This is a genomic window from Jiangella aurantiaca (assembly GCF_004349105.1).
Classification (GTDB): domain Bacteria; phylum Actinomycetota; class Actinomycetes; order Jiangellales; family Jiangellaceae; genus Jiangella; species Jiangella aurantiaca.
In genome coordinates this window covers 1-49,576 of record NZ_SMLB01000046.1, presented here as the reverse complement: position 1 = coordinate 49,576, position 49,576 = coordinate 1, and the positions used below count along the sequence as shown (strand labels likewise).

Annotated in this window: 44 protein-coding genes and 1 pseudogene; 15 read left to right on the top strand and 30 right to left on the bottom strand. The window is 72.5% G+C overall.

All coding sequences use genetic code 11. From position 1 onward, the window contains the following. Positions 1-28: 28 nt before the first annotated feature. Together recO and E1262_RS31830 are read right to left on the bottom strand one after the other, a co-directional pair. Positions 29-757, bottom strand: coding sequence for a DNA repair protein RecO (gene recO, locus E1262_RS24030; RefSeq protein WP_132106381.1), 729 nt, complete (start codon positions 755-757; stop codon positions 29-31). A gap of 51 nt (positions 758-808) precedes the next feature. Continuing rightward, positions 809-934 carry a hypothetical protein gene (locus tag E1262_RS31830; protein ID WP_275261808.1) on the bottom strand — a complete coding sequence of 42 codons (126 nt, stop codon included), beginning with the start codon at positions 932-934 and terminating at the stop codon, positions 809-811. Between E1262_RS31830 and E1262_RS24025 the strand changes: the two genes are divergently transcribed. Continuing rightward, a complete protein-coding gene (locus tag E1262_RS24025) occupies positions 933-2,444 on the top strand; it encodes an HNH endonuclease signature motif containing protein (protein ID WP_162606049.1) in 1,512 nt (503 codons plus the stop codon). The two genes, E1262_RS31830 and E1262_RS24025, sit on opposite strands and share 2 nt — an antisense overlap. Here E1262_RS24025 and E1262_RS24020 read toward each other — a convergent pair. The 4 genes from E1262_RS24020 to era form a co-directional block, all read right to left on the bottom strand. Then, positions 2,438-2,956 carry a pyridoxamine 5'-phosphate oxidase family protein gene (locus E1262_RS24020; protein WP_132106377.1) on the bottom strand — a complete coding sequence of 173 codons (519 nt, stop codon included), beginning with the start codon at positions 2,954-2,956 and terminating at the stop codon, positions 2,438-2,440. The genes E1262_RS24025 and E1262_RS24020 overlap by 7 nt on opposite strands. A 99-nt stretch (positions 2,957-3,055) precedes the next feature. Then, on the bottom strand, positions 3,056-4,630 hold the full coding sequence (gene dacB / locus E1262_RS24015; protein ID WP_132106375.1) for a D-alanyl-D-alanine carboxypeptidase/D-alanyl-D-alanine endopeptidase: 1,575 nt from the start codon (positions 4,628-4,630) through the stop codon (positions 3,056-3,058). A 70-nt stretch (positions 4,631-4,700) separates the two neighbouring features. After that, on the bottom strand, positions 4,701-6,446 hold the full coding sequence (gene leuA, locus E1262_RS24010) for a 2-isopropylmalate synthase (protein WP_132106373.1): 1,746 nt from the start codon (positions 6,444-6,446) through the stop codon (positions 4,701-4,703). A gap of 143 nt (positions 6,447-6,589) precedes the next feature. Further along, entirely contained in the window at positions 6,590-7,519 is a 930-nt protein-coding gene (era, locus tag E1262_RS24005) for a GTPase Era (RefSeq protein WP_238993035.1), read from the bottom strand. 103 nt (positions 7,520-7,622) lie between these two features. On the opposite strand from era, the gene E1262_RS24000 reads away from it, so the two are divergent. Both E1262_RS24000 and E1262_RS23995 read left to right on the top strand, forming a co-directional pair. Continuing rightward, a complete protein-coding gene (locus tag E1262_RS24000; RefSeq protein WP_132106369.1) occupies positions 7,623-7,949 on the top strand; it encodes a DMT family transporter in 327 nt (108 codons plus the stop codon). Beyond that, entirely contained in the window at positions 7,949-8,518 is a 570-nt protein-coding gene (locus E1262_RS23995; RefSeq protein ID WP_132106367.1) for a TetR/AcrR family transcriptional regulator, read from the top strand. The genes E1262_RS24000 and E1262_RS23995 overlap by 1 nt, the downstream gene beginning before the upstream one ends. A gap of 70 nt (positions 8,519-8,588) precedes the next feature. On the opposite strand, the gene E1262_RS23990 is transcribed toward E1262_RS23995, so the two are convergent. From E1262_RS23990 to E1262_RS23965, 6 genes are all read right to left on the bottom strand, one after another. After that, on the bottom strand, positions 8,589-10,586 hold the full coding sequence (locus E1262_RS23990; protein WP_132106365.1) for a DUF7937 domain-containing protein: 1,998 nt from the start codon (positions 10,584-10,586) through the stop codon (positions 8,589-8,591). Between the two features lie 188 nt (positions 10,587-10,774). Beyond that, positions 10,775-11,116, bottom strand: coding sequence for a cytidine deaminase (locus E1262_RS23985; RefSeq protein ID WP_132106363.1), 342 nt, complete (start codon positions 11,114-11,116; stop codon positions 10,775-10,777). Further along, on the bottom strand, positions 11,113-12,480 hold the full coding sequence (locus E1262_RS23980) for a hemolysin family protein (RefSeq protein ID WP_132106361.1): 1,368 nt from the start codon (positions 12,478-12,480) through the stop codon (positions 11,113-11,115). Before E1262_RS23980 ends, E1262_RS23985 begins: the two co-directional genes overlap by 4 nt. After that, complete coding sequence (gene ybeY / locus E1262_RS23975; protein WP_132106359.1) at positions 12,480-12,944, bottom strand: rRNA maturation RNase YbeY; 465 nt, start codon at positions 12,942-12,944, stop codon at positions 12,480-12,482. Before ybeY ends, E1262_RS23980 begins: the two co-directional genes overlap by 1 nt. Next, positions 12,941-13,975: a PhoH family protein gene (locus E1262_RS23970; RefSeq protein ID WP_132106357.1), complete on the bottom strand. Its 1,035-nt coding sequence runs from the start codon at positions 13,973-13,975 to the stop codon at positions 12,941-12,943. The genes ybeY and E1262_RS23970 overlap by 4 nt, the downstream gene beginning before the upstream one ends. A 114-nt stretch (positions 13,976-14,089) precedes the next feature. After that, the gene (locus tag E1262_RS23965) at positions 14,090-14,437 is read right to left on the bottom strand and encodes a histidine triad nucleotide-binding protein (protein WP_238993033.1); all 348 of its coding nucleotides are present in this window, start codon (positions 14,435-14,437) and stop codon (positions 14,090-14,092) included. 170 nt (positions 14,438-14,607) lie between these two features. Between E1262_RS23965 and E1262_RS23960 the strand changes: the two genes are divergently transcribed. From E1262_RS23960 to E1262_RS23950, 3 genes are all read left to right on the top strand, one after another. Next, positions 14,608-15,669 (top strand): LCP family protein, encoded by a 1,062-nt coding sequence (locus E1262_RS23960; protein ID WP_132106355.1) that lies wholly within the window; start codon positions 14,608-14,610, stop codon positions 15,667-15,669. Positions 15,670-15,763: 94 nt separating this feature from the next. Then, the gene (locus E1262_RS23955; protein ID WP_203454313.1) at positions 15,764-16,273 is read left to right on the top strand and encodes a SigE family RNA polymerase sigma factor; all 510 of its coding nucleotides are present in this window, start codon (positions 15,764-15,766) and stop codon (positions 16,271-16,273) included. A 10-nt stretch (positions 16,274-16,283) separates the two neighbouring features. Then, on the top strand, positions 16,284-17,351 hold the full coding sequence (locus E1262_RS23950) for a Gmad2 immunoglobulin-like domain-containing protein (protein ID WP_132106353.1): 1,068 nt from the start codon (positions 16,284-16,286) through the stop codon (positions 17,349-17,351). A 61-nt stretch (positions 17,352-17,412) separates the two neighbouring features. Here the strand turns inward: E1262_RS23950 and E1262_RS23945 are convergent, their stop codons facing one another. The 3 genes from E1262_RS23945 to hrcA are packed head-to-tail and all read right to left on the bottom strand — an operon-like array spanning position 17,413 to position 20,321. Further along, a complete protein-coding gene (locus E1262_RS23945; RefSeq protein ID WP_203454311.1) occupies positions 17,413-18,138 on the bottom strand; it encodes a 16S rRNA (uracil(1498)-N(3))-methyltransferase in 726 nt (241 codons plus the stop codon). Positions 18,139-18,146: 8 nt separating this feature from the next. Continuing rightward, positions 18,147-19,286: a molecular chaperone DnaJ gene (gene dnaJ / locus E1262_RS23940; protein ID WP_132106351.1), complete on the bottom strand. Its 1,140-nt coding sequence runs from the start codon at positions 19,284-19,286 to the stop codon at positions 18,147-18,149. 12 nt (positions 19,287-19,298) lie between these two features. Beyond that, complete coding sequence (hrcA, locus tag E1262_RS23935) at positions 19,299-20,321, bottom strand: heat-inducible transcriptional repressor HrcA (RefSeq protein WP_238993032.1); 1,023 nt, start codon at positions 20,319-20,321, stop codon at positions 19,299-19,301. A 685-nt stretch (positions 20,322-21,006) separates the two neighbouring features. Between hrcA and E1262_RS23930 the strand changes: the two genes are divergently transcribed. From E1262_RS23930 to E1262_RS23920, 3 genes are all read left to right on the top strand, one after another. Beyond that, the gene (locus E1262_RS23930) at positions 21,007-21,657 is read left to right on the top strand and encodes a TetR/AcrR family transcriptional regulator (protein ID WP_132106347.1); all 651 of its coding nucleotides are present in this window, start codon (positions 21,007-21,009) and stop codon (positions 21,655-21,657) included. Positions 21,658-21,724: 67 nt separating this feature from the next. Beyond that, a complete protein-coding gene (locus E1262_RS23925; RefSeq protein WP_132106345.1) occupies positions 21,725-23,224 on the top strand; it encodes an MFS transporter in 1,500 nt (499 codons plus the stop codon). A 118-nt stretch (positions 23,225-23,342) separates the two neighbouring features. Then, positions 23,343-24,182 carry a DUF3097 domain-containing protein gene (locus E1262_RS23920; RefSeq protein ID WP_132106343.1) on the top strand — a complete coding sequence of 280 codons (840 nt, stop codon included), beginning with the start codon at positions 23,343-23,345 and terminating at the stop codon, positions 24,180-24,182. Positions 24,183-24,197: 15 nt separating this feature from the next. On the opposite strand, the gene hemW is transcribed toward E1262_RS23920, so the two are convergent. From hemW to E1262_RS23905, 3 genes are read right to left on the bottom strand one after another with little or no spacing between them, the layout of a single operon-like run. Beyond that, positions 24,198-25,424: a radical SAM family heme chaperone HemW gene (gene hemW, locus E1262_RS23915; protein ID WP_132106341.1), complete on the bottom strand. Its 1,227-nt coding sequence runs from the start codon at positions 25,422-25,424 to the stop codon at positions 24,198-24,200. A gap of 51 nt (positions 25,425-25,475) precedes the next feature. Further along, on the bottom strand, positions 25,476-27,308 hold the full coding sequence (locus E1262_RS23910; protein ID WP_132106339.1) for an AMP-dependent synthetase/ligase: 1,833 nt from the start codon (positions 27,306-27,308) through the stop codon (positions 25,476-25,478). A gap of 58 nt (positions 27,309-27,366) precedes the next feature. Further along, entirely contained in the window at positions 27,367-28,515 is a 1,149-nt protein-coding gene (locus E1262_RS23905) for a glycosyltransferase (RefSeq protein WP_132106337.1), read from the bottom strand. Positions 28,516-28,820: 305 nt separating this feature from the next. Between E1262_RS23905 and E1262_RS23900 the strand changes: the two genes are divergently transcribed. Both E1262_RS23900 and E1262_RS23895 read left to right on the top strand, forming a co-directional pair. Continuing rightward, a complete protein-coding gene (locus E1262_RS23900) occupies positions 28,821-29,567 on the top strand; it encodes a hypothetical protein (protein WP_132106336.1) in 747 nt (248 codons plus the stop codon). Next, entirely contained in the window at positions 29,560-30,159 is a 600-nt protein-coding gene (locus tag E1262_RS23895; protein WP_132106334.1) for a hypothetical protein, read from the top strand. The genes E1262_RS23900 and E1262_RS23895 overlap by 8 nt, the downstream gene beginning before the upstream one ends. Here the strand turns inward: E1262_RS23895 and E1262_RS23890 are convergent. From E1262_RS23890 to E1262_RS23855, 8 genes are all read right to left on the bottom strand, one after another. After that, entirely contained in the window at positions 30,146-32,965 is a 2,820-nt protein-coding gene (locus E1262_RS23890) for a glycoside hydrolase family 2 TIM barrel-domain containing protein (RefSeq protein ID WP_203454309.1), read from the bottom strand. The two genes, E1262_RS23895 and E1262_RS23890, sit on opposite strands and share 14 nt — an antisense overlap. Continuing rightward, positions 32,962-33,348 carry a hypothetical protein gene (locus E1262_RS23885; protein ID WP_132106332.1) on the bottom strand — a complete coding sequence of 129 codons (387 nt, stop codon included), beginning with the start codon at positions 33,346-33,348 and terminating at the stop codon, positions 32,962-32,964. Before E1262_RS23885 ends, E1262_RS23890 begins: the two co-directional genes overlap by 4 nt. Positions 33,349-33,391: 43 nt before the next feature. After that, complete coding sequence (locus E1262_RS23880) at positions 33,392-35,557, bottom strand: DUF6351 family protein (protein WP_203454307.1); 2,166 nt, start codon at positions 35,555-35,557, stop codon at positions 33,392-33,394. A 45-nt stretch (positions 35,558-35,602) separates the two neighbouring features. Continuing rightward, on the bottom strand, positions 35,603-35,854 hold the full coding sequence (locus E1262_RS23875) for a hypothetical protein (RefSeq protein ID WP_132106330.1): 252 nt from the start codon (positions 35,852-35,854) through the stop codon (positions 35,603-35,605). Between the two features lie 94 nt (positions 35,855-35,948). Next, positions 35,949-38,384: a glycoside hydrolase family 3 protein gene (locus tag E1262_RS23870; RefSeq protein WP_132106328.1), complete on the bottom strand. Its 2,436-nt coding sequence runs from the start codon at positions 38,382-38,384 to the stop codon at positions 35,949-35,951. 13 nt (positions 38,385-38,397) lie between these two features. Next, positions 38,398-39,987 (bottom strand): FAD-dependent oxidoreductase, encoded by a 1,590-nt coding sequence (locus E1262_RS23865; protein ID WP_132106326.1) that lies wholly within the window; start codon positions 39,985-39,987, stop codon positions 38,398-38,400. 26 nt (positions 39,988-40,013) lie between these two features. Further along, a complete protein-coding gene (locus E1262_RS23860) occupies positions 40,014-41,057 on the bottom strand; it encodes a LacI family DNA-binding transcriptional regulator (protein WP_132106324.1) in 1,044 nt (347 codons plus the stop codon). After that, positions 41,054-41,395: an ABC transporter ATP-binding protein gene (locus E1262_RS23855; RefSeq protein ID WP_132106322.1), complete on the bottom strand. Its 342-nt coding sequence runs from the start codon at positions 41,393-41,395 to the stop codon at positions 41,054-41,056. Before E1262_RS23855 ends, E1262_RS23860 begins: the two co-directional genes overlap by 4 nt. Before the next feature lie 165 nt (positions 41,396-41,560). Here E1262_RS23855 and E1262_RS23850 point away from each other — a divergent pair, with 165 nt between their 5' ends. After that, on the top strand, positions 41,561-42,115 hold the full coding sequence (locus E1262_RS23850) for an NUDIX hydrolase family protein (RefSeq protein ID WP_132106320.1): 555 nt from the start codon (positions 41,561-41,563) through the stop codon (positions 42,113-42,115). Here the strand turns inward: E1262_RS23850 and lepA are convergent. Next, a complete protein-coding gene (lepA, locus tag E1262_RS23845; protein ID WP_275261807.1) occupies positions 42,112-43,965 on the bottom strand; it encodes a translation elongation factor 4 in 1,854 nt (617 codons plus the stop codon). The genes E1262_RS23850 and lepA overlap by 4 nt on opposite strands. 269 nt (positions 43,966-44,234) lie before the next feature. On the opposite strand from lepA, the gene E1262_RS23840 reads away from it, so the two are divergent. The 3 genes and pseudogenes from E1262_RS23840 (at position 44,235) to rpsT (ending at position 45,607) form a co-directional block, all read left to right on the top strand. Continuing rightward, positions 44,235-44,504 (top strand): type II toxin-antitoxin system antitoxin, encoded by a 270-nt coding sequence (locus E1262_RS23840; protein WP_132106318.1) that lies wholly within the window; start codon positions 44,235-44,237, stop codon positions 44,502-44,504. 209 nt (positions 44,505-44,713) lie between these two features. Then, a pseudogene (locus E1262_RS23835) lies at positions 44,714-45,139 on the top strand (type II toxin-antitoxin system PemK/MazF family toxin); the annotation flags it as partial. 207 nt (positions 45,140-45,346) lie between these two features. After that, positions 45,347-45,607, top strand: a complete 261-nt coding sequence (rpsT, locus tag E1262_RS23830) for a 30S ribosomal protein S20 (RefSeq protein WP_132106316.1) — start codon at positions 45,347-45,349, stop codon at positions 45,605-45,607. Between the two features lie 272 nt (positions 45,608-45,879). On the opposite strand, the gene holA is transcribed toward rpsT, so the two are convergent. The 3 genes from holA to E1262_RS23815 all read right to left on the bottom strand — a co-directional run. After that, a complete protein-coding gene (gene holA, locus E1262_RS31490; RefSeq protein WP_238993036.1) occupies positions 45,880-46,797 on the bottom strand; it encodes a DNA polymerase III subunit delta in 918 nt (305 codons plus the stop codon). Continuing rightward, positions 46,704-49,328, bottom strand: coding sequence for a DNA internalization-related competence protein ComEC/Rec2 (locus E1262_RS23820; protein WP_132106312.1), 2,625 nt, complete (start codon positions 49,326-49,328; stop codon positions 46,704-46,706). The genes holA and E1262_RS23820 overlap by 94 nt, the downstream gene beginning before the upstream one ends. Continuing rightward, the coding region (locus E1262_RS23815) for a ComEA family DNA-binding protein (RefSeq protein ID WP_132106310.1) at positions 49,325-49,576 on the bottom strand (252 nt) is incomplete at its 5' end. The genes E1262_RS23820 and E1262_RS23815, both read right to left, overlap by 4 nt.

Genomic DNA, 49,576 nt, shown 5'->3' with positions numbered 1-49,576 from the left:
GTATAAGAGACAGGGGTGTAGGTGCGCTTCACCGTTCCACCAGGCCGAGCGAGCGCAGCCCACGTTCGAGGTGCCACTGCAGGAACGCCGCGGTGATGCCGCTGGCCTCGCGCCGGGCCCGCGGCGCGCTGGCGTCGGCGACCGGCCAGTCGCCGCTGAGCAGCGCCGCCAGCAGCGCGACGGTGTCGCCGGACGGCGCGACGGTGCCGGCCGGGCGGCACGACCCGCACACCATGCCACCGGCCTGGACGGAGAACAGCCGGTGCGGCCCCCGGGCGTCGCAGCGAGCGCAGTCGGCGAAGCTGGGCGCGAACCCGGCGACGGACAGCCCGCGCAACAGGAACGCGTCGAGCACCAGGCCGGGGTCGTGCGCGGCGCCGGCCAGGGTCCGCAGCGCGCCCACCAGCAGCAGGTACTGCTGGACGGCGGGCTCGCGTTCCTCGGCGGTGAGCCGCTCGGCGGTCTCGAGCATCGCGGTGCCGGCGGTGTAGCGGCCGTAGTCGTCGGTGATGCTCATGCCGTACGGCGCGATGGTCTCGGCCTGCGTGACGATGTCGAGCGTGCGCCCGGTGGCGAACTGGCAGTCGACGTGCATGAACGGCTCGAGCCGCGCACCGAACCGGCTGGTGGTGCGCCGTACGCCCTTGGCGACGGTGCGGATGCGGCCGTTGTTCCTGGTGAGCAGCGTGACGATGCGGTCGGCCTCGCCCAGCTTCTGGGTGCGCAGCACGACCCCCTCGTCACGATAGAGCGGCACGCGACCTCCTGACCTGCGCTCACGTCGCCTCTACCTTAGTCCGTGCCACCGTCAGTCCAGCAGCCCGTGGCCCAGCGACACGACGGCGACCAGGATGATGAGGCCGCGGAGGACGCCTGGCACGACCGACCCCGCTGAGTTGATCTTGTCGGTGGGCGCCGGTAGGGTGGTGTGCATGTTCGAAGAACCGCTACAGGCTGCTCCGTCGCCGGGTGTCGACCCGGTGATGGGGCAGCTGGTGGCGTGGCATCCGCGGCTCGGTGACTGGATGCCGGTGGACCCGTTCGACCCGGTCGCGGAGATCGATCCGGTGCTGCTGCGGGAGCTGTGCACCGGCGGGTCGGTGCCGATGATCGCCGGCTTCGACCAGGTGCCGGCCGGGCCGGAGCTGGCCGCCTTGCTGGGCCGGTTCGACCCGACGCGGGCTTCTGCGCGCGTGCTGGTCGAGGCCCAGGCCGCGTTCGCGCGACAGGCCGCGTGGGTCGCCGCCGGCGAGGCGGCCGTGCTGGCGGAGCTGGCGTCGCGGCCGGAGATGCGCCCGGACCACACCGGGTACCGGTCGGTGAACCCGATCACCAACACCGCGGTGGAGATCGCCGGATGCTGCCGGTTGACGACCCGGCAGGCGGAGAACCAGGTCGGGCACGGCGTGCAACTGGTCACCGACTTCCCCGACACCCACGCCGCCCTCTCGACCGGGGTGATCGATCTGCGGCGCGCCCGGGTGATCACCGACGAGCTCGGCGGCCAGGACCCCGATGTGCGGGTGCGGGTGGAGGCGGCGGTGCTGCCGGACGCGCCGTTCCTGGACTCGGTGGCGCTGCGGAAGCTGATCAAGCAGTTGCTGCACGAGCTGGCGCCGGTGGAGACCGCCGACCGCAACCGCGCCGCGCGGGAGCGCCGCTACGTGTGCGTGACGCCCGCGTCGGACGGGATGGCGCACCTGGAGGCGCGGCTGCCGGCTGAGGACGCCACCGCGCTGGACACCGCCCTGAACGCCGCTGCCGCCGATGCCAAACGCGCCGACGCCGCCGCCGGGCGCGCGGCGCGGACCAGAGACCAGCGCCGCGCCGACGCCCTCGCCGACCTGGGCTGGGCCTTCCTCACCGGCTGCGCCGACGGCGCCACCGGCGGCATCGGCGGCGCCACCGCGGGCGAGGCTCCCGCCACCGGCCGACCCGCGCGGCGGCCGATCAGCGTGCACGTCACCGTCCCGTTCGCCACCCTCGCCGGGCTGGGCGACGAACCGGGCGAGCTGGAGGGCTACGGACCCATCCCCGCCCACGTCGCCCGCACCCTCGCCGCCGAAGGTGTATGGACGTGGTTGCGCACAGACGGCACCGGACAGCTGCTCGATCTCGGCCGCACGAAGTATCGGCCCACCACGGCACTGGCCGAGTTCATCACCGCCCGGGACCGGACCTGCAGGGCGCCGGGCTGCCACCGACCGGCCCGCAGCTGCGACATCGACCACGTGGTCGCATTCACCGCCGGCGGCACCACCTCCGCGGCGAACCTCCAACCGCTGTGCGAAACGCACCACCTGCTCAAACACCACGGCCACTGGACCGTCCAACGAGCACCCGACGGCACCACCCGATGGACCGGCCCCACCGGCCTTCGGTACGAGGGACCACCCGAGCCCAGGGGCCCGGCCAGCGTCACCGATCGAGCGCCGCCCTACTGACGATCGCTGACGGGGTGCCGGCCGAGTGCGTCCGGCTCCGGGGTCCAGATGCGGGACGGACGGCCAGCGGCGAGATCCTGCGCGCGGAGCACCTGGACGCGGTACGGCTCCAGCCGCAGGACGCCGAACGACGGGTGCTCAGGCGACCGCCAGAACCGGCCCGGCGGGTAGCCGACGCCGGCCGGGCTGCCCTGCTCGTACAGCCGCCACACCCGGCGGTTCACGGCGGCGTCGTCGACCCAGGTCGCGACGGTGTCGATGGCGACGGCGTTCTGGGCGGCGCTCCAGTAGGAGAACGTCGCATGCGGGTTGGCAGCCAGGTGCTCGACCTTGACCGGCGTCGGGAACGTCGCCAGCCAGCCCAGCGGTGCGTCGTCGACCACCTCCCAGACGGCGATCAGCACCCGCGAGCGCGGCCGGTGCTGCCTGTCGACCGTGGTCATGGTGGCGTAGACGATGTCGCCGAGGATCTGCTCGAAGTCGGGCCGGAGGTCTGCGAAGGCGATGCTCACTCCGTCATCGTCGGACGCCTGCGCGACCAGCGGAAGACGGCACTTCAACGTGCCCGAGTCACCCCGCGGTAACCACCTGCGCGACCGCTTGGGCGGCGGTCAGCACGCCTTGACCCAGGAGCACTCGACGTCGTCGGGCAGGTCGACGGAGGGCACGTCGGCGGTCGTGAGCCGCGCCGCCCCGTCCTCGGTGTGCGCGGCCAGCCGGACGGCGATGTGGTCCTCCAGGTCGCTCGGCTTGCCGCTGAGGTGGTCGTTGAACACGATCGAGAAGACCAGCCGCCGGCCGTCGGCGTCGTCGACGTAGCCCGACAGTGAGGACGCGCCGGTCAGCGAGCCGGTCTTCGCGTGCACGTTGCCGGCGGCCGGCGTGCCGCGCATCCGCGAGCGCAGCGTCCCGCCGACCATCCGGTCGGACACGCCGGCGATCGGCAGCGCCTCGTACCAGGCGTCGAACCAGGGCCGGTCCTGCGCGGCGACCAGCAGGTCGGCCAGCTCGGCGGCCGGGATCAGGTTGCGCCGCGACAGCCCGGAGCCGTCCCGGTTCGCGACGGTGGCGGTGTCGACGCCGTAACGCGGCAGCTCGGCGCGCAGCACGGCCAGGCCGGCGGCCCAGGTGCCGGCGCCGGAGATCTCGCGGCCCATCGCCTTGATCAGCACCTCGGCGTGGCCGTTGTTGCTGAGTTTGAGGAACGGCACCAGCAGGTCGCTCAGCGGCATCGACTCGTGCTCGGCGACGACGGTCGCGCCGGACGGGGTGACGCCGCGGCCGCTCCCGCCGGTGACCCGCACCCCCGCGTCGGCCAAGGCCTTGACGAACACGTCGGTGGCGTAGTCCGTGGGCTCCCAGACGCTGGCCCACTCGCTGGCGCCGCTGCCGCCCGCCGCGACGGTGCCGGAGACGACGATGCGGTCGCCGCCGTGCTCGCGCTCGACGGAGACGTCGTTGCCGCTGCCGGCCGCCCCGGTCGTGGCTTCGTTGACGATGGTGACGGCGTCGGTGTGTGGGGTCAGGGTGACGACGGCGGGTGCGCCGGGCGCCGCGGCCGGGTCGACGTTCACGATGACGGTGCCGGCGTCGTAGTCGGTGTCCGGCGCGACAGTGAGCGCTGACACCGGCGCCGCGTAGTAGTACGGCTCGTCGTCCCAGGCCCAGTCGTTGCCGAGCCGGACGTCGTCGAACCAGCTGTCGTCGGCCAGCACCCGCCCGGAGACCACGCGGACGCCGTCGTCGGCCAGGTGCTTCGCCAGCTCCGCGTAGTCCGACGCCAGCAGCGTCGGGTCGCCGGTGCCGCGCAGGTACACGTCGCCGCGCAGGATCGGGCCGGTCCGCTGCCCCGTGGTGGCGACGGTGGTGGCGAACGTGTAGTCGGGCCCGAGCACGTCCAGCGCGACCGCGGACGTCAGCAGCTTCTCGTTCGACGCCGGCATCAGCCGCTGGTCGCCGTCGTGCTCGTAGAGCGTCTCGCCGGTCGCGGCGTCGCGCACGACGACCGACGCCTGGCCGCCGTCCAGCCGCGGATCGGTGAGGATCGCGTCGAGGTCGGCGGCCAGGGCGTCGTCGGCCGGAGCCGCGTCAGGCTCCGCCGCCAGCAGGTGGGAGGCGACGTTCCCCGTCACGACCAGCGCGGTGGCGCCGGCGGTGACGGCCAGGTTGCGGGTCCAGCTGGCCATCGTGAGCTCCTCGGCATCGGGGGATGATCGATCCGGAGAGCGAAGACGATGGTCTATACCTCTGGTGCTGTCAAGAGTGCGCGACGGACCGGTTGACGGCGCTGACGATCGCCTTGAGCGAGGCCGTGACGATGTTCGGGTCGATGCCGACGCCCCAGTACACCTCGCCGCCGACCGAGCACTCGAGGTAGGCGGCCGCCTTGGCGTCGGCGCCGGACGAGAGCGCGTGCTCGGCGTAGTCGAGGACCCTGACGTCGTGGCCGATGCCGCGCAGCGCGTCGGTGAACGCGTCGATCGGGCCGTCGCCGGTGCCGTGCAGCACCTGCCGCACCGCGTCGACGTACACCGCGACCTCGAGGGCGTCGCGCTCCCCCGCCGCTGACGACGTGTGCACCGAGTTCAGCGCCAGCGGCGTCGTGCGCTCGAGGTACTCGGCGCGGAACACCTCGCCCATGCGCGCGGGGTCGATCTCGCCGCCCTCGCCGTCGGTGAGGCCCTGGACGACGCCGGAGAACTCGATCTGCAGCCGGCGCGGGAGGTCGAGCTGGTGCTCGGTCTTCATGACGTAGGCGACGCCGCCCTTGCCGGACTGCGAGTTCACCCGGATGACCGCCTCGTACGTGCGGCCGACGTCCTTCGGGTCGACCGGCAGGTACGGGACCTCCCACACGTGGTCCTCGACGGCGACGCCGGCGTCCTTGGCGTCGCGCTCCAGCGCCTCGAAGCCCTTCTTGATGGCGTCCTGGTGGCTGCCGGAGAACGCGGTGTAGACGAGATCTCCGCCCCACGGGTGGCGCTCGGGTACCGGCAGCTGGTTGCAGTACTCGACCGTGCGGCGGATCTCGTCGATGTCGCCGAAGTCGATCTGCGGGTCGATGCCCTGCGTGAACAGGTTCATGCCCAGCGTGACGAGGTCGACGTTGCCGGTGCGCTCACCGTTGCCGAACAGGCACCCCTCGACGCGGTCGGCGCCGGCCATCAGCCCGAGCTCGGCCGCCGCGACCGCCGTCCCACGGTCGTTGTGCGGGTGCAGCGACAGGATCATCGATTCGCGGTGCGGCAGGTTGCGGTTCATCCACTCGATGGAGTCGGCGTACACGTTCGGCGTCGCCATCTCGACCGTCGCCGGCAGGTTGACGATCATCCGGCGGTCTGGCGTCGGCTGCAGCACGTCGGCGACGGCGCCGCAGATCTCCGCCGCGTAGTCCAGCTCGGTGCCGGTGTAGGACTCCGGCGAGTACTCCCAGTAGATCTCGGTGTCCGGAGTGATCGCCTCGGCGTACTTCTGCGCCGACCGCGCCCCCGACGTCGCGATGTCGGTGATGCCGTCGCGGTCCAGCCCGAACACGACACGGCGCTGCAGGATCGACGTCGAGTTGTAGAGGTGCACGATGGCCTGCTTCGCGCCGACCAGCGACTGGAAAGTCCGCTCGATGAGGTGGTCGCGGCACTGCGTCAGCACCTGGATGACGACGTCGTCGGGGATGTGCTCGCCCTCGATCAGCTCGCGGACGAAGTCGAAGTCGGTCTGGCTGGCAGCCGGGAAGCCGACCTCGATCTCCTTGTAGCCCATCTTCACCAGCAGCTGGAACATGCGCATCTTGCGCTCGGCGTTCATCGGGTCGATGAGCGCCTGGTTGCCGTCGCGCAGGTCGACGGCGCACCACTGAGGTGCGGTGGTGATGCGCTTCGTGGGCCAGGTGCGGTTGGGGAGGTCGACGACGATCTGCTCGTGGAACGGCCGGTAGCGCTGGGCGGGCATTCCGGACGGCTGTTGTACGGGCGGCCAGGATCGCGTGACGTCAGAGGCGTTCATGATGGAAAAGGCTCCTGCTCAGTGGTCGGACAAGCGCGACCGGCAGCGCGAACTCACCGCGATGAGGGAGCCGGTCTAGCGGACCCCATCGCGGCAGGTAAGCAGGAGGCTGAAGCGCCGCACGAGCACAGACTCTAGCACCCTCAGAAGCCGAGCTTTCCCAGTTGCTTGGGATCGCGCTGCCAGTCCTTGGCGACCTTGACGTGAAGGTCCAGGTAGACCGGGGTGCCGAGCAGCCGCTCGATCTGCGTCCGCGCCTTCGTCCCGACCTCGCGCAGGCGCGACCCCTTCCGCCCGATGACGATCGCCTTCTGGCTGTCGCGCTCGACGTAGAGGTTGGCGTGGATGTCCAGCAGCGGCCGGTCGGCCGGGCGGTCCTCGCGCGGGATCATCTCCTCGACCACGACGGCGATCGAGTGCGGCAACTCGTCGCGGACGCCCTCGAGCGCCGCCTCGCGGACCAGCTCCGCGATCAGCGTCTCCTCCGGCTCGTCGGTGAGCTCGCCGTCGGGGTACAGCGGCGGCCCTTCGGGCAACTGGGCCAGCAGCAGCTCGGTGAGCAGCCCGACCCGGTCCCCTGAAGTCGCGGAGACGGGGACGACGTCGGCCCACTCGATGCCGGTCTCGGCGCCGAGCGCGGCGACGGCGGTGAGCTGCTCGGCCAGCCGGCCGGCGCTCACGAGGTCGGTCTTCGTGACGACGGCCAGCTTCGGCGTGCGTGTCAGGGCGGCCAGCTCGCCGGCGATGAACCGGTCGCCCGGCCCGATGTCCTCGTTGGCCGGGACGCACAGGCCGATGGCGTCGACCTCCGCCCATGTGGTGCGGACGAGGTCGTTGAGCCGCTGACCCAGCAGCGTCCGAGGCCGGTGCAGTCCGGGGGTATCGACGATGACCAGCTGGCCGTCCGGCCGGTGCACGATGCCGCGGATGGCGTGCCGGGTGGTCTGCGGCCGGGTCGAGATGATCGCGATCTTCTCGCCGACCACCGCGTTTGTCAGGGTCGACTTACCCGCGTTGGGCCGCCCGACGAAGCAGGCGAAGCCGGAGCGGAAGCCCTCGTAGTCACCGATCACGTGTCGAGTCTCCCACCTTCGGTGCCGCCGCCGGGCCGAGTTGTACGTCCGTACTAGTTTTCTGGTACAGTCGTACATGAAGTCGGGTGGTGAGGAGGACACTGTGGCGTGGCTCTACGTGATCGTCGGCGGGCTGTTCGAGACGGCCTTCGCGGTCTCGCTCAAGGAGTCGCAGGGGTTCAGCCGGCCCTGGCCGACGCTGAGCTTCGCCGTCTCGGTGACGGTGAGCATGATGCTGCTCGGTCTGGGCCTGCGCGAACTGCCGGTCGGCACGGCGTACGCCGTCTGGACCGGCATCGGCGCGGCCGGCACGGCCATCGTCGGCATGCTGTTCATGGACGACCCGTCGACGTTCTTGCGCATCGCCGCGATCGGGCTCATCGTGTGCGGGGTGATCCTGCTGAACCTCGCCGGCGGAGCGGCGCACTGATGGCCACGGCGAAGGGCGAACAGCGGCGCACCGCCCTGGTCCGCGCCGCGGCCGATCTGTTGCAGAGCGGCGGACTGGAGGCGGTCGGGCATCGCGCCGTCGCAGGGCACGCCGGGGTGCCCCTCGGCGCCACGACGTACTACTTCGCCGACCTGACGGAATTGCGGCGGGCCGCCGTCGAGGCCCTCGCCGACGACGACGTCGCGCGCATGTCCGCCGCCGTCGAGGCGCTACCGGCCCGCCGCCGTGGCACCGCCGCAGTGGCCCGGATGATCGTCACCCTGCTGACGCCGGACGAGTACGGCCCGCTGGTCGCGTGGTACGAGCGGTACGTGCTGGCCGCCCGCGAGCCGCTGTTCGCGGCGGCCGCCCGGCGCACCAACGCCGCGGCACGCGAGTGCGTGGCGGCGGTGCTGGACCGCTCCGGGCTGGCGGCCGACGTGCCGCCGCACATGGTCGTGGCGGTGGTCGACGGCGCGGTGCTCGGTGCCCTGGCCGACGGCGCCGGGCTGACGGGCGTGCGCGCGGCCGCCGCCGACGCCCTCGCCGTGGTGCTGGACCGCCGGTAGCCGGCCGGCTGCACACACACGCCGACGCCGGCCGGGGCACTGACCCCGGCCGGCGTGGGCGTGCGTCACGTCAGCTGCCGCGTCGGCGCAGCGCCTCGTCGATCTCCGGGTCGCCGAGCTGGCTCAGCCAGGTCAGCAGCTCCGGATAGGTCGAGGGGTTGGCGGCGACGTACTTGCGCAGCCCCGGCTCCTGTGCGGCGATGTCGGCCAGCGTCTGCAGCGGCGTGTTCGGGTCGAGCGCCGTGCGGGCGTCGAACCCGCCGGCGTCGGTGACGGCCGGCTGGTCGACCCGGGTGGCCGGCTCGACCCGCGGCTGGTCGACGCGGGTGGCGGTGTCGTCGGCGCTCGGCTGGTCGACGGCCAAGCCGCCGACCGGGCCGGGCTTGGCCTCGCCGACCAGACCCTCCTCCTCGCCGGCGGCCGTCGCGGGCTCCTCGGCGGGCACCGCCGGGCTGGCCGGCACCTCGGCGGCTCCCTTCGCCTCGGCGGCGCCCTTCGCCTCGGCGGCCTCCGCCTTCGCTTCGTCAGCCTCGGCCTCGGCGGCCGCCTCGGTCTCCGCCGCCTCGGCCTTGGCGGCCGCCTCGGCCTCCGCCGCCTCGGCCTTGGCGGCCGCCTCCGTCTCCGCCGCCTCGGCCTTCGACTCGGCCGGGCGCGTCGCAGCGGCACCGGCGGCCGCCGCGGCAGCGCCGGTCACCACTCCGCCGCCCGCGGGCGGCGGAGTCGACGTCGACGTGCCGGGACCGTTGCCCGGCAGCATGCTGCCGAGGCTGAGCTGGTTGGCGCCGATCGGGCCGTACTCGGAGCGCACCGACGGCGGCGCCGTCAGCACCACGAACAGCGCCACACCGACCCACCAGAGCAGGCTGAGGATGGTGGCGTCCTCGGCCGCCACGATGGTCTCGTCGGCGGCGCCGAGGATGGCGGCGATGACGATGCCCAGCAGGATGAGCACCCCACCGGCCACGACCGCGATGGCCCGGCCGGCGTTGCCGTCGCGCGCCTGAGCGTTGCGGCCGACCAGCGCGGCGAGCACCAGGATCAGCATGAGCACCAGGACGACGATGGCGACGCCGCGGCCCTCGTCGGTGCCGATGATCTGCAGGACGTAGAAGACGACCCCGGCCCCGGCGGCCAGCATGACCAGCTCGAGCATCCGGATGCCGACCGCGGACCAGTGGCCGGCGCCGGCCCTGTGCGTGTAGCGCGGCCGCAGTCCGGGCGCCGCCGCCGCGACCGAGATGGCCGGGACGAGGATCAGCTTCGGGCCGAACGTGCTGAGGCTCCACGCGTCGGCCATCGTCTCGTCGGCGCCGAGCTGCCAGACCGCCACGAAGAGCGCCACGAGGCCGAGCACCAGGAGCACGTCGCGCCAGGCGGCGTCGCCGCGGAACACGCCCCACAGCGGCAGCGCCGCCAGCGCCAGGTAGAACAACATCGCGACGACGAGGTAGGTGACCTGCTCCCACTCGAGCACGTCGGCGTCGTCAACTAGGAACGTCACGAGGCTGATGACGGTCAGCAGCGCGAACAGCGCGCCGATGCCCAGCGTGATCCACCGCCACAGCGGGCCGTCGCCGGACGGGGTCTGCTCGGCCTCGCGGCCCTGCGCCGCGAGCAGAGCGCCGGCCAGACCGAACGCGATGCCGACGCCCACGCCGTCGCCGCCGTTCTCGCCGACGTAGCCGAGCACCAGCGTGATCAGCACGACCACGACGTACGGCGCGTTGGCGGCCAGCCGGGCCAGCCGCAGCTCCGCGGTCCCCCACGACGCCGGCAGCACGCCGCCGCGCTTGAGGTACGGCAGCGCCAGGGAGATGACCGACAGCAGCGTCACCAGGATGACGTAGACCTTGCCGGTGACCGTGTCGAGCAGGTCCCACGGCATGCCGAACGAGACGAGCAGGAGCACCAGCGCCACGATGTCGCGGGCGTAGTCCAGCGCGGGGATGTCCGCGAACGGGTTGCGCGCGGCGCCCGGCGCGCTGGTGCCGAGCGGTCCGCCCGGCGGCTGCGCCCCGGGCTCGCCACCGGCGCGCTGGGGCGCGGCGGCCGCGGCTGCCGCCGTCATGGGGGCGCCGCATTGACCGCAGTACGCCGACCCGGTGGCCGGCGCCCCGCAGTTGCTGCAGAAGTTCATTCGTCTCTCCGTCTCGGTCGGTCGCTTCGGAGGGTCACGCGCGGGCAGCGCCGCACTCCGGGAGCGCCTGGTGTGCCGGACTCGAACGGCCGCACGTTAGCGCACTCGGATGCTGATGGCTACGAACGCAGCGCCGTGATCGGCGTGCCGTCGGGACCAGCGACGTAGACCGGTATACCCGGTCCGCCGAACTCCGACACCACGACCGTGTCGATGTCGCGGGGGTCGCCGGCGGTGACCACCGCGGCCGCCTCGAGCCCCGTGGCCCCGCTGGACACCGCCGACGCGACGGCCAGCTGCAGCGCGGTGAGGCGCAACGAGGGCAGCGACACGTCCGCGGCGGCGTAGGTGCGGCCGTCGGCGTCGCGGACCGCCGCGCCGCTGGGCGCGCCGGTGCGCGCCCGGGCGGACCGGGCCAGAGTCAGGATCTTCGCGTCCTCGGGGTCTAGCGCGTCGCTCACGCATGCTCCTCGTGCGGCTCGTTGTCGTTGACCTGAACGAGCCGGCTCACCCGGACGGTTCCGATGCGGTTGCGCCGGCCCGCCGGTCCCTCCGCGACGAGGTGAAGGCCGGCGACGTCGACCTCGGCGCCGGCGATCGGGACCCGGCCCAGCTGCTTGGCCATGAGACCGCCGACGGTGTCGACGTCGTCGTCGGACAGCTCCAGCCCGAAGAGCTCGCCGAGGTCGTCGATGTGCAGCCGGGAGCTGACCCGGACGACGCCGTGGTCGAGGGTCTCGACGCCGTCCTCGTCGGCGTCGTACTCGTCGGTGATCTCGCCGACGATCTCCTCGAGGATGTCCTCGATGGTGACGAGGCCGGCGGTGCCGCCGTACTCGTCGACGACGACGGCGACGTGGATGCGCTGGGCCTGCATCTCGCGCAGCAGGTCGTCGGCCGGCTTGGAGTCGGGCACGAAGAACGCCGGCCGGAGCACCGACTCGACCCGCTCGACGGACTCGGCGTCGCGGTTGTCGTAGAGCCGGCGGGCGATGTCCTTGAGATAGGCGATGCCGACGATGTCGTCGAGACCGCCCGGGCCGACCGCCGGGATGCGGCTGAACCCGCTGCGCAGCGCCAGCGACTGGAACTGCCGCAGGGTTTTCTGCGCCTCGATGAACACGACGTCGGTGCGCGGCACCATGACCTCGCGGACCACGGTGTCGCCCAGCTCGAACACCGAGTGGATCATCTGCCGCTCGCCGGACTCGATGATGCGGCCGGCCTCGGCGAGGTCGACCAGCTCGCGCAGCTCCGCCTCCGTCGCGAACGGCCCCTCGCGGAAGCCCTTGCCCGGGGTGAGCGCGTTGCCCAGCAGGATGAGCAGTCTCGGGATCGGGCCGAGCACCCGGGTGACGCCGAGCAGCAGGCCGGCGAAGGCCAGCGCGACGCCCTCGGCGTGCTGCCGGCCCAGCGTGCGCGGCGCGACGCCGATGACGACGAACGACACGACGACCATGCTGCCGGCAGCCACCAGCAGCGTCTGCCACCACGGGTCGAAGTACTCCTCGCACGCCACCGCGACCATGACGACCGCGGCGACCTCGCAAGCCATGCGCAGAAGCAGCGCGGTGTTCAGCGCCGGGACGGGGTCGGAGGCGACCCGCACCAGGGCGGCGGAGCCGCGGCGGCCGGTGCGGTGCAGCTCCTCGGCGCGGGTGCGCGAGATGGTGGTCAGTGCCGCCTCGGACATCGCGAACAGCATCGCGACGACCACCAGCACCGCCGCCGAGACCAGCAGCCAGACGGTGGACGCGCCACCGGCCGTGGTGGACGTTTCCGCGGCCAGTGCCAGGGAGGCGCCGGGCAGCGGTGAGGCGAACATCAGCGGCCGCCTCCTCGCGCGCTCCGCCAGTCGGTCAGCAGCTGCTTCTGCAGCCCGAACATCTCCTTCTCCTCCTCAGGCTCGGCGTGATCGTAGCCGAGGAGGTGGAGGATGCCGTGCGTGGTCAGTAGCTGCAACTCGTCCTCTGTGCTGTGACCGGCCGCCTTGGCCTGTGTGGCGGCGACGTCGGGGCAGAGCACGACGTCGCCGAGCAGGCCGGGCTCGGGCTCGGCGTCGTCGGGAGTCGGTCGCAGCTCGTCCATCGGGAACGACAGCACGTCGGTGGGGCCGGGCTCGTCCATCCACTGCACGTGCAGCTGTTCCATCGTCTCGGTGTCGACCAGCAGGACGGCCAGCTCGGCGAGCGGGTGGATGCGCTGGTGGTCGAGGACGAACCGGGCGAGGTCGGACAGTGTCTTCTCGTCGACCTCGAACCCGGACTCGTTGTTGACCTCGATGGTCACGGGCGCCGGCCGGGAACGCGCGACCGCCCGTTGCCCTGTGCCGCCTCCTGCGCGGCGTCGTAGCGGGTGTATGCCTCGACGATCTCGCCCACCAGTCGGTGCCGGACGACGTCGCGGCTGTTCAGCCGGCAGAAGTGGACGTCGTCGATGCCGTCGAGGATGCCTTCGACCACGCGCAGCCCGCTGGTGGTGCCGGCCGGGAGGTCGACCTGGGTGACGTCGCCGGTGACGACCATCTTCGAGCCGAAGCCGAGCCGGGTGAGGAACATCTTCATCTGCTCGGCGGAGGTGTTCTGCGCCTCGTCGAGGATGACGAACGCGTCGTTCAGCGTGCGCCCGCGCATGTACGCCAGCGGCGCGACCTCGATGGTGCCCTCGGTCATCAGCCGCGGGATCGAGGCCGGGTCCATCATGTCGTGCAGCGCGTCGTACAGCGGCCGCAGGTACGGGTCGATCTTCTCCGACAGCGTGCCGGGCAGGAAGCCCAGCCGCTCGCCCGCCTCGATGGCCGGACGGGTGAGCAGGATGCGGCTGACCTGCTTGGCCTGCAGCGCCTGCACGGCCTTGGCGACCGCGAGGTACGTCTTGCCGGTACCGGCCGGGCCGATGCCGAAGACGACGGTGTGCTTGTCGATGGCGTCGACGTAGCGCTTCTGGTTCAGCGTCTTCGGCCGGATGGTGCGCCCGCGGCTGGACAGGATGTTGGCGGTGAGCACCTCGGCCGGCCGCTCGCCAGTGCGGGCGCGCAGCATCGCCACCGTGCGCTCGACGGCCTCGGGCGTCATGCCCTGCCCGGTGCGCAGCACGGCGACCATCTCGTCGATGACGCCCTCAGCCTCGGAGATCTCGGCCGGTCGGCCGGTCATCGTGATCTGGTTGCCGCGCACGTGGATGTCGACGTCGGGGAACGACGACTCGACGACCTTGATGAGCTCGTCGCCCGAGCCGAGCAGACTCACCATGGAGATGCTCGTGGGCACGACGATGGTGTGCTGGGCGGCCTGCTGTTCGGCCTGTTCTGTCTTCGTCATGGGCGGCCCCGCTGGGCCTCTCACGCCTACTTCCCGTCTCGATCTCGCTGTTCGCCGGTTGCCTTGAATGCTACCCGTGGGGGCTGACAAGTCATTCGGAATAACGACGCCGGCTCAACCGGGCGGCCAGGTCATCGCGCGTCCACCCAGCACGTGTACGTGCACGTGGAACACCGACTGACCGGCCTGCTCTCCTGTGTTGAACACCAGCCGGTACGCGTCGATTCCCTCGTCGGCGGCGACGTCGGCGGCCGTCCGGACCAGCTCGGCCAGCGTGTCCGGTTCGGCGGCCGCGAGCGATGCGACGTCGCGGTGGTGGTCGCGCGGCACCACCAGCACGTGGGTCGGCGCCTGCGGGGAGATGTCGCGGAACGCGAGCGTGCGCTCGTTCTCGCGCACGACGTCGGCCGGGATCTCGCCGCCGGCGATCTTGCAGAACAGGCAGTCCGCGTCGCGGGTCACTCGTGCCTCCGGTGGTTCGGGTAGCAGGGATGGTAGGCCACCGGCGGAAGATCCCGCCGTAGGCTGCAACCAGTTCGGCCCTCCGGGCGTCATCATGAGGTGGGGGGATCCACCGGCAGGCGGGGTGTCCTCATCGTCGCTGTCGCCGCCTGACCGTACTCTCTGGAGTCATGCTGAACCCGCTGGACGAGCAGCAGTCCGACCCGGCCCCGGCGACCGTGCCGGACGACCGCCGGCGCCGGCGCCGTCGCAACCGCCGCATCCTGATCGGCGTGCTGGCGACGCTGCTGGTGCTCGTGCTGGCGGTGGCCGGGGTGGCGTTCTACTTCGTCAACCGGCTGTCGTCGAACATCGAGCGCATCCCCGACGCGTTCGACATCCCCGAGACCGCGCGCCCGGCGGAGCTGCCCGGCGACAGCCTCACGTTCCTGCTGGGCGGCCTGGACGGCGCGGACAAGGTCGACGTCTACGAGCCGGGCGCGGCCCGCACCGACACCATCATGCTGGCGCACTTCCCGGCCGACCGCGACCGCGGCTACCTGGTCTCGATCCCGCGCGACACCTGGATCGACATCCCGGGCCACGGCCGGAACAAGATCAACGCGGCGTACTCCTTCGGCGGGCCGGCGCTGTTCGTGCAGACCCTCGAGGAGCTCACCGGCATCCGTGTCGACCACCTCGCGCTCATCGACTGGAACGGGTTCGAGGCGCTCACCGACGAGCTGGGCGGGGTCACGCTCACCTTCGACGAGCCGACGCCGCTCGCCGACTCCGACGAGCCGCTCCCCGCCGGTACCCACACGCTCACCGGCGAGCAGGCGCTGCAGTACGTCCGCGACCGCAAGGACCTGCCCGGCGGCGACTTCGACCGCGTCAAGCGGCAGCAGAACTTCCTCCGCGCGCTGATGAACGAGCTGATCTCGTCCGGCACCCTCACCGACCCCGGCAAGGTCAACGGCGTTGCCGGCGCCATCGGCCAGGCCGCCCGGGTCGACGAGGAGCTCAGCGCGTTCGGCATGGTCGACCTCGCGCTGTCTATGCGGAACTTGCGCGCCGACGACATGACGTTCCTGACGGTGCCCACCGACGGCACCGGCACGGCCGGATCGCAGAGCATCGTCGTCTACGACCAGGAGCGCGCCGACCAGCTGTGGACCGCGCTCACCGAGGACGACATGGACGCGTTCCTGGCGGCCAACCCCGACCTCGTCACCGGCAGCGACGTCAGGTGACAACATTCGGCTGAAGATCGCCGCCGCCATACCCTACGGTTGGGCGCGCATCGGTAAACCGGCACGGCCGGTAACGCGTCAGTAGGGGTATGTGGTGCAAGACAGGACCGGGTCCGCGGCCGACGAAGCGATCACGGACCTGTACGCGGCGCACTATGTCCGCCTCGTGCGGCTGGCCACGTTGCTCCAGGGCAGCGAGGCCGTCGCCGAGGAGGTCGTCCAGGACGCGTTCGTGGCCCTGCACCGCCGCTGGCGACGGCTGCGCGAGCCGGCCGCCGCGGTCGCGTACCTGCGCACCTCCGTGGTGCACGGCTGCCGCTCGGTGCAGCGCCGGCGCGGCGTGGCCGCCCGCCATCCGGAGGAGGCGCCGGGCCACGCTCCCAGCGCCGAGCAGGTCGCTGTCGGCGGCGCCGCCGCGGACGCCGTCGTCGAGGCGCTGCGCGGGCTGCCCGACCGGCAGCGCGAGGCGCTCGTCCTGCGCTACTACGGCGGTCTCTCGGAGTCCGAGATCGCCAACGCGATGAAGATCAGCAGCGGCGCCGTCAAGAGCCACGCCTCGCGTGGGCTGGCCGGCCTGCGCGAGGCGATGGCGGACTGGTCGTGAGGAGGCCGCGGTGAGCACGCCGGAGAACTGGCCGCCGGAGGAGCAGCAACTCCACGACGCCATGCACCGCGCCGCCGAGCGGGTGCAGCCGGCCCCGGACGGCTTGGCACGGATCAGGAGGAGGACGGCGGTGGTCCCGATGTGGCGACGACCCGTGGTACTCGGACTGGCGGGGGCGACGGCCCTGGCCGCGGCGGTGATCGTCGGCGGCGTGATCCTCCTGGACGGCAGCGACGACGACACGCCCGTGGCGACGGAGACGTCTCGGTCGCCGTCCGGGTCGCCGAGCGAGACGCCCACGGAGACGTCGGCGCCGTCGTCGCCGCCGGGTACCGAGACCGCCCCGCCGGCGCAGACGCTGACGGTGCCGGTCTACTACGTGGCCGACTCCGGCGACGGGCTCCGGCTGGTGCGTGAGTTCCACACCGTCGAGACGAACTCGTCGTCCGTCTGGGCGGCGGTCGACGAGATGCTGAAGGTGCTGCCGACCGACCCGGACTACACGACGCTGTGGTGGGGTGGCGTGAACGTGCAGTCGGCCGAGGTCACCGCCGACGCGATCACCATCGACCTCAGTGATCCGGCCGAGGACGACCCGTCGGCCCTCGAGCACCCCGACCTCGCCGTCCAGCAACTGGTCTACACCGCGACGGCCGCGGCGGCGGACGCCGGTCAGGACGGCTCGTTGCCGGTCCGCATCACCATCGACGGCGCTCCGGCCGGCGAGTTGTTCGGCGGCGCCGACGTCAGCGAGCCGGTCGTACGGGCCGACCCGCTGGAGGTCCGCCAGCTGGTGCAGCTCAACGACCCGGCCGAGGGCGCGACGGTGCCCAGCCCGGTGACGTTCAGCGGCGAGGCCGCGGTGTTCGAGGCGAACGTCCTGTGGGAGCTGCGCCGCGACGGCGAAGTGGTCGACTCCGGGTTCACGACGGCGGAGACCTGCTGCGAGTTCGCGCGGTTCGAGATGGAGCTTGACCTCGAGCCGGGGACGTACGAGATCGTCATGAGCGAGAGTGACCCGTCCAGCGGCGAAGGCCGACGACCGATGAGCGACTCCCGCACGTTCACCGTGGAGTAGCCAGGGCCGACCGCAAGATCCCAAACGGGCGGCGAGTCTCACAAGGAAAGGGGACCAGCGGTCAGGCCCAGCGGGCGGTCCTGGCCAGCATGATCCCGGCGGCGACGGTGCCGGCGGTCGAGGTCCGCAGCACGGTCGGGCCGAGCCGGGCGACGACGGCGCCGGCGGCTGCCAGCTGGTCCAGCTCGTCCGGCGCCACCCCGCCCTCGGGGCCCACGACCAGCAGGATGTCGCCGTCGGTGGGGAGGTCGAGGGCGCCGAGCGGCTCGGTGGCCTCCTGGTGCAGCACGACTGTGAGCGCGGCGGTGCCGGCCCGGGCGGCGAGCGCGTGCGTCGTGACCACATCACCGACGGACGGGAGCCAGGCGCGGCGGGCCTGCTTGGCCGCCTCGCGCACCGTCGACCGCCAGCGGCGCAGCGCCTTGTCGCCGCGCTCGCCGGTCCAGCGGACCATGCACCTCTGCGCCGACCAGGGCAGGATCTCGTCGACGCCCACCTCGGTCATCGTCTCGACGGCGGTCTCGCCGCGGTCGCCCTTGGGGATCGCCTGGGCGACGACCACCCGCGGCCGCGGCTCCGGCACGTCGACGCGGTCGGTGACTTCGCAGGTGAGGCCCTGTTTCGACGCCGCGACGACGACGCAGCGGGCGAGCTGCCCGGCGCCGTCGGTGAGCTCGACGGTCTCGCCGGGTGATATGCGGCGGACCACGGCGGCGTGCCGGCCCTCGTCGCCGTCGAGGACGACGACGTCCGACGCGCGCAGGGCCGCGGCGTCGGCGAGGAACACCGGTGCGGTCAGTTCAGGCCTTCCTTGAAGGCGTCGCGGATCCGGGTGAAGAAGTTGCCGTTGCCGCCGGCGGCGCCGGGGCCCTCGACCCGCTCCTCGCCGCGCAGCCCGGCCAGCTCGCGCAGCAGCTCCTCCTGCCGGGGGTCGAGCTTCGTGGGCGTCTGCACCTCGAGGTGGATGAGCAGGTCGCCGCGGCCGGTGCCGCGCAGCTTCGGGACGCCGCGGGCGCCGAGCTTGATGACCTCGCCGTGCTGGGCGCCGGCCCGCACCTCGACCGTCGTCGGGCCGTCGAAGGTCTCGAGCCCGACGGTGGTGCCGAGTGCGGCGGCCGTCATCGGCAGCTGCAGCGTGCAGTGCAGGTTGTCGCCGTTGCGGCTGAACACCGGGTGCGGCGTGACGGCCAGCTCGACGTAGAGGTCGCCGGCCGGGCCGCCGCCGGGGCCGACCTCGCCCTGGCCGGTCAGCTGGATGCGGGTGCCGTTGTCGACGCCCGCCGGGATCTTGATGCTGAGCGTGCGGCGGGTGCGGACCCGGCCGTCGCCGGAGCACTCCACGCACGGGTTCGGGTTGATGGTGCCGAAGCCCTGGCAGGCAGGACACGGGCGGGTCGTCATGACCTGGCCGAGGAACGAGCGCTGCACCTGGCTGACCTCGCCCTGCCCCTGACAGGTCGGGCAGGTGACCCGGGTGGCGCCCTTCGCGGTGCCCTCGCCGTTGCAGACCTGGCAGACCACGGCGGTGTCGACCTGCAGCTCGCGGGTCGCGCCGAACACGGCGTCGGCCAGCTCGATCTTCAGCTGGACCAGGGCGTCCTGGCCGCGGCGGACCCGGCTGCGCGGGCCGCGCGCGTTCGTCCCGCCGAAGAACGCGTCCATGATGTCGGTGAAGGAGAACGCGCCGCCGAAGTTGCCGCCCGCGCCGCCGCCGCTGGCCAGCGGGTCGGCGCCGAGGTCGTACATCTCCCGTTTGCGGGGGTCGTTGAGGACCTCGTAGGCCGTCACGACCTCCTTGAACCGCTCCTGCGTGGCGGGATCGGGATTGACGTCGGGGTGCAGCTGACGGGCGAGGCGGCGGTAGGCCTTCTTGATCTCCTCGCTGGAGGCGTTCTTCGGCACGCCGAGAACTTCGTAGTAGTCGGTGGTGGGCACCCTGTGTCTTCCCTAGTGAGCCGCGAGAATCTTGCTGACATAACGAGCAACGGCGCCGACGGCCGCGATGGTGCCGGGATAGTCCATGCGCGTCGGCCCGACCACCCCCATGCTAGCCAGGGCCAGCTCACCCGGCCCGTAGCCCGAGGTGACGACGGACGTGGCCAGCAGCCCGCTCTGCGCGTTCTCGCTGCCGATGCGGACCCGGACCGGGGTGGGGCTGGTGGCCTCGCCGAGCAGCCGCAGCAGCACGACGTGCTCCTCCAGCGCCGACAGCAGCGGCTCGAGCTCGTGGTCGAACTCCTGCCCGTAACGCGCGAGGTTGCCCGTCCCGGCGACGGCGACCCGATCCTCGTGCCGCTCGATGAGCGTGCTGACAAGCGTGCCCGTGACGGCGGCGACAGTGGCGCGGTCCTCGGGACCGAACCGCTCACTCAGCTCGGCCACCCGCGTCTCGACCGCGGCGAAGTCCTGACCGACGGCGACGGCGTTGATGCGGGCCCGCAGCTCACCGACCAGCGCGTCGTCGGCGTCGGCCGGAAGGTCGACGATGCGCTGCTCGACCCGGCCGGTGTCGGTGATGAGCACCACCAGCACCCGCGCCGGCGCCAGCATGACCAGCTCGACGTGCCGCACGGTGGACCGGCTCAGCGACGGGTACTGCACGACGGCCGCCTGACGGGTCAGCTGCGCCAGCAGCCGCACCGTCCGCGACACGACGTCGTCGAGGTCGACCGCGCCGTCGAGGAACGTCTGGATGGCCCGCCGCTCCGCCGACGACAGCGGCTTCACCGTGGACAACCGGTCGACGAACAGCCGGTACCCCTTGTCGGTGGGCACCCGGCCGGCGCTGGTGTGCGGCTGGGCGATGTACCCGTCGTCCTCGAGCGCCGCCATGTCGTTGCGGATGGTGGCCGGTGACACACCGAGATGGTGGCGATCGACCAGGGCCTTCGACCCGACCGGCTCCTGGGTGGCGACGTAGTCCTCGACGATGGCCCGGAGGACCTCGAGCTTGCGGTCATCGACGGACAACCGGGCACACCTCCCGCCGCACTCTGGCACTCGACCCTTGCAAGTGCCAATTCTACGTGGTTTCAGGTCGTTCCGTCTTTCCGCGCAGGTCAGGTGGCTGTGGTGCTCGGCGCCAGACGACCGTCGGCGGCGTTGGCCGTGAGGTCGGCCGGGTTCCCTCATGTTGGCCGTTCCCCTGCTGCCCGATTGTCTTGCCGCGAACGCGCGCCTCAAGCGGACCGAATGGGCGCTTCGCGCCGACGAGGATCCGCTTGACCCGCGCGTCCCCGGCCTAAGAACGGGCAGCTATCAGGGGGACGGGGGAAGAGCGGGCACACCCGTGTCAGGTGGCGTTGGTCCTGCGTTCATACGTTTCCGTGATCATGTTCCCTGGCGGTCGCTGACACGCCGCGAACGCACATGATCATGACGTCGTGGGTTCGCCGACTTTGTCGGTGGCGGCGCGTAGGTTGCGAACGTGCTGGAAAACCGGTTGCCGTCCTGGGTGGCGTGCCGCGAAGGTGGTTCGTGGCCGCGTCGCCGAGGCCGCGACGATCGAATGTGACGCAGGTCACATCCAGCGCCGGAAATAACCGGGGATGCGTTCCCCGTTTCAGCACACGTCCAGCCGAACCGGGGACCCACTCCCCGGTTCGGAAAACGGGGAGAAGATCTCCGTTTCGCCGCACGACTCGAAGGGGGAACCATGGGCGGCATGGCGACAGCCGAGCGCAGGGCACAGCCGGCTCGCGTCGACGCCACCCGCAACCGTGAGCGCATCATCGCCGCGGCGCGCGAGGCGTTCGTCGAGCATGGCCCGTCCGTGCCACTCGACGCCATCGCACACCGCGCGGGCGTGGGCAACGCCACGCTGTACCGGCACTTCGCCGACCGGCACGAGCTCATCCACGTCGTCGCGTCGTACTCGCTGGCTCGCATCACGGAGCAGGCCGAGTCGGCGCTCGCCGAGGAGACCGACGCGTTCGAGGCGCTGCGACGGTTCGTCCACCGCGCCGCCGACGAGCGGGTCGGCGCCCTGTGCTCGATGCTCTACGAAGGATTCGACAAGGACGATCCGCACGTCGTCGACGCCCGGATCCGGCTCGAGACGGCCGTCGAGCAGCTGATGGACAACGCGCGCCAGTCCGGTCAGCTCCGGTCCGACGTCGGCCTCGGTGATCTCATGGTCGCGATCACCCAGCTGACCCGTCCCGTCGCCGGCACCGAATGTGCGCTCATCGAGCGCTACATGCACCGGCACCTCCAGATCTTCATCGACGGCCTCCGCGCCCCCGCCCGCTCGGAGCTGAGCGGTACGGCGGCGAGGTTCGAGGACTTCGAGGCCGACCGGGCCTGATCACGTCACAGAACCCCCGGCCCGTTCGTCTTGTCTATGCCTGCTCTTCACTTGATTGGACTTGGTAATGCCTGAAACAACTCAGCCTGACCCCAGACGCTGGAGGGCGCTCGCGTTCATCTCGATCGCCCAGCTGATGATCGTGGTCGACGGCACCATCGTGAACATCGCCCTTCCGTCCGTCCAAGCCGACCTCGACATCTCCGATGCCAACCGGCAGTGGGCCATCACGGCGTACGCCCTGGCCTTCGGCGGGCTGCTGCTGCTCGGTGGTCGCATCGCCGACATGTGGGGCCGTAAGAACACGTTCCTGGTCGGCCTGCTCGGCTTCGCCGCTGCCTCGGCCGTCGGTGGCGCGGCGGTGAACGAGCTCATGCTGTATGCCTCGCGCGCCCTGCAGGGCGCCTTCGGAGCGTTGATGGCGCCGGCGGCGCTCTCACTCCTGGCCGTCATGTTCACGGATGGAAAGGAGCGCGCCAAGGCGTTCGGCATCTTCGGCGCCATCGCCGGTGGCGGCGCGGCCCTCGGCCTGATCCTGGGCGGCGCGCTCACCGAGTACCTGGACTGGCGCTGGGTGTTCTTCGTCAACCTGCCGATCGCGGCTATCGCGGTGTTCGGCACGCTCGCTCAGGTCCACGAGCCCGAGGGCACCCGCAACCGCTCCCCGCTCGACATCCCGGGCACGCTGCTGGGAACGCTGGGCCTGGTGGCGCTGGTCTACGGCTTCACCCGCGCCGAGTCCGAGAGCTGGACCGAGTCGGGAACCGTCGCGATGTTCGTCCTGACCGGAGTGCTGCTGGTCTCGTTCGTCCTGGTGGAGCGGAAGGTGAAGGCTCCGCTGCTGCCGCTGCGAGTCGTCCTCGAGCGCAACCGCGGGGGCGTCTACCTCTCGCTCGGCCTCGCCATCATCGCGATGTTCGGCCTGTTCCTGTTCCTGACGTTCTACATGCAGGTGGTCAAGGGTTACAGCCCGATCCGCAGTGGCGTCGCGTTCCTGCCGATGGTCGCGGGCATGATCATCGGCTCCACCCAGATCGGTACCCGGCTGATGACGCGGATCCCGGCGCGCTACCTCATGACGCCCGGTCTGCTGCTCGCCGCCGTCGGCATGCTGATGCTGACCCAGATGCAGGTCGACAGCTCGTACGTCGCTCTGCTGCTGCCGGCGCAGGTCCTGCTGGGCATCGGCCTGGGCACCACGTTCATGCCGGCCATGAGCCTGGCGACGTATGGCGTCGAGCCGCGTGACGCCGGCATCGCGTCGGCGATGATCAACACGTCGCAGCAGGTCGGCGGCGCCATCGGCACGGCGCTGCTGAACACCATCGCCGCCAGCGCCACCGCCACCTACATCAGCGCGAACATCGGCGGTGCGACGTCGCCGGAGCTGGTGCAGTTGGAGGGCATGGTCGATGGATACCGGACCGCCATCTGGTGGGCCGTGGGCATCCTCGTGGCGGCCGCGGCCATCGCCTTCGCCGCCGTCAACGCCAGCCCTGACACCGAGCAGGCGGCGTTCGACGAGCTCGACGGCGACGGTGAGGCCGCCCCGGTCATGATCCACTGACCGGCGCACCCACGCCGCCCAGAGCTGGGGCCTCGTCGCGTCCGCGGCGGGGCCCCTGCCATATCGGACACGTGTCGCTCCCGTCCGCGCGTCCGGCGAGCGGCTACCGTCACGACTCGTGGGCCCCTTCGACGACCGCTACGGCCGCGACGTCCTCACGAACTCCCCGCACCCGAAGCGCGCGGTCAGCACGAAGGAGGCCGCCGTGCCGGGGCTCGTCGTCGAGGACGTGCAGACGGGGTATGTCGGCGCCGTCGTCGAGGTCGACAAGCATGGAGTCATCTTGGAGGACCGGCACGGCAAGCGGCGCGCGTTCCCGCTCGGACCGGGGTTCTGGATCGACGGCAAGCCGGTCGAGCTGGTCCGCCCGTCGGCGCCGGCGAAGATGGGCCGCATGGTGTCCGCATCCGGCTCCGTCGCCGTACTCGACCACAGGGCGCGCACCGCGCGGGCCAGCCGCATCTACGTCGAGGGCAAGCACGACGCCGAGCTGGTCGAGAAGGTGTGGGGCCACGACCTGCGGGTCGAGGGCGTCGTCGTCGAGGAACTGGGCGGCGCCGACGACCTCGCCGACATCGTCGCCGAGTTCCAGCCGGGCCCTGGCCGGCGGCTCGGCGTCATGCTCGACCACCTGGTCGCCGGCAGCAAGGAGAGCCGCCTGGCCGACGCGGTCCGCGGCGGACCGCACGCCGGCGACGTCCTCATCGTCGGCCACCCCTACATCGACGTGTGGCAGGCGGTCCGCCCGTCGGTGCTCGGGCTGAAGGCCTGGCCGGACGTGCCCAAGGGCGAGCCGTGGAAGGAGGGTGTCATCGCCCGGCTCGGCTGGAAGCTGGAGTCGTGGGAGGCGTGGGAGCGCATCCTCGGTGCGGTGACGACCTACACCGACCTCGAGCCGGCCTTCCTCGGCCGGGTCGAGGAGCTGATCGACTTCGTGACGGACCCCGGCTCGGCCTGAGCGGCCGGGCGACCGTCAGGGCAGCAGGTCGCGGACGACGGCGTCGGCGAGGAGGCGGCCGCGGCGCGTGAGTACCAGCCGGCCGTCGGTGTACGCGCCGGGGTCGGCCAGCCCGTCCGCCACGACCTCGGAGGCCGCCTTCCGGCCGTCGTCGTCGAGGACGGAGAGGTCGAGGCCGGCCCCCAGCCGGACCTCCAGCAGCACCCGCTCGACCCGCCGCGTCTCGGCGTCGAGGATCTCGCGCGCATGGGCCGGGCTCTCCCCCGCCGCCAGCCGCGCCGCCCAGGCCGCCGGGTGCTTGACGTTCCACCAGCGGGTCCCGCCGACGTGGCTGTGCGCGCCCGGTCCGGCGCCCCACCAGTCGGCGCCGGTCCAGTACAGCTCGTTGTGGGCGCAGCGCGCGCCCGGCGTCGTCGCCCAGTTGGACAGCTCGTACCAGTCGAAGCCGGCCTCCGTCAGCAGCGAGTCGGCCAGCAGGTACTTGTCGGCCTGGTCGTCGTCGTCCGGCAGCGGCAGCTCGCCGCGGGCCATGCGGGCGGCCAGCCGCGTGCCCGGCTCGACGATGAGCGCGTAGGCGCTGACGTGGTCGGGCCCGGCCTCGATCGCGGTCTCGACGCTGGCCCGCCAGTCGTCCATGGACTCGCCCGGCGTGCCGTAGATGAGGTCGACGCTGACGTGCTCGAACCCGGCCCGGTGTGCCTCGGCGACGACCTGCGCCGGCCGGCCGGGAGTGTGCACTCGGTCGAGGACGGCGAGCACGTGCGGGCGAGCGCTCTGCATGCCGACGGACACCCGGGTGAAGCCGGCCGCCCGCAGCTGCGCCAACGACCGGGCGTCGACGGATTCCGGGTTGGCCTCCGTGGTCACCTCGGCGTCGTCGGCCAGCCCGAACTCGTCGTCGACGAAGCGGAGCACCCGGCCGAGGTCGGCCGGCGGCAGCAGCGTGGGCGTGCCGCCGCCGACGAACACCGTCGACACCGGGACGTCGGCGTCGCCGAGCACCCGCCGGGCCAGCCGCAGCTCCGCGATGGCGCCGTCGGCCCAGGACGTGCGCGAGGCGCCGGGCGCGGAGCCGAGCTCGTCGGCCGTGTACGTGTTGAAGTCGCAGTAGCCGCACCGCGTGGTGCAGAACGGCACGTGCAGGTACACGCCGAACGGCCGGCCGCCGACGCCGTCGAGCGCCATGGCCGGCAGCGCGCCGTCAGCCGGCGCGGGCGAGCCGTCGGGCAGGGTGGAGGGCACGACCCATTGTCCCCGCCCGGCGGCCCCTGGACGAAACGCGCGGTGAAACCGTCAGGCGTACATGCCGTCGAGGATGTCCATGTACTTCTTCTCGACCGCCTTGCGCTTCACCTTGAGGCTGGGCGTGAGGTCGCCGCTCTCGACGGTGAGGTCGCGCGAGAGGATCTCGAACTTCTTGATCGTCTCCCAGCGCTCCAGCCGGCCGTTGAGCTCGTCGACCTGCCTCTGCACCAGCGCCCGGACCTCCGCAGCCCGGGTGAGCTCCTCGTACGAGCGACCGCCGAGGTCGTGGTGCTCGGCCCAGTCGGCGATCGCCTCGGGGTCGAGCGTGATGAGCGCGACGCAGTAGTTGCGGGTGTCGCCGTGGACGACGATCTGGCTGGCGTGCGGGCTGACCGCCTTGAAGATGATCTCGATCTCCTGCGGCGCCACGTACTTGCCGCCGGAGGTCTTGATGAGGTCCTTCTTGCGGTCGGTGACCCGCAGGTAGCCGTCGGCCACCTCGCCGATGTCGCCGGTGCGGAACCAGCCGTCGGCGCCGAGCACCTCGGCGGTGACATCGGGCAGCTTGTGGTAGCCGCGCATGACGCCGGGGCCGCGCAGCAGGATCTCGCCGTCGTCGGCGATCTTCACCTCGGTGCCGGGCGCCGGCGGGCCGACGGTGCCGAAGCGGCAGTCGTAGGGCATGTTGACGAACGACGCCGCGCTGGTCTCCGTCAGGCCGTAGCCCTCGAGGATGAGCATGCCGGCCGCGTGGAACCATTCGGCGACGTCGCGGGACAGCGCCGCGGCACCGCTGACGAAGAACCGGATGTTGCCGCCCAGCCGGGCCTTGATCTTGCTGAACACCAGCTTGTCGGCCAGCCCGTACTGCAACTTCAGCAGGCCCGTGGGCTCCTGGCCGGCCTGGCGCAGCTTGGACACCTTCGCCCCGACGCCGAACGCCCAGGCGAAGATCTTGGCCTTCGGGCCGCCCTCGTTCTCGACGCCGGTGATGACCCGGGCGCGGACCTTCTCGAAGATTCGCGGCGCGCCGGCCATGAACGTCGGCTTCACGGCGCCGAGGCCCTCGACGATGTTGTCGAGGTTGCCGTCGACGGCGGTCGCGAAGCCGATGCGCAGCTGGATGGCCTCGAGCGCCTTGCCGAACGAGTGCGACAGCGGCAGCCAGAGGTACTGGACGTCGTCGACGGAGAGGATCTTGAACGCGTCGACCGCGACGCCTTCGTAGACCCAGTTGTCGTTGACCAGCCGGACGCCCTTGGGCCGCCCGGTGGTGCCGGAGGTGTAGATGAGCGTGGCCAGCGTCTCGGGGCCGACCGCGGCGAGCGCGTCGTCGACGGCGTCGGGCCGCTCGGCCAGCAGGGCGCGGCCGCGCTCCTCCAGTTCGGCGAGGCTCATGACGAGCCCGTCGTGCCGGTCGACGCCGGCGTCGTCGAACACGACGATGCGGTTCAGGGTCGGCAGCTCGGCCCGGTGGTCGAGCACCTTGGCGACCTGCTCGGCGTTCTCGGCGAACACCACGCGCGTGTCGGAGTCGCTCAGGATGTACGAGACGTCCTCGGGCGTGGTGGTCGGGTAGACGGTGGTGGTGGCCGCGCCTATGACGTTGATGGCGAGGTCGGCGAGGATCCACTCGATGCGCGTCGACGACGCGATGGCCACCCGCTGTTCGTGCTCGATGCCGAGGTCGAGCAGGCCCGCGGCGATCACCCAGACGCGGTCCTTCGTCTCGTCCCAGGTGAGCGACGACCAGCCGGACCCGCTCGGGTATCGGTAGGCCTCCCGGCTCGGTGTGGCCTCGACACGATCCAGGAACATCCTGCCGACTGAGGCCGGCCGCACCGCGACGAGGTCCGACTTGTCAGTGGTGCCGAGGCTCATGCGTCTCCTCCCAATCGCCCTTGACGGGACCGGCCGGAAACGGCCAGGTGGAGGAAGGTTACGACCTGGTAGCTTCCAGCGACAGTCTCCGCGACACACGGGTTTCCAATCCGTGCACCGCGAGCATCCCCTCAACGGTATCCGACCAGGAGAAATCCTGGGCACGACGGCGCGCCGCCCGCCTCGCCGCGGGACCGTCGGCGATCACCTCGAGCACCGCCTCGGCCATCGCGGCGGGGTCCGACGGCGCCGTCCGCCCGGATCCGCCGACCACCAGCTCCGGCAGCGCGCCGCGCGCGCTCGCGACCACCGGCGTGCCGCTGGCCATCGCCTCCAGGGCGGCCAGGCCGAACGTCTCGTACGGTCCCGGCGCCACGACGACATCGGCGCTGGCCAGCACCGCGGCCAGCTGCGCACGGTCGGTGACGAAGCCGGCCATCGTGACCGGCTTGCCCTCCGCCTGCTCGGCGACCATGTCGCGGACCGAGCCGTCGCCGCACACGACCATCCGCACGCTGGCCCCCCGCTTCACCAGCTCGTCGACCATCGGCACCAGCAGGTCGGGGCGCTTCTCCGGCGACAGCCGCACGGCGGTGACGATCAGCACGTCGGCGCCGCGGGCCAGTTCCGCGCGTACCCGCTGGTCCCGGCGGCTTGGGTGGAAGGTCTCCAGGTCGATGCCCAGCGGCACGTGCGCGAGGTTGTCGACGCCCAGCCGGACGAACTCCTCGGCGGCCCACTGCGTGGTGCACACGACGGTGCCGAACGACGCGGCCAGCTTGCGGTTCCAGTGGTCGGCGATCTGCCGGGTCGGCAGCGCGCGACCCAGGTGGAACTGCAGCAGCGCGTCGAGCCGCTCGTGCGAGAACACCGCCGACGGCACCTTGCGCCGCTCCGCCCACGGCCCGATACGGGACAGCGTCAGCCGGTCGGACACCTCGACGCGGTCCGGCGCGACGACGGCGAGCAGGTCCTCGACGATGCGCCACTTGGTGATCAACCGGTACCCGCCGGTCGCCGGGATGGTCGGCGCGGCGATCTCGATGATCCGTCCGTACGACGTGGCCCGGGTCGCGTTGCGCTCCCCCGGCACCAACGCCACCACCTCGTGCCCGGCGGCGGCGTATCCGTCGGCGAGATGCCGCATCATCGTACGGATCCCGCCGGAGTGCGGCGCGACGAAATTGGCGGCCTGAAGGATGCGCACGGCCGTCACTCTGGCCGCCCGGATCAGCCCCGAGGCGACTCCGACGTGTCCAGACGGTGAATTCCAGCGTCCGCTTTCGCCCCGTCTTCACGATTCGTCAAGTCCGCATTCACGAATTTGGCAATGGGACGGCCGGCCGGAGGCGCGCTCCGCCGCGATCGAGAAGATCTCTGGCGACGACCGCGCCAGACCAGAGAATCCCCAGCTCGCAAGATCGATATGCCCGTATTCTCTGCCGATAAGACGGGCTATGTATTTGATCACTGTTATATGGAAAAATGCCCGAGGATTGAAGGGGGGCACCTTTGCCACGGCAACGAAAACGCCAACGACGCAGTGCGGCCGGGTTCGTCATCGTCGCAGTAGTGGTACTCGGCGTGCCGCTGCTCGGCTGGGCGGGCGTGAATGCGCTGACCGGCGGCGACACCGGCGATGACTCGCCTGCCACAGCCGACGACGCCCGCGCGGACGCCGCCGCCGAGACGTCTCGCGGCGACGAGACACCCGGCTCCTTCGAGATCGCCCAGGCCGCGCGCGACGCCGTCAGCGCCTGCGCCGACCGCCTCGCCGCCGGCGACGCCTACGTCGAGCGCGCCGGCGTCGGCATTGGGCACTGGGGCGAGCACGTCCAGGCACGCACCGACATGCTGAACGGCACCGTCGCCGAGGATGACATGCGGGCCATCTGGAAGCGCACCCGCCTCGCCGGTCCCGACGACGTCGCCCAGGCCACCGCCGCCCTGGAGGCGTACGAGGCGCTGCCCGGCTGCGCCGACCTCGCCTCGATCGAGGACGCGCCGGAGAACGTCGCCGAGCAGGCCGCCGCCTGTCTCGAGCGAGAGACCGCGATGACCGCCGCCGTCGCCGCCTCGACCACCGGCCTGCAGGACTGGGCCAACCACCTCAACGCGATGGCCGCACACGCCGACGGCGAGATGACCGCGGCCGCGGCCCAAGACCTCTGGGTCGCCGCCTGGGAGGCCGCGCCGGTGAACATCGGCGCCTTCGACGATGCGCGTGCTGTCCTGGCTGCGGCGCCGGCCTGTGAGTGACGGCACGGCACTGGCGCTCCCAACGGTCGCCGGCGCCGGTCCGGCCGGGGTCGGCCCGATGGGGGTGGCGACGCCGGAGCGCGAGCCGATCGTCACCAGGGCCGAGCTGGCGCTGGCGTTCTCGACGCTGGTCGTCCTGGCCGGCGTGGTCCTCGGCAGCCGGCTGGTGGAGCCGCCGCCGGCGCTGCACTCGGCGGCGCAGCTCGTGCACCTGGCCTCGGTCGTGCTCGGGCTGGGCAGCGTGCTGGCGGTCGACTGGCTCGGGCTGCGCTGGCAGCTCGGCCGCGGGACGCTGCGCGAGGTCGTGACGACGGCCGGCGCGCTCGGGGTCCCTATCTGGCTGGGGCTCGGCGGGCTGATGCTGTCCGGGATGCTGCTCTCGCCGGACTACGAGTCGACCATGACGCTGGTCAAGCTCGCGATGGTCGGCGTGGCGGGCGTGGTGGGGGTGCTGGCGCTCGCGGTGGGCCGCCGGCTGGCCGCCCGCACGTCGCCGTCGCGGCGGCTGCTGCGGGCCGGTCTGCTGATGGCCGCGGCATCGCAACTGGCGTGGTGGACGGCGACGGTGATCGGGTTCCTCAACCGGACGTGACCCCCCGCCGGTGCCGCAGCGTCACGGCGAACTCGGCCGGCGCGACCGCCAGCCGGTAGGCCGGCAGCGTGACCGGCCCGCACGACGCGCTGCCCAGGCCGTGTTGGGCCAGGTCCAGCGTGACGTAGACGCGGTCGCGCGGGCGGAGCTCGGCATGGTGGCGGGCCGCCTCGAGGTCGGCCGTCGTCCATCGCCGGGCCGTCAGGCCGAACACCGGCGCGCCGTCGACCGCCAGCCCGGACCCGTCGGCGGCGTGCACGAACGCCGAGCGGACGTCGATCCGATGGCCGTTCTCCTGCGGGTACACGTACGGCGTCTGCAGCTCGTCGACGCCGCGCTCGAACCGGCCGACCCGGGCCGCCGTGCGGGAGTCCGCGTAGGCCTCCCCCGGCCCGTAGCCGAACCACGTCACGCGGTCGTACCGGGCCGGCACCTCCAGCACCACGCCGAGCCGGGGCAGCGGGACGTCCTCGGGCCACTCGCCCTCAGGCGTCACCGTCAGCCTCAGGTGGACGGCGTCGGCGCCCACCGGCGCCCACCGGTAGACCGCCCGCAGCGCGAACGCCCGCGCGGCCGGCGCCACCCGAGTGTCGACGACGAGTGTGTCGCCGTCGGCGCGGATGCCGTCCGTGCGGTGCGTCATCCGGTCCAGGCCCAGGGCGCGCCAGGTGGCCGCCAGGGTGCCCGAGCCGCTGGCGTCGTTGTCGATGGGTGCGCGCCACACGTCGAGGACGGCACCCGTCACGTCCAGCTCGCCGAGGCCGGTCAGCCGGCCGGTGGCCGGGTCGAAGCGCGCGCCTCCGGCGCTCGGGAGCCCGGGCGGCGCTGGGGCGGCCGCGTCCTTCACCCGCACCTGCCCCCAGGCGACCTCGTGGCCGGCTGCGGCCCACGGCGCGTCCGCGGCGAGCACCGCGCTGACGGTCAGCCACGTCTCGCCGCTCGTCTCCGGCAGCGGTGGCAGCTCGACGTCGGTCCGCCCGCCGGCCGGCACTCCAGGTACCGCCAGCGTCCCGGACGCCACCTCCTCGCCCTCGTCCGCCAGCTCCCATCGGAAGGCGTACCGGCTGGTGTCGAGCACCTCGTGCTGGTTGGCCACCGTCAGCCGGGCGCCGTCGCCGGAGCCGGTGATGCGCAGCGGCTCCAGCACCTTCGCCAGCTCCACGAGCCCCGGAGACGGCGTCCGGTCCGGGAACACCAGCCCGTCGGCGACGAAGTTGCCGCCATGGAACCGTTCGCCGAAGTCGCCGCCGTACCCGTAGTACTCGCGGCCGGACGCGTCGCGGGCGCGCAGGCCGTGGTCGATCCACTCCCAGACGAAGCCGCCCTGGCAGCGGTCGTGCCGCTCGAACAGGTCCTGGTAGTCGCGCAGCCCGCCGGGCCCGTTGCCCATCGCGTGCGCGTACTCGCACAGGACGAACGGCTTCCCGCTGCCCCGGCCGATCTCGTCGACCTCCGCGGGAGACGCGTACATCCGGCTGTGGACGTCGGAGTACGCGTACGCCGGATCGCCCTCGTAGTGGACGGGCCGGCTCGGGTCGCGCCGCTTCGCCCAGGCGTACATGGCCTCGAGGTTGCCACCGGCACCTGCCTCGTTGCCGAGCGACCACATGATCACGCTGGGGTGGTTCTTGTCCCGCTCGACCATCCGGGCCATACGGTCCAGGAATGCCGGCCGCCATCGGTCGTCGTCGCTGGGGTTCCCTCGCCAGTCGTCGTACATGAAGCCGTGCGTCTCCAGGTCGCACTCGTCGACGACGTACAGCCCGTACTCGTCGCACAGCTCCAGGAAGTACGGGTGCGGCGGGTAGTGGCTGGTCCGGACGGCGGTGATGTTGTGCCGCTTCATCAGCAGGACGTCGTCGATCATGTCCTGCCTGGTCAGCGCCCGGCCGCGGTCCGGATGGAACTCGTGCCGGTTGACACCACGGAACAGCACCCGCGTGCCGTTGACGGTGAGCACGCCGTCGCGGATCTCCACCCGGCGGAAGCCGATGCGCAGCCGGATCCGCTCGGAGCCGGTGACCAGCTCGCCGTCGTAGAGCCGGGGCGACTCGGCGCTCCACGGCTCGACCGCGCCGACGGCGACGTCCTCGTTCGCCGCCGCCTCGACGCCCAGCTCGGGGACGAGCACGCGCGCGGCGCCGTCTGTCTCGATCCGGAGCGTCCCGGCACCGCCGTCGTAGTCGGCGTGCACCGTGAAGTCGTCGATCGTGCCCGGCGGGCGAGCGACCAGCGTGACGTCGCGGAAGATCCCGGACAGCCACCACATGTCCTGGTCCTCCAGGTAGCTGGCCGCCGACCACTGGTGTACGCGGACGGCGAGGACGTGGTCCGCGCCGGCCCGGACGTGCTCGGTGACGTCGAACTCCGACGGCAGCCGGCTGCCCGTCGAGTGCCCGAGCCGATGCCCGTCGAGCCACACGGTGAAGAACGAGTCGACCCCGTCGAAGCGCAGGATCGCCCGGTGGCCCCGCCAGGAGTCCGGCACCCGGAACGCCAGCCGGTACTCGCCGGTGGGGTTCTCGTCCGGCACGTGCGGCGGGTCGACCGGGAAGGGATACGGCGAGTTGGTGTACCACGGTGCGCCGTAGCCGTGCAGCTGCCAGTGCGACGGCACCGGCAGGTGCGCCCAGGCCGAGTCGTCGAACGCCGGCTCCTGGAAGCCCTCGGCCGCCTCGCGGACCGTCGGCGACCAGCGGAACCGCCACGCGCCGTTCAGCGAGAGGACCGGCGCGTCCGACGCGAACGCGGCGCGCGGCGGCAGCGTTCCCTCGCGAGGCGCGTAGCTGGTGAGCTCCAGATTCACGGGCGGCCTCCGGTCGTAGGTGGATAGCAGCGGACCTCGAAGGCGGCCGCGGGGACGTCGCCGATCGTGTCGCAGGTCTGGTGGTTGGCGGTGCGCTCGGCCACCACGGTGTCGCCGTCCCGGACCCGATAGTGCCGGACGCAGAACGGCATCGCGTTCTCCGGGTGCGGCCAGAGCACGGTCTCCAGGGCGTGGTCGAGGTCGGCGTCGAAGCCGAGCTCCACCCGGCCGATCGGATGCGGAGTCGCCCAGCGGACGGTCGCGGCCGGCGCGGCGTCGCCCGGCGCCGCGGCCCAGGCGTTCGGCTGCGCCGTCGGCTGGGCGTGGCCGTTACGCAGGTCCTCGACCTCCCAGAGGTCCGGGACGACGCCGGAGATGTTCACGCCTGCTCCTTCGCTGTGGTGGATCATGTCGGCGAACACCGGGTCAGAACCGCAGCCAGGTGCCGGCGAGGCCCTGCTGCTCGACCCCGGGCACGCCGTAGTCGCACACGCCGCCGGCGAAGACCGTCGTCAGGCGCTGCCACTGCTCGTCGGTCCACTCGACGGCGTAGTCGTCGCGCTCCGGCGGCCTCAGCCGGCACTTGACGACATCGGCGGCCACGCTCTCGCCGGCCACCTCACGTGGGAACGACGCCGACGGGTACAGCCGCTCGCACTCCCCTGCCGGGTCGCGGTCCAGCGTCTCGGCGACGAACACCGGCGCGGCCGCCCGCGTCATGCACCCCTCCACCAGCTCCACCGGCCGGGCCGCGACGATCTTGTCGATGCGCGCCGCCCCGGAGTCGTCCGCCGCGAGCGTCGTCAGCCAGCGGTCCATCTGCGTGATCGCGTGCCGCAGGAGCGGGCTCTGCGTGCTGAACAGCCCGTAGCGGGCGTCCTCCAGCAGGCTCACGTGGTTGGCCGCCGTGCCGTTCGCGTTCTCGAGCCGCTCCCGCATCGAGGACGTGTGGTAGCGGACGTGGATGTCACCCCACGGCTGGTCGTCATAGTAGGCCCGGTAGTCGATGATCGGCACATCCGCCAGGCCACCGCCGCCGTTGGTCAGGCGGCCGGTCCGGTACGCGATGCGGGTCGCGTCGAGGTCGGCCACTGTCCGGCCGGCCACGATGTTCGCGTCCGCGTCGAAGCCGCCGACCCGCTCGTTCAGCTCCAGGAACTGCTCCGGGGTGATCGTGCCGTCGTTCAACGTCGCCAGCCCGTACTGGATGCCGACGTTGTCCAGCGGCCGCCGCGCGAACCCGGTGCCGGGGTCTGCGCCGTAGACGTTGATCGCGTGGTCGTAGACGTCGCAACGGGCACCGCCGGGATTGGTGACCGGGTCGTAGCGCTGCTCGACCGGCAGGATGCCGCAGAACCGCCGCGGGTCGATGCGCCCGGCGCTGACGGCCATGCTCGGCAGCGTGGCGTAGGTGGCGAAGCCCGCCACGCGACGCTGCTGCTCCTGCGACCACGCCAGGGTGGCGTCGTTGGTGAAGTACTCGTGCAGCAGCCAGGCGTCACTGATGAAGCCGACCGTCCCGAACCCCACCTCGGGGAACGAGCAGCCCACGACGATGCCGTCGAAGATGCCGGGGTAGTTGTCGGTGATCTGGTGCGCCTGGTACGAGCCGCCGGAACAGCCGAACCCGATGGTGTGCTCGACCGGCCCGTAGCGCTCGACGAACAGCTCTTTGGTCATCATCGCCGACTCGGCCGCGGTGAGGTCGTTGCAGTTGTTGCCGAAGACGTTGAGCGACGAGGACATCAGCGCGTAGCCCTGACCGAGCAGGAACGCGTCGGTGACCCCGCCCGTGCCGGCGCCGGAGCGGTACCAGCCCCCGGAGCAGCCGCCGCCGAGGGTGAAGACGGCCCGGCCGTTCCAGCCGTCAGCGCGTCGCGTGGGCGTCGGCTCGGTCTCGCCCAGCGGGTCGTGCAGCATGCTCGTCTGGACGACGGCGCGGTTGGCGCTGCCGGTCTCCATCCGCACGATGAACGGGACGTTCACGCCCGCCGACGTGGTCGTGTCCGCCAGGTCGGCCGGGTACGACGTCGCATCGGCCGGCCAGGGCGCGTAGCCGCCGGCGGTGGTCCGGTAGAAGTAGTCGACACGAGGCTCGACGGTGCAGTTCTCGTCCAGCGGCTGGCCGAGTGTCCCGCCGATCACCGGCACGGCGAACTGCGCGGTCTCGCAGGTGTACGGCTGCTGGTGGGGTCCGGAGAACACCGGCCCTTCCTGCGGATGGTTGACGACGTCGAGCCGGTCCCGGTGACGCCCGGGGGCGCTCGCGACCAGCGTGTTCGGTCCGCGACGCAGGCCGTGGACGAGCCCCGTGAGGGTCCGCCCGGCACGGTCGGCGACGAAAACGCCGCTGACGTCGTCGCCGTTCAGGGTGACCCTCACCCGGTCGAGTGCGACGTGCCGGGGGACGTCGACGCGCAGGAGCGTGTTCCCACCGGCGACGGTGTCGGGCCGGCCGGACAGCGTGCTGATCTCGAGCCCGCCCGACGGGGCGGCCGGCGCGGCCGGCGCGGCCGGCGCGGCCGGCGCGGCTGAGACGAGCGCCAAGACGAGCATCGAGGCGGCGAGCGCCGCGACACTGAAGCGATCCATGATCCGTAGTTCCTCTCGACGGCTGTCCCCGGGGGTGATCTCGGACTAGACGCGGGCGATGTCGGCCGCGTTGTTCGACGGGTCGGCGATGACCAGGCGGACCTGGTCGATCAGCTCGCTGATCGGCTTGGAGTTGCGGTCGGTGCAGACGTCGTTCTGCTCCGGCGCGGGCATCGACACGCCGCGCAGCGTCACCGGCGCGCCGTTGGCGTCGACGACCCGGTTGCCCTGCGTGCGCAAGGCCGGCAGCGCGGCCGCCGTGGCGAGGAGGACGGTTCTCGGTGATCTCCCCAACATGCGCTTCTCCTTCGAAACTCGTTCGGCCCCAGGACCCCGTCTGTGTACTCGCCGACCTGCTTCCCGGCCCCAGGCGATCTCCTCCGCGGCCCGCTCAGCCCGCGACGACCTCGGCGCTGAGCGGGAGGTCCAGGACGTTCGAGCCGGCGTGCACGGTGAACGTGCCCGGCTCGGTGCGCCAGCCGCCGTCCCAGTGCTCGAAGGCGCGCGGCCGGACCGGCACGGTCACCGTCGCCGCCTCCCCCGGTGCCGCGTCGACGACGGCGAACCCGGCCAGCCAGCGGGCCGGCCGCTCGATGGCGCTAGCGGCACGAGACAGGTAGACCTGCACGACGTGCCGGCCGGACCGCGCCCCGGTGTTCCGCACGTCGACGGCGACGTCCAGCCCGCCGTCGGCGGCGCTTGCGGCCCGCAGCGCCGTCAGCTCCCAGCTCGTGTAGCCCAGGCCGTGGCCGAACGGGTACGCCGGCTCCGCGCCGGCCCGCAGCCAGGCGCGGTGTCCGATGTGGACGCCCTCCTCGTAGCGGACGGTGCCGTCCACCGGCGCGGTGTCCAGGACCGGCACGTCCGCCTCGGTGGCCGGCCAGGTCGTCGGCAGCCGGCCGCCCGGCTCCACCAGCCCGAGCAGCACGTCGGCCAGCGCGTGTCCGTACTCCTGGCCGCCGAACCAGGTGAGCAGCACGGCTGCGACGTCGTCGCGCCACGGCAGCAGCACCGGCGCCCCGGCGTTGACCACCACGACGGTGCGCGGGTTGGCGGCGGCCACCGCCCGGACGAGGTCGTCCTGCCGGCCGGGCAGCGCCAGTGACGCGCGGTCGGCGCCTTCCCGCTCGACCTCGGCACTGGTGCCGACCACGACGACGGCGACGTCGGCCGCACGCGCCGCCTCGGCGGCCCGGGCGAGCTCGGTCTCCGGGTCGGCCGTCGCGAGGTCCGCCCCGAGGACCAGAGTGACGCCGCTGCCGGCGTTCTCGCGGGGCGGCAGTTCGACGATGACGCGCAGGTCGACCGGCGTGCCGGCGGTCAGCTCGACCGGCACCGTCGCCGACGGCGGCGCCACCAGTCCGCCGCCGAACTCCTCGCCGTCGTGGACCAGCGTTGTCGCCAGCACGACGGCGTCGTCGACCCGCAGCTCGACCGTCCCGGCGCCGGCGACGCCCAGCCGCGTCGTCCCGCCCGCGGCGGGCACGTACCGGGCGCCGATCTCCAGCGTGGTGGTGGCGCCCAGCCGCGCCGACCCGAGCCGGGACAGGTTCGCGGTGCGCCGGTTCTCGTCCAGGACGACGGAGCCGTCGGCGGCCCTGCACACCAGCCGGACCCCGGGCTCGCCGGAGGCCGGGTCCGTGAGGCCGCTCAGCGGCAGCGGCTCGATGCCCGGCTGGACCACGGCGCCCAGCGTCCAGCGCACGTCCGCCCTCGGCAGCGCGGCGCGCAGCCCGTCCAGCGGCGACACGACCCGCTCGGGCTCGACGTGCGCACTGCCGCCGCCCTGGGTGCGGGCGGCCAGCGCGTTGTGCCCGATGACGGCGACCGACCGCAACCGGCCGGCGTTCCACGGCAGCTCGCCGCCGGCGTTGCGGACCAGCACCGTGCCGGTCGCGGCGACCTCCCGGGCGAAGGCCGGGCCGTCGGCCCGGGTCGGCGGGGCCGCCGCGGTGAACCCGTCCAGCGCGCCGACCCGCGCCGCCAGCCGGAGCAGCCGCAGCACCTTCTCGTCGACCGCCTCCTCCGTCACGGCGCCGGTGCGGACCGCGTCGACCAGCTTCTGGCCCCACGGGCCGTCCGGGCCGGGCATCACCAGGTCCAGCCGGGCGCGCGCCGCGGGCTCCGTCGTCCGCGCCGCCCACCAGTCCGAGACGACGACGCCCTCGAACCCCCATTCGCCGCACAGCGGCTCGGCCAGCAGCGGGTTCTCCGTCATCGTCGCGCCGTTGACCGAGTTGTACGCGGCCATCACCATCCAGGGCCGCTGCTCGACGACGGTGTCCTCGAACGCGGCGAGGTACAGCTCGCGCAGCGCCCGCTCCGACACGACGACGTCGGCGGTGAACCGCTCGGCCTCGAAATCGTTGGCGACGTAGTGCTTCGGGCACGCCCCGACGCCGCCGTCCTGGACGCCGCGCACGTACGCCGCCGCCAGCCGCGATGTCAGCACCGGATCCTCGGAGTACGCCTCGAAATGCCGGCCGCCCAGCGGGCTGCGGTGCAGGTTGATGGTCGGGCCCAGGACGACGTCGACGCCGTGGCGGCGGGCCTCTGCGGCGAGGACGGCGCCGTAGCGCTCGGCCAGCGCGACGTCCCAGGTGGCGCCGAGGGCCGTCGCCGACGGCAGGTTGAGCGAGCGCTCGCGGTCGTCCCAGCTCTCGCCGCGGATGCCGGACGGCCCGTCGGAGAGCACCATCCGGCGCAGTCCGGCGGCCGGCTCGTCGTACAGGCCCCAGGTGTCGGCGCCGGTCAGCAGCCGGACCTTCTGCTCCAGGGTCAGCTTCCCCAGCACTGGCCGGAGCGCGTCGTCGTGCGGTGCGGTCATCGCGAAAGTCCATTCAGTCGCGGTGGGTGCGGATCTCGTCCGGCCAGGCGAGGGTGACGCCGAGCGTCCCGGTCAGCAGCCGCTGGAAGTCCGCCAGGTGGGTCTGGTTGGAGCGCACCTTCCGCGGCGGCAGCCCGTGGCTGAGGCAGAACGCGGCCAGCGCGCCGGCCGCCTCGCCGATGCTCCACTCGACCGGGTGCAGCCGGTAGCAGCCGTTGGTGATGTGCGTGGTGCCGATGTTCTTGTTCGCCGGCAGCAGGTTGTCGACGCGCTGCGGGATCAGCGCGCCGAGCGGGATCTGGAACGGGTACGCCTCGATGTCGACGTAGGTCCGTCCGGCGGTGCTCGGGTGCAGGTCGATGCGGTAGCGGCCGAGGCCGACGCTGTCGGCGAACACCTCGCTGCCGGCGCCGTCCGGCCGGGCGTCGACGCCGACGTGCTGCTCGAGGACGGTGAACTCGGCCCGGATGCGCCGCGACTCGCGGACGTACGCGGACTTCGCCAGGCCGTCCGCGGTGCCGGTGACATCCGGCCGCAGCCGCAGCCCCGGGTAGCCGGTGCCGCCGTCGGGCCGCGGCGCCTCCGTCTGCATCCAGTGCAGGAACGACAGCGACAGGTCGCGGCTGGCGGCCAGCGCAGCCGACTGCTCGTCGGGGCCGACGCCCAGCAGCGGGCGCTCCCAGTAGTCGATCTGCGGCCAGTTCACGACCGTGACGTCGGAGTCGACGCCGGTGAGCTGCTTGCGGGCCAGCACCCGGCGGAACCGCCACAGCGAGAACGGCGCCTCCGCGCCCGGGTTGGCCTCGAACAGCCGCCACTCGCGCTCGCGCAGCGTGATCGGGACGACGTCGCGCCAGGACAGCTGGGGGCCGGGCCAGAACGGCGCCACCGTGCGGCGCCAGTGGTCGTACCCGGCCGGGCGGTCGACGGTGTGGTCCTCGCCCGGCCGGTGGTCCAGCGCGAAGCACCACGACACCGCCTGCTGGTCGAATGGGTCCGTGACGGCGGGCGCGTGCGGCTCGCCGGTGGCGTCCTGGCCCTCGGCCCCGATGACGTGCTCGACGCCGGCAAGCTCCAGCAGGTCGCCGAACTCGGTGGCGTCGAGCACGTAGCTCGCGCTGACGGTGACGTCGGTGCCGGTGCGGCCGTCGCGCAGCGTGACGGCGTCGACCTCGTCGCCGCTGGTGTGCGCCGCGACCGGCGCGTGCTCCAGCAGGACGGTGAGCCGGCCGGCCGCCCGCAGCGGCGCCAGCAGTTCGTCGAGGACGGCGACCGCGACCCGAGGCTCGTGGCAGAACCGGCTCACGATGCCCAGGCCGGGGTCGAGCAGCGGGTCGGCGGCGGCGGCCGGGGTCAGCGGGTAGTTGCGCCGATAGTAGTCGCGGACCCGCCGGCGCAGGTCCGCGTAGCCGGCGGCGGTGTGCGGCGTCTCGATCCACTGGTGCTCGTCCGGCGGCACGGCCTGCGCGGTCAGCTGGCCGCCGAGCCAGTCGGTCGGCTCCGTCAGCACGACCCGGTGGCCGAGCCGGGCGGCGGCGAGCGCGGCGGCGACACCGCCCAGCCCACCCCCGACCACGAGGACGTCGGTCTGGAGTTCTGCCATGCGGTGCGGGCTCCTTCGGTCGGCGGTCACGATCGGGCGGACGCGGTGGTGTCGCCGTCGACGATCGAGCAGGGGACGTCGAGGCTCTCGGTGCGCGCGTCCGGGTCGTCGACGATGGCGACCAGGGCGTCGATGGCGATGCGGCCGATCTCCTTGCGCGGGATGTCCAGGTGCTCCCACCGTGGGGACGCCTCCGGACCGATGCCCTCGAGCACCACCACGGACACGTCGGCGGGGACGTCGCGGCCGCGCGCCCGCAGCCCGCGCAGCAGCGACTCGGCCAGCCGCTCGCTCTCGGAGACGACGGCGGTCTCGGGGCCGCGGGCCAGCTCGTCGAGCCACGCGTCGTCCAGACCGGGCTCGCCGCGGAAGCCCGGCGACCGGTCGGTCAGCCCGAGCCGCCCTACGGCGTCGGCGTACCCGCGCCGGCGGTCCTCGTACGGCTCCAGCTCGAGGTCCTCGCGCAGGTAGGCGACGTGCCGGTGGCCCAGCGCGGCGAGCCGGCCGGCGATGTCGCCGGTGATGCCGAAGTAGTCCGGGACGACGCACGGGATGTCCGCGCCCGGCACGTCGCGGCGGCCGATGTGGATGAACGGGTAGCCCTCCTGCCACAGCCGGGCGAGGTCGGCCTTGTCCGTCGCGACGCCGAGCAGGACGGTGCCGTCGGCGACGTTGAGCCGGTTGGTCCCGTCGCGGTAGACGCGGCGGCGCCCGTCGCCGGCCCCCGTCGACGTGAACAATACGAGGTCGTAGCCGATCTCCTCGGCCCGCTCCTCGATGCCGAGCAGGAACTCGAAGTAGAAGCTCTCTCGCGCGTGCGGGAAGACCGGCTCGAAGGTGTGCACGCCGAGCAGCCGGTTGGTCTTGTTGCGCAGCTTCCGGGCGGACAGGTTCGGCACGTAGCCGAGCTCCTTCACCGCCTCGAGGATGCGCCGCCGGGTGTCCTCCGGGATCCGGGTGGCGGCCTCCGGGTCGCCGCCGATGACCCGCGACACGGCGGACTGCGACACCCCCGCCAGCCGCGCGACGTCGGCCTGGCGCGGCGCCCGTTCTCGGCGCTGGGTCGTCACGTCGCCTCCTCGTCCTGGGCCGCCTCCTGGGCCACCTCGGCCCGCGCTGTTCTCTTGCCCGTGCCGTCGGCCGGCGGCCCGCTGCCTTCCTGATGGAGCCCGCTGTGCGCCCGCTGGCCGTTGGCCAGCTCCGTCCGGGGTGGCCCCTCGGTGCGGCAGACGTTCATCGCTCCGCCCGATCCCCCGCCGCCATGCGCGGGGCCGGGCGAGGAGTCGATCAACAGCTTCGTGTACGGGTGCTGCGGGTTGGCGATGACCTCCTCCTTCGGGCCGCCCTCGATCATCCGGCCCGCGTACATCACCACGATCCGGGCGCACAGGTGCCGCGCACTGCACATACGTATGAGCAAGCATCCAAAAAAAATGCGCCGATGCGCTCTTACGTATGACCGATGAACTTAGGGACGTTATCGGCGCGTGTCAAGGGGGTTGCCGGACCCCTCGTCGGCGGCACTTCGCGTGGCCCTCGACGGGACGTCACCAAGACTGTGTAGAACTGTCCCATGAACCAGACCGCCGTCGACTCCCACGAGAACTGGCTGACCCCCGACGAACTCGCCGCCGCGCGCCGTCGGCTCCCGATCCTCTACGTCAACGCGGTTCCCGTGCGGGTCGACGACACCGGTGTCGCGACATCGGTCGGCCTGCTGCTGCGGTCGACCCCGGAGGGCCAGATCCGGCGCGAGCTGGTGGCCGGCCGGGTGCTGTTCCACGAGCGCATCCGCGACGCGCTGCTGCGGCACATCGAGAAGGACCTCGGGCCGCTGGCACTGCCGCGCATCCCGGTGTCGCCGTCGCCGTTCACCGTCGCCGAGTACCTGCCGACACCGGGCGCCACGCCGTACCACGATCCGCGCCAGCACGCCGTCGCGCTGGCGTTCGTCATCCCGGTGACCGGCGACTGCGCGCCCCGTCAGGACGCGCTGGACCTCATCTGGCTGTCACCGCAGGAGGCCGCCGACGACGCCGTCCAGAAGGAGATGCTCGGCGGCCACGGCATCGTGCTGCGGCAGGCGCTGGCGCACCTGGGCTTCCCGCCGGCGCCGGCGGTCGGCTAGTTCGAGCCACTGTCGGACGAGAGTGCCGCGATGAACGCCTCCTGCGGCACCTCGACCCGGCCGACCATCTTCATCCGCTTCTTGCCCTCTTTCTGCTTCTCCAGCAGCTTCCGCTTGCGCGTGATGTCGCCGCCGTAGCACTTGGCGAGGACGTCTTTGCGGATGGCGCGGATGTTCTCGCGGGCGATGACGCGGGCGCCGATGGCGGCCTGGATGGGCACCTCGAACTGCTGCCGCGGGATGAGCTCCTTGAGCTTGCCCGCCATGGCGACGCCGTACGCGTACGCCTTGTCCTTGTGCACGATGGCGCTGAACGCGTCGACGGGGTCGCCGTGCAGCAGGATGTCGACCTTGACGAGGTCGGCCTCCTGGTCGCCGGTGGGCTCGTAGTCGAGGCTGGCGTAGCCGCGCGTGCGCGACTTCAGCGCGTCGAAGAAGTCGAACACGATCTCGGCCAGCGGGATGGTGTAGCGCAGTTCGACGCGGTCCTCGGACAGGTAGTCCATACCGAGCAACGTGCCGCGACGGGCCTGGCACAGCTCCATGATGGTGCCGACGAACTCGCTCGGCGCCAGCAGTGTCGCCCGGACCACCGGCTCGCGCACCGACGCGATCTTGCCGGACGGGAACTCGCTGGGGTTCGTGACGGTGTGCTCGGTGCCGTCCTCCATGGTGACCTGGTAGACGACGTTCGGCGCCGTGGAGATGAGGTCGAGGCCGGACTCGCGCTCCAGCCGCTCGCGGACGATCTCGAGGTGCAGCAGGCCGAGGAAGCCGCAGCGGAAGCCGAAGCCCAGCGCCACCGACGTCTCCGGCTCGAACACCAGCGCGGCGTCGTTGAGCTTGAGCTTGTCGAGCGCCTCGCGCAGGTCGGGGTAGTCCGAGCCGTCGACCGGGTAGAGGCCGGAGAACACCATCGGCTTGGGATCGCGGTAGCCGGCGAGCGGCGTGGTCGCCGGTTTGGCCGCGTCGGTGACGGTGTCGCCGACCTTGGACTGCCGGACGTCCTTCACGCCGGTGATCAGGTAGCCGACCTCGCCGACACCGAGCCCGGCGCCGGGCTGCATCTCAGGTGAGATGACGCCGATCTCGAGCAGCTCGTGGGTGGCCTTCGTCGACAGCATGAGGATGCGCTCGCGCGGCGTGAGCTTGCCGTCGATGACGCGGACGTAGGTGACGACGCCGCGGTAGGAGTCGTAGACACTGTCGAAGATCATGGCGCGGGCCGGCGCGTCGGCGTCGCCGCTGGGCGCCGGCACCTCGGCGACGACGCGCTCGAGCAGCTCGAGGACGCCCTCGCCGGTCTTGCCGCTGACCCGCAGGACGTCGTCGGGGTCGCCGCCGATGAGGTGGGCGAGCTCCGCGGCGTACTTGTCCGGCTGCGCGGCCGGGAGGTCGATCTTGTTCAGCACCGGGATGATCGTGAGGTCGTTCTCGAGCGCCATGTACAGGTTGGCCAGCGTCTGCGCCTCGATGCCCTGCGCGGCGTCGACCAGCAGGACGGCGCCCTCGCACGCGGCGAGGCTGCGGCTGACCTCGTAGGAGAAGTCGACGTGCCCGGGGGTGTCGATGAGGTTGAGCGCATAGGTGGTGCCGTTGTTCTCCGGGGCCCGGGAGGTGAACGGCAGCCGCACCGCCTGGCTCTTGATGGTGATGCCGCGCTCACGCTCGATGTCCATGCGGTCGAGGTACTGCGCGCGCATCGATCGCTCGTCGACGACGCCCGTGAGCTGCAGCATCCGGTCGGCCAGCGTCGACTTGCCGTGGTCGATGTGGGCGATGATGCAGAAGTTCCGGATCAGCTCCGGCGGGGTCGCCGACGGCACCGGCGCGTTCTCGCTGACTGGCACGCAGTTTCCTCGAGGCTTCGGGGTGTTTTCGGTGCGGACGGAGGTGTCCTGCCCGCACCAGACATCATCCCATGGTCGGCGATACGGGCGCGCCAGAAAAGTGATATCACTTAGCTATCTGGTTGGCCGGCCTCGGCCGTGACACCTGGAGGACCCATGACCGAGACCGCCGCCCGGGTCGCCGTCGCCGGCGTCGAGATCCGCGAGATGCGGAGCGACCAGCGCGCCACACCGGTCGTCAACACCGGCAGCCTCTACACCTGAACGCAGTGGCTTCTTCCGGCGCCGACGGAGGCCTCCCCGCGCGACGGCGGGAGCGGCACGCCGTCCTACTCCGCCTCGACCCGGCCGTCCACGAGGCGCTGACCCGCTGGGCCCAGGACGAGTTCCGCAGCGTCAACGCGCAGGTCGAGCTGGTGTTGCGGAACGCGCTGCGGGCGGCCGGGCGGGCGCCGAATGACGCCGGGCCGCTCCCCCGCCGCGGCCGCCCGCCGTCGCCAACCCCAGCAGACGAGCTACCACCGGCCGACGCCGAGTGAGCCGCGGCCGGCCGCCGTCGGCGAACTGCCAGCCGGGCGGCGGGGCGCGGCGCTACAGTTCCGACGTGGCCCGCCTGCTCCGCGACCTCGTGCGTACCCTGCTGACCCCGCCGAAGCGGCGGACCGGCCGCGACCGAGACCGTCCGGCGCGCCCGTCGGCCCGGCCCGCGGACCGTCCGTCCGCGCCCCGCGGCGACTGGGATTCCACGGACGAGGAGTCGCCCGGCCGGTTCGGCCCGAACGCGACCACCGAGGCGCACTCCGTCGGCGCCGTCCACACCGCGTACAACCCGAGCACCGACGGCGACCCCGACCCCGGCGAGATCGTCTGGACCTGGGTCCCGTACGAGGAGAACGACGGCCGCGGCAAGGACCGGCCCGTCCTCATCGTCGCACACGAGCCGGGTGGCACGCTGCTGGCGGTCCAGCTGACCAGCAAGAACCACGACGGTGAGCGCGACTGGGTCGGCGTCGGCACCGGCCGCTGGGACGGCGAGCACCGGCCGTCCTGGGTGGACGTCAGCCGCGTCCTGCGCGTCCACCCCGACGGCATGCGGCGCGAGGCGTCGGCGCTCGGCCGCGACCAGTTCGACACGGTCATCCGCGCGCTGCGCGACCGGTACGGATGGCGCTGAGCCGTCGACAGCTGAACTTCGGGGCGGGCGCGGCGCCGAATTGGCTGGTGAGCCGCGGCGCTGGTATTGTTGGCGGCTGCGCGTCGGCCCAGGTCGCGGACGCGCCCGGCCGACTCCTTGCCGCCGCGACGGTTCCCCAACCGGCGCGGGTCCCGGACGAGGCCGACGCCCTCACGACCTATCCGAACCGACCAAAGGCATCTGTTCGTGGCGAACATCAAGTCCCAGAAGAAGCGCATCCTCACCAACGAGAAGGCCCGGATGCGTAACAAGGCGGTCAAGTCGTCGCTGAAGACGGCCATCCGCAGATTCCACGAGGCCGCCGACGCCGGTGAGAGCGAGAAGGCCGTCGAGGCCGCTCGCGCCGCCAACCGGCAGCTCGACAAGGCCGCCTCCAAGGGCGTCATCCACAAGAACCAGGCGGCCAACCGCAAGTCCTCGATCTCCAAGCGGGCCGCCGCACTCTGAGGCCGAGCCCACTGCGGCTCGATCCCGCGTCGGCCTCCTCGGCCCGACACCGGACCCCCATCGTCTCGCCGACGGCGTCGTCCTCCACTCCCGGAGGGCGGCGCCGTCGTCGTGCGCGCAGGCGCTCCCGCGCGTGTTTCGAGCCAGAACGGTGTGGGATCGCTGCCAGGATCCCGGCGCACCCCCATGTCCGCCGATCGGGTGTGGGATCGCCGCACCAACGACGTGCCGTCATTGTCGCCCTGGCGACACCACTCTCACCTGTCGTGGCGTCAGGCGGAGCGAGCGGTGCCGATGGCGACCAGCGCGGTCGTGAGCGCGAGCGTCGAGTCGTTGCCGCCGCCCTTGACCGCGAGGTCGGCGTCGGCCACCGCTCGGATGGCACGGGCGAGGCCGGTCGGCGTCCAGCCGCGCAGCTGGCCGCGGAGCACCCGGACCTTCCACGGCGGGATGCCGAGGTCGCGGGCGACGTCGGCGTCGCGCATGCCGCGTGGTGCGCCGGCCAGCCGGGCCAGGGAGCGTAGCGAGGTCGCCAGCGCGCCGGTGACCAGCACGGGGTCTGTGCCGGTCTCGAGGGCCCAGCGCAGCTGCTCGACCGCCTCGCCGGTCCTGCCCTCGACGGCGCGGTCGGCGACGACCCAGCCCTTCACCTCGGCGCGACCTTCGAAGTACATGGCGACCACCTGGCCGGTCACCTGGCCGTCCGGCGCGTCGACCGCCAGTTGCCCGGCCGCCGAGGCCAGTCCTCGTAAGTCGCCGCCGACCGCCTCGACCAGCTGCCGCGCCGCGGCCTCGTCGATGCGGCCGCCGTTGCGGCGGACCTCGGCCCGCACGAACGAGACCTGGTCGTCGGGACGGGTCAGCCGCTCGGCCGGGACCTCGTGCACCCCTGCCTTGCGCAGCGCCGTGAGCAGCTTCTTGCCCTTGACCCCGCCGGGGTGCAGCAGCACCACGTGGATGCCCTCGATGGGCGTGGTCACGTAACCCACCAGCACGTCGCCGACCGGTTCGCTGACGTCCTGGACGTCATTGACCAGCAGCACGCGTCGGGTGGCGAACAGCGACGGGCTGACGTGCTCGGCGAGGGCTCCGGCGGTCAGCTCGGAGCCGGACACCTGCGAGACGTCGGCGTCGGGATCGGCGGCGCGCGCCGCCCGGACGACGGCGCCCGCGGCGCGTTCGGCCAGCAACGTCTCGGGGCCGAAGACGAGGGTGACCGGGACGAGGGTATCGGTCGATAGCGCAGCCATGTCGCCACACAGCATGACACGTCCCGCCGACAACGTCCCCGCCCCCGTACCGATCGCCGCGGCGCCGGTCCCGCCCGCGGTCCGCCGGTCACGACGCCGAGCGCGTCGCCGCCGGTCCGGACGACGGCGATGCTGCCGTGCTCGTCGGTGCGGTAGACCCGGACGCCGCTCCCGCGCAACGCGTCGAGCACCCGTGGCGACGGGTGGCCGTACGTGTTCTCACCGACACTGACCAGCGCCAGCCGCGCGCCGACGTCCGTGAGCAGGCCGGCCTCCTGGTGCGGCGAACCATGGTGGGCGACCTTGAGCACGTCGACGTCGAGTCCCGGCGCGGACCGGAGCAGCGACCGCTGCGCCGTCGGCTCGATGTCGCCGGTGAGCAGCACGCTGACGCCGTCGACGTCGGCCTCGACGACGATGCTGGCGTTGTTCGACTCGGACTCCGCGGTCTCGACCAGGCCGACCGGTGCGAGCACGTCCAGCCAAAGCCGCTCCCCCACCTGGAGCCGGTCGCCGATCCGCGGCACCGACGCCGGGACACCCGCCCCGGCGAGCCGGCGCCGGACACCGTCGGCCGACTCGGGTGGGTCGTCGAGCGGCGAGACGAGCACCCGGCCCACGTCGCGACCGGCCAGCACACCGGCCAGCCCGCCGACGTGATCGGCATGGAAGTGCGTGAGGATCAGCAGCGGGACCTGCCGCACGCCGAGGCTGTCGAGGCAGCGCCGCACCAGCCGCGGCTCCGGCCCGGTGTCGACGACGACGGCGGACCGGTCGCCGGCCCGCAGCACCAGCGCGTCGCCCTGGCCCACGTCGCAGGCGACGACCAGCCAGCCGGACGGTGGCCAGCCCGGTGTCGGGACCGCCGTCAGCAGACCGATCATCAGCAAGGTCCCGCCGGTCGCGGTGACGAGGGGACGGCGCAGCACCATCGGCAGCGCCAGCAGCCCCACCACCGCCAACACCACGGCCGCCACCACCCCGCCGGTGCCCGGCGGCCAGGGCACGACGGCGCCGGGCTGATCGGCGAACCAGCGGGCGACGGCGGCGATCCACCAGGCGGGGAGCGCGGCCAGCCACGCGCACGCCGTCGCGACCGGCGGCAGGGCCGGGCTCACCACCGCGGCGGCCGCGCCGAACACCGTCGCCGGAGCCACGGCCGGAGCCGCGAGCATGTTGGCCGGCAGCGCGGCCAGGCTGAGCTGCCCGGACAGTCCGAGCACGATCGGCGTGCAGGCGACCTGCGCGGCCAGCGGCACCGCGACCGCGACCGCCAGCGGCCGCGGCAGCCACTCCAGCGACCGCGTCCACGCCGGCACCAGGAGCAGAATCCCAGCTGTGGCCAGCACGGACAGCGCGAACCCGGCACTGCGGGCCAGCCACGGGTCGAATAGCACCAGCACGATCACCGCGGCGGCCAGCGCCGGCAGGCCACGCCGGCGCCCGGCGATGGTCAGCCCGACCACGGCGACCAGGCCCATCGCGGCGGCCCGCAGGACGCTCGGCTCTGGCCGCGCGAGCAGCACGAAGCCGAGAACGCACACCACACCGACGACCGGCAGGCCGTGACCGCGCACGCGCAGCCAGCGGGCCAGCCCGAGCGCGACGACCAGGACGATCGCGACGTTCGTCCCGGACACCGCGGTCAGGTGCGTCAGCCCGGCGATCGTCATGGCGTCGCGCAGGTCGTCGGAGAGCAGCGACTCGTCGCCGATCACCAGGCCGGGTACCAGACCGCGCGGATCGGGCGGTACCGCGGAGACGGCCTCGCGGAGGCCGGCGCGGAACGGCTCGGTCGCGCGGCCGGCGGCGCTCGGCAGCCCCGTCGCCCGCTCGTCAGGCCCGCCGTAGGGGCGGAAGACGGCGGCGACGTCGTCGCGCGGGTGATCGGTGGACTCGAGCCGGCCGGCCACGCTGATCCGCTGGCCCGGCAGCAGGTCCGCCCAGTGGACGTCGCCGCCGACCAGGAGCACCGGAACCGAGACGTCGTAGGTACGGCCGCGGCCGGTGACCTCGTCGACGCGGAGCCGGCCGACGACGTACTCGGTGACGGCGGCCTCCTCGCCGGCCGGACCGCTGCGCCGGACGACCGGGTCGCGGGCGACGACACCCTCGAGCTCGACGTGCGCACCGGCCGCGGCGAGCGTCGTGACGGGTCCGCTCCAGACGGGCGCGGCTCTGGCCGCTCCGACGGCGAAACCGGCGACCAGGCAGAGCGTCCCGGCGACGAGCGCGCGGCGGCCGGACGGCGTGATCCTGATGCGGAGCAGGACGAGGCCGGCGGCGAGGAGGGCCAGCACACAGCCGGCGAGGCCGGCCGGCCAGGGGACGACGACGCCGGCGAGCGCACCGAGCCAGAGCCCGAGCGCGGCCGGCACGAGCCGCAGATCGAGCGGCCCGGCCGCCTCCGTGGTCGTGGCGGACGGGGACGTCACCGGCGGGCCGGCCGGGGTAGGCGGGCCGCCGGTCATACCGTCACCAGGGGCTCGAGTTGGGCGAAACGCTGCTCGCCGATGCCGGCGACCTCGCGCAGCTCGTCGATGGTCGTGAACCGGCCGTTCTGTGCCCGCCACTCGAGGATCCGGCCGGCGAGGGCGGGTCCGATGCCGGGCAGGCTCTCGAGCTCGGCGGCGGTCGCCGTGTTGAGATCGATCGGCGCGGCGGGCGTCTGGCCACTGGAACCGGCACCCGGTGGGGCGGCGGGCGCGGCCTCCGGCGG

What these genes read in the sequence shown, in the direction of transcription:
- E1262_RS23970 (WP_132106357.1), bottom strand. Translation starts at nt 13,975, where the DNA reads ATGACGAAGACAGAACAGGCCGAACAGCAGGCCGCCCAGCACACCATC.
- E1262_RS23870 (WP_132106328.1), bottom strand. Translation starts at nt 38,384, where the DNA reads ATGACCGCACCGCACGACGACGCGCTCCGGCCAGTGCTGGGGAAGCTG.
- dacB (WP_132106375.1), bottom strand. Translation starts at nt 4,630, where the DNA reads ATGGCCAGCTGGACCCGCAACCTGGCCGTCACCGCCGGCGCCACCGCG.
- E1262_RS23880 (WP_203454307.1), bottom strand. Translation starts at nt 35,557, where the DNA reads ATGGATCGCTTCAGTGTCGCGGCGCTCGCCGCCTCGATGCTCGTCTTG.
- E1262_RS23995 (WP_132106367.1), top strand. Translation starts at nt 7,949, where the DNA reads ATGGCCACGGCGAAGGGCGAACAGCGGCGCACCGCCCTGGTCCGCGCC.
- E1262_RS23910 (WP_132106339.1), bottom strand. Translation starts at nt 27,308, where the DNA reads ATGAGCCTCGGCACCACTGACAAGTCGGACCTCGTCGCGGTGCGGCCG.
- E1262_RS31830 (WP_275261808.1), bottom strand. Translation starts at nt 934, where the DNA reads ATGCACACCACCCTACCGGCGCCCACCGACAAGATCAACTCAGCGGGG.
- E1262_RS24025 (WP_162606049.1), top strand. Translation starts at nt 933, where the DNA reads ATGTTCGAAGAACCGCTACAGGCTGCTCCGTCGCCGGGTGTCGACCCG.
- E1262_RS23820 (WP_132106312.1), bottom strand. Translation starts at nt 49,328, where the DNA reads ATGACCGGCGGCCCGCCTACCCCGGCCGGCCCGCCGGTGACGTCCCCG.
- leuA (WP_132106373.1), bottom strand. Translation starts at nt 6,446, where the DNA reads ATGAACGCCTCTGACGTCACGCGATCCTGGCCGCCCGTACAACAGCCG.
- E1262_RS23930 (WP_132106347.1), top strand. Translation starts at nt 21,007, where the DNA reads ATGGGCGGCATGGCGACAGCCGAGCGCAGGGCACAGCCGGCTCGCGTC.
- E1262_RS23855 (WP_132106322.1), bottom strand. Translation starts at nt 41,395, where the DNA reads ATGTGCAGTGCGCGGCACCTGTGCGCCCGGATCGTGGTGATGTACGCG.
- E1262_RS23980 (WP_132106361.1), bottom strand. Translation starts at nt 12,480, where the DNA reads ATGTTCGCCTCACCGCTGCCCGGCGCCTCCCTGGCACTGGCCGCGGAA.
- E1262_RS23960 (WP_132106355.1), top strand. Translation starts at nt 14,608, where the DNA reads ATGCTGAACCCGCTGGACGAGCAGCAGTCCGACCCGGCCCCGGCGACC.
- E1262_RS23865 (WP_132106326.1), bottom strand. Translation starts at nt 39,987, where the DNA reads ATGGCAGAACTCCAGACCGACGTCCTCGTGGTCGGGGGTGGGCTGGGC.
- E1262_RS23850 (WP_132106320.1), top strand. Translation starts at nt 41,561, where the DNA reads ATGAACCAGACCGCCGTCGACTCCCACGAGAACTGGCTGACCCCCGAC.
- E1262_RS23925 (WP_132106345.1), top strand. Translation starts at nt 21,725, where the DNA reads ATGCCTGAAACAACTCAGCCTGACCCCAGACGCTGGAGGGCGCTCGCG.
- E1262_RS23875 (WP_132106330.1), bottom strand. Translation starts at nt 35,854, where the DNA reads ATGTTGGGGAGATCACCGAGAACCGTCCTCCTCGCCACGGCGGCCGCG.
- E1262_RS23990 (WP_132106365.1), bottom strand. Translation starts at nt 10,586, where the DNA reads ATGACGGCGGCAGCCGCGGCCGCCGCGCCCCAGCGCGCCGGTGGCGAG.